The organism is Micromonospora sp. NPDC005173 (genome assembly GCF_040608515.1).
GTDB lineage: Bacteria > Actinomycetota > Actinomycetes > Mycobacteriales > Micromonosporaceae > Micromonospora.
Map to the genome: position 1 here is coordinate 114,446 of NZ_JBEXIK010000004.1, position 57,671 is coordinate 172,116.

The 57,671-nt window shown below is 70.1% G+C and carries 45 protein-coding genes and 1 pseudogene (2 of these 46 running past the window's edge); 17 read left to right on the top strand and 29 right to left on the bottom strand.

Going from position 1 to position 57,671, the window contains the following annotated elements; all coding sequences use genetic code 11:
- From ABZV00_RS07655 to ABZV00_RS07665, 3 genes are all read left to right on the top strand, one after another.
- A protein-coding gene (locus ABZV00_RS07655; protein ID WP_328417572.1) for a response regulator transcription factor crosses the window boundary here: on the top strand, positions 1 to 543 show its 3' portion. Its footprint begins 102 nt before the window's first position; only the last 543 of its 645 coding nucleotides appear in the window; the start codon falls outside the window, past its left edge; its stop codon occupies positions 541 to 543.
- A gap of 96 nt (positions 544 to 639) precedes the next feature.
- A complete protein-coding gene (locus ABZV00_RS07660; protein ID WP_355602775.1) occupies positions 640 to 1,620 on the top strand; it encodes an ATP-binding cassette domain-containing protein in 981 nt (326 codons plus the stop codon).
- Entirely contained in the window at positions 1,617 to 2,444 is an 828-nt protein-coding gene (locus ABZV00_RS07665; protein WP_328417576.1) for an ABC transporter permease, read from the top strand. The genes ABZV00_RS07660 and ABZV00_RS07665 overlap by 4 nt, the downstream gene beginning before the upstream one ends.
- A 1-nt stretch (position 2,445) precedes the next feature.
- Here ABZV00_RS07665 and ABZV00_RS07670 read toward each other — a convergent pair whose 3' ends face one another.
- Together ABZV00_RS07670 and ABZV00_RS07675 are read right to left on the bottom strand one after the other, a co-directional pair.
- Complete coding sequence (locus tag ABZV00_RS07670) at positions 2,446 to 5,625, bottom strand: BTAD domain-containing putative transcriptional regulator (RefSeq protein WP_355602777.1); 3,180 nt, start codon at positions 5,623 to 5,625, stop codon at positions 2,446 to 2,448.
- Between the two features lie 77 nt (positions 5,626 to 5,702).
- On the bottom strand, positions 5,703 to 6,359 hold the full coding sequence (locus tag ABZV00_RS07675; protein WP_355602779.1) for a TetR/AcrR family transcriptional regulator: 657 nt from the start codon (positions 6,357 to 6,359) through the stop codon (positions 5,703 to 5,705).
- 121 nt (positions 6,360 to 6,480) lie between these two features.
- Here ABZV00_RS07675 and ABZV00_RS07680 point away from each other — a divergent pair, with 121 nt between their 5' ends.
- Complete coding sequence (locus ABZV00_RS07680; RefSeq protein ID WP_355602781.1) at positions 6,481 to 7,389, top strand: shikimate dehydrogenase; 909 nt, start codon at positions 6,481 to 6,483, stop codon at positions 7,387 to 7,389.
- Complete coding sequence (locus tag ABZV00_RS07685) at positions 7,370 to 10,165, top strand: TIM barrel protein (protein WP_355602783.1); 2,796 nt, start codon at positions 7,370 to 7,372, stop codon at positions 10,163 to 10,165. Before ABZV00_RS07680 ends, ABZV00_RS07685 begins: the two co-directional genes overlap by 20 nt.
- An 88-nt stretch (positions 10,166 to 10,253) precedes the next feature.
- Here ABZV00_RS07685 and ABZV00_RS07690 read toward each other — a convergent pair whose 3' ends face one another.
- The 7 genes from ABZV00_RS07690 to ABZV00_RS07720 form a co-directional block, all read right to left on the bottom strand.
- Entirely contained in the window at positions 10,254 to 12,392 is a 2,139-nt protein-coding gene (locus ABZV00_RS07690; protein ID WP_355602785.1) for a PQQ-binding-like beta-propeller repeat protein, read from the bottom strand.
- 111 nt (positions 12,393 to 12,503) lie between these two features.
- Positions 12,504 to 13,259: an ABC transporter ATP-binding protein gene (locus ABZV00_RS07695; RefSeq protein ID WP_355602787.1), complete on the bottom strand. Its 756-nt coding sequence runs from the start codon at positions 13,257 to 13,259 to the stop codon at positions 12,504 to 12,506.
- Complete coding sequence (locus tag ABZV00_RS07700; RefSeq protein ID WP_355602789.1) at positions 13,256 to 15,070, bottom strand: branched-chain amino acid ABC transporter ATP-binding protein/permease; 1,815 nt, start codon at positions 15,068 to 15,070, stop codon at positions 13,256 to 13,258. The genes ABZV00_RS07695 and ABZV00_RS07700 overlap by 4 nt, the downstream gene beginning before the upstream one ends.
- The gene (locus tag ABZV00_RS07705) at positions 15,067 to 15,903 is read right to left on the bottom strand and encodes a branched-chain amino acid ABC transporter permease (protein ID WP_355602790.1); all 837 of its coding nucleotides are present in this window, start codon (positions 15,901 to 15,903) and stop codon (positions 15,067 to 15,069) included. Before ABZV00_RS07705 ends, ABZV00_RS07700 begins: the two co-directional genes overlap by 4 nt.
- A gap of 97 nt (positions 15,904 to 16,000) precedes the next feature.
- Complete coding sequence (locus ABZV00_RS07710) at positions 16,001 to 17,155, bottom strand: ABC transporter substrate-binding protein (protein WP_355602792.1); 1,155 nt, start codon at positions 17,153 to 17,155, stop codon at positions 16,001 to 16,003.
- A gap of 73 nt (positions 17,156 to 17,228) precedes the next feature.
- On the bottom strand, positions 17,229 to 19,004 hold the full coding sequence (locus ABZV00_RS07715) for a thiamine pyrophosphate-binding protein (protein WP_355602794.1): 1,776 nt from the start codon (positions 19,002 to 19,004) through the stop codon (positions 17,229 to 17,231).
- On the bottom strand, positions 19,001 to 20,779 hold the full coding sequence (locus ABZV00_RS07720; protein WP_355602796.1) for an aldehyde dehydrogenase family protein: 1,779 nt from the start codon (positions 20,777 to 20,779) through the stop codon (positions 19,001 to 19,003). The genes ABZV00_RS07715 and ABZV00_RS07720 overlap by 4 nt, the downstream gene beginning before the upstream one ends.
- Here ABZV00_RS07720 and ABZV00_RS07725 point away from each other — a divergent pair.
- From ABZV00_RS07725 to ABZV00_RS07745, 5 genes are all read left to right on the top strand, one after another.
- The gene (locus ABZV00_RS07725; protein WP_355602798.1) at positions 20,742 to 21,446 is read left to right on the top strand and encodes an IclR family transcriptional regulator; all 705 of its coding nucleotides are present in this window, start codon (positions 20,742 to 20,744) and stop codon (positions 21,444 to 21,446) included. The genes ABZV00_RS07720 and ABZV00_RS07725 overlap by 38 nt on opposite strands.
- Positions 21,447 to 21,495: 49 nt before the next feature.
- On the top strand, positions 21,496 to 22,686 hold the full coding sequence (locus ABZV00_RS07730) for a CoA transferase (protein ID WP_355602800.1): 1,191 nt from the start codon (positions 21,496 to 21,498) through the stop codon (positions 22,684 to 22,686).
- A complete protein-coding gene (locus ABZV00_RS07735; RefSeq protein WP_355602801.1) occupies positions 22,683 to 23,486 on the top strand; it encodes a citryl-CoA lyase in 804 nt (267 codons plus the stop codon). The genes ABZV00_RS07730 and ABZV00_RS07735 overlap by 4 nt, the downstream gene beginning before the upstream one ends.
- A gap of 302 nt (positions 23,487 to 23,788) precedes the next feature.
- A complete protein-coding gene (locus tag ABZV00_RS07740) occupies positions 23,789 to 24,769 on the top strand; it encodes a ThuA domain-containing protein (RefSeq protein WP_355602803.1) in 981 nt (326 codons plus the stop codon).
- Between the two features lie 241 nt (positions 24,770 to 25,010).
- Positions 25,011 to 26,069: a zinc-dependent alcohol dehydrogenase family protein gene (locus tag ABZV00_RS07745; RefSeq protein WP_355602805.1), complete on the top strand. Its 1,059-nt coding sequence runs from the start codon at positions 25,011 to 25,013 to the stop codon at positions 26,067 to 26,069.
- Positions 26,070 to 26,084: 15 nt separating this feature from the next.
- Here the strand turns inward: ABZV00_RS07745 and ABZV00_RS07750 are convergent, their stop codons facing one another.
- Positions 26,085 to 27,731, bottom strand: coding sequence for a family 10 glycosylhydrolase (locus tag ABZV00_RS07750; protein ID WP_355602807.1), 1,647 nt, complete (start codon positions 27,729 to 27,731; stop codon positions 26,085 to 26,087).
- 159 nt (positions 27,732 to 27,890) lie between these two features.
- Positions 27,891 to 28,970 carry a glycoside hydrolase family 19 protein gene (locus tag ABZV00_RS07755; protein ID WP_355602809.1) on the bottom strand — a complete coding sequence of 360 codons (1,080 nt, stop codon included), beginning with the start codon at positions 28,968 to 28,970 and terminating at the stop codon, positions 27,891 to 27,893.
- Positions 28,971 to 29,192: 222 nt separating this feature from the next.
- Here ABZV00_RS07755 and ABZV00_RS07760 point away from each other — a divergent pair, with 222 nt between their 5' ends.
- Positions 29,193 to 29,966, top strand: coding sequence for an AAA family ATPase (locus ABZV00_RS07760; protein ID WP_355602811.1), 774 nt, complete (start codon positions 29,193 to 29,195; stop codon positions 29,964 to 29,966).
- Positions 29,967 to 30,019: 53 nt separating this feature from the next.
- Here the strand turns inward: ABZV00_RS07760 and ABZV00_RS07765 are convergent, their stop codons facing one another.
- Positions 30,020 to 30,427, bottom strand: coding sequence for a RidA family protein (locus ABZV00_RS07765; RefSeq protein WP_355602813.1), 408 nt, complete (start codon positions 30,425 to 30,427; stop codon positions 30,020 to 30,022).
- A 76-nt stretch (positions 30,428 to 30,503) separates the two neighbouring features.
- On the opposite strand from ABZV00_RS07765, the gene ABZV00_RS07770 reads away from it, so the two are divergent.
- Complete coding sequence (locus ABZV00_RS07770; RefSeq protein ID WP_355602815.1) at positions 30,504 to 31,127, top strand: TetR/AcrR family transcriptional regulator; 624 nt, start codon at positions 30,504 to 30,506, stop codon at positions 31,125 to 31,127.
- A gap of 40 nt (positions 31,128 to 31,167) precedes the next feature.
- Here the strand turns inward: ABZV00_RS07770 and ABZV00_RS07775 are convergent.
- Both ABZV00_RS07775 and ABZV00_RS07780 read right to left on the bottom strand, forming a co-directional pair.
- A pseudogene (locus tag ABZV00_RS07775) lies at positions 31,168 to 32,309 on the bottom strand (amidohydrolase); the annotation flags it as partial.
- A 120-nt stretch (positions 32,310 to 32,429) separates the two neighbouring features.
- Complete coding sequence (locus ABZV00_RS07780) at positions 32,430 to 34,805, bottom strand: acylase (RefSeq protein WP_355602817.1); 2,376 nt, start codon at positions 34,803 to 34,805, stop codon at positions 32,430 to 32,432.
- 197 nt (positions 34,806 to 35,002) lie between these two features.
- On the opposite strand from ABZV00_RS07780, the gene ABZV00_RS07785 reads away from it, so the two are divergent.
- Positions 35,003 to 35,530: a MarR family transcriptional regulator gene (locus ABZV00_RS07785; protein WP_328417598.1), complete on the top strand. Its 528-nt coding sequence runs from the start codon at positions 35,003 to 35,005 to the stop codon at positions 35,528 to 35,530.
- A 62-nt stretch (positions 35,531 to 35,592) separates the two neighbouring features.
- On the opposite strand, the gene ABZV00_RS07790 is transcribed toward ABZV00_RS07785, so the two are convergent.
- The gene (locus ABZV00_RS07790; RefSeq protein ID WP_355602819.1) at positions 35,593 to 37,899 is read right to left on the bottom strand and encodes an LLM class flavin-dependent oxidoreductase; all 2,307 of its coding nucleotides are present in this window, start codon (positions 37,897 to 37,899) and stop codon (positions 35,593 to 35,595) included.
- Between the two features lie 116 nt (positions 37,900 to 38,015).
- Here ABZV00_RS07790 and ABZV00_RS07795 point away from each other — a divergent pair, with 116 nt between their 5' ends.
- Entirely contained in the window at positions 38,016 to 38,942 is a 927-nt protein-coding gene (locus tag ABZV00_RS07795; RefSeq protein ID WP_355602821.1) for an acetamidase/formamidase family protein, read from the top strand.
- 132 nt (positions 38,943 to 39,074) lie between these two features.
- Here ABZV00_RS07795 and ABZV00_RS07800 read toward each other — a convergent pair whose 3' ends face one another.
- Positions 39,075 to 40,013 carry a DUF2470 domain-containing protein gene (locus ABZV00_RS07800; protein ID WP_355603115.1) on the bottom strand — a complete coding sequence of 313 codons (939 nt, stop codon included), beginning with the start codon at positions 40,011 to 40,013 and terminating at the stop codon, positions 39,075 to 39,077.
- Between the two features lie 162 nt (positions 40,014 to 40,175).
- Positions 40,176 to 40,472 (bottom strand): DUF1540 domain-containing protein, encoded by a 297-nt coding sequence (locus tag ABZV00_RS07805; RefSeq protein ID WP_328417604.1) that lies wholly within the window; start codon positions 40,470 to 40,472, stop codon positions 40,176 to 40,178.
- A gap of 355 nt (positions 40,473 to 40,827) precedes the next feature.
- Here ABZV00_RS07805 and ABZV00_RS07810 point away from each other — a divergent pair, with 355 nt between their 5' ends.
- Complete coding sequence (locus ABZV00_RS07810; protein WP_355602823.1) at positions 40,828 to 41,160, top strand: putative quinol monooxygenase; 333 nt, start codon at positions 40,828 to 40,830, stop codon at positions 41,158 to 41,160.
- 64 nt (positions 41,161 to 41,224) lie between these two features.
- Here the strand turns inward: ABZV00_RS07810 and ABZV00_RS07815 are convergent, their stop codons facing one another.
- Positions 41,225 to 41,617, bottom strand: coding sequence for a hypothetical protein (locus ABZV00_RS07815; protein WP_355602825.1), 393 nt, complete (start codon positions 41,615 to 41,617; stop codon positions 41,225 to 41,227).
- A gap of 281 nt (positions 41,618 to 41,898) precedes the next feature.
- Positions 41,899 to 42,897 (bottom strand): glycoside hydrolase family 11 protein, encoded by a 999-nt coding sequence (locus ABZV00_RS07820; RefSeq protein WP_355602827.1) that lies wholly within the window; start codon positions 42,895 to 42,897, stop codon positions 41,899 to 41,901.
- Between the two features lie 560 nt (positions 42,898 to 43,457).
- Between ABZV00_RS07820 and ABZV00_RS07825 the strand changes: the two genes are divergently transcribed.
- Complete coding sequence (locus ABZV00_RS07825) at positions 43,458 to 44,483, top strand: polysaccharide deacetylase family protein (protein WP_355602829.1); 1,026 nt, start codon at positions 43,458 to 43,460, stop codon at positions 44,481 to 44,483.
- Positions 44,484 to 44,528: 45 nt separating this feature from the next.
- On the opposite strand, the gene pdxY is transcribed toward ABZV00_RS07825, so the two are convergent.
- The 7 genes from pdxY to ABZV00_RS07860 form a co-directional block, all read right to left on the bottom strand.
- On the bottom strand, positions 44,529 to 45,380 hold the full coding sequence (gene pdxY, locus ABZV00_RS07830) for a pyridoxal kinase PdxY (protein ID WP_355602831.1): 852 nt from the start codon (positions 45,378 to 45,380) through the stop codon (positions 44,529 to 44,531).
- A 108-nt stretch (positions 45,381 to 45,488) separates the two neighbouring features.
- Positions 45,489 to 47,321: an ABC transporter ATP-binding protein gene (locus ABZV00_RS07835; protein ID WP_355603117.1), complete on the bottom strand. Its 1,833-nt coding sequence runs from the start codon at positions 47,319 to 47,321 to the stop codon at positions 45,489 to 45,491.
- 14 nt (positions 47,322 to 47,335) lie between these two features.
- Positions 47,336 to 49,042, bottom strand: coding sequence for an ABC transporter ATP-binding protein (locus ABZV00_RS07840; RefSeq protein WP_355602833.1), 1,707 nt, complete (start codon positions 49,040 to 49,042; stop codon positions 47,336 to 47,338).
- A gap of 5 nt (positions 49,043 to 49,047) precedes the next feature.
- Complete coding sequence (locus ABZV00_RS07845; protein ID WP_355602835.1) at positions 49,048 to 49,896, bottom strand: ABC transporter ATP-binding protein; 849 nt, start codon at positions 49,894 to 49,896, stop codon at positions 49,048 to 49,050.
- A complete protein-coding gene (locus ABZV00_RS07850; RefSeq protein ID WP_355602837.1) occupies positions 49,893 to 50,927 on the bottom strand; it encodes an iron chelate uptake ABC transporter family permease subunit in 1,035 nt (344 codons plus the stop codon). Before ABZV00_RS07850 ends, ABZV00_RS07845 begins: the two co-directional genes overlap by 4 nt.
- Complete coding sequence (locus ABZV00_RS07855; RefSeq protein ID WP_355602839.1) at positions 50,924 to 51,967, bottom strand: iron ABC transporter permease; 1,044 nt, start codon at positions 51,965 to 51,967, stop codon at positions 50,924 to 50,926. The genes ABZV00_RS07850 and ABZV00_RS07855 overlap by 4 nt, the downstream gene beginning before the upstream one ends.
- Complete coding sequence (locus ABZV00_RS07860; RefSeq protein ID WP_355602841.1) at positions 51,964 to 53,010, bottom strand: iron-siderophore ABC transporter substrate-binding protein; 1,047 nt, start codon at positions 53,008 to 53,010, stop codon at positions 51,964 to 51,966. The genes ABZV00_RS07855 and ABZV00_RS07860 overlap by 4 nt, the downstream gene beginning before the upstream one ends.
- A gap of 185 nt (positions 53,011 to 53,195) precedes the next feature.
- Here ABZV00_RS07860 and ABZV00_RS07865 point away from each other — a divergent pair, with 185 nt between their 5' ends.
- Positions 53,196 to 53,990, top strand: coding sequence for a siderophore-interacting protein (locus ABZV00_RS07865; RefSeq protein ID WP_355602843.1), 795 nt, complete (start codon positions 53,196 to 53,198; stop codon positions 53,988 to 53,990).
- Positions 53,991 to 54,034: 44 nt separating this feature from the next.
- On the opposite strand, the gene ABZV00_RS07870 is transcribed toward ABZV00_RS07865, so the two are convergent.
- From ABZV00_RS07870 to ABZV00_RS07880, 3 genes are all read right to left on the bottom strand, one after another.
- The gene (locus ABZV00_RS07870; RefSeq protein WP_328417628.1) at positions 54,035 to 54,337 is read right to left on the bottom strand and encodes a GNAT family N-acetyltransferase; all 303 of its coding nucleotides are present in this window, start codon (positions 54,335 to 54,337) and stop codon (positions 54,035 to 54,037) included.
- Positions 54,338 to 54,447: 110 nt separating this feature from the next.
- On the bottom strand, positions 54,448 to 55,443 hold the full coding sequence (locus ABZV00_RS07875; protein ID WP_355603119.1) for a ribonucleotide-diphosphate reductase subunit beta: 996 nt from the start codon (positions 55,441 to 55,443) through the stop codon (positions 54,448 to 54,450).
- Positions 55,444 to 55,481: 38 nt separating this feature from the next.
- On the bottom strand, positions 55,482 to 57,671 hold the 3' portion of the coding sequence (locus ABZV00_RS07880) for a ribonucleoside-diphosphate reductase subunit alpha (RefSeq protein ID WP_355603121.1). Its footprint extends 144 nt past the window's final position; only the last 2,190 of its 2,334 coding nucleotides appear in the window; its start codon lies off the right edge, out of view — the gene reads right to left on this strand; the stop codon is at positions 55,482 to 55,484.

Consider the following 57,671-nt stretch of genomic DNA (forward strand, 5'->3'; position numbering starts at 1 on the left):
CCCGCCCTGCTGGCGGCCGTCACCGAGCACCGACCCGACCTGTCGATCGTCGACGTTCGACTGCCACCCGGCTTCCGCGACGAAGGGCTCCGCGCCGCTCTGACGCTGCGTGCCACGGATCCGGACACCAAGGTGCTCATCGTCTCCCAGTACGTCGAACGGGCCTACGCCGTGGAACTGCTCGCCGACGGCCGGGGCGGTGTCGGTTACCTTCTCAAGGACCGCGTAACCGCTCTCGACGACTTCCTCGACGCGGTGGAGCGGGTCGCCCACGGTGGCACCGCCCTGGACCCGGAGGTGGTCCGCCAACTGTTCACCCGCAACAGCCGCAACCACGGAGTCGACGGGCTCACCGCGCGGGAACGAGAGGTGCTCGGCCTCATGGCCCAGGGCCTGTCCAACGCGGCCATCTGCGCCGCGCTCGTCCTGGCGCCGGTGTCGGTGGAGAAGCACATCACCAACATCTTCGCCAAACTCGACCTGCCGCCGGCCGAGGACGCCAACCGGCGTGTTCGTGCGGTCCTCGCCTACCTCAACCACTAGCGAGCCGTACGCGGCTCGGCCCGGCCGGCCGCCTTGTCGGTCGCGTGTCGGTGCCGTGTCGGGGCGGTGTCAGGTGCTCCGCGCACGCTCTACGGCATGACAGCTGACCTGGTGATCGAGGCCGAGGGCCTCGTGAAGAACTTCGGGAAGACGAGGGCGCTCCAAGGCGTGGACCTCGCCGTGCCCCGAGGGACGGTGCTCGGGGTGCTCGGCCCCAACGGCGCCGGCAAGACCACCGCCGTACGCATCCTCTCCACGCTCCTGACCCCGGACGGCGGCACCGCCCGGATCGGCGGCTTCGATGTCGTACGCGACGCCGAGCGGGTCCGGCAGAGCATCGGCCTCACCGGCCAGTACGCCTCGGTCGACGAGGACCTGACCGGGCGGCAGAACCTGGAGCTGTTCGGCACCCTGCTGGAGCTGGGGCGCACCGGATCGCGGCGGCGGGCCGCCGAGCTGCTCGAATGGTTCGACCTGACCGCCGCCGCCGACCGGCAGGCCAAGACCTACTCCGGCGGTATGCGGCGGCGGCTGGACCTGGCCGCCAGTCTCGTCGGCTCGCCGGACGTGATCTTCCTGGACGAGCCGACGACCGGGCTCGACCCGGCCAAGCGCGAGGACATGTGGGACGTGGTCCGATCGCTGGTCACGAACGGCTCGACCGTCCTGCTCACCACGCAGTACCTGGAGGAGGCCGACGCGCTGGCGGACTCGATCACGGTGATCGACCACGGCCGGGTGATCGCGCACGACACGCCCGAAGGGCTCAAGCGGGTGGTCGGGGGGCAGACACTCGAGGTCCGGCCGTCCGACCCCGCGCACCTGTCCCGGATCGCGGCGATCCTGTCCGAAGTCGGCTCCGGGGCGCAGGCCGACGAGATCCGCAAGGGTGTGCTCGCGGTGCCGGTCGCCGACGACGCGGCCCTGACCGAGAGTGTCGCCCGGTTCGCCGCCGCCGGCATCGCGGTCACCGAACTCTCCCTGCACCTGCCGAGCCTCGACGAGGTGTTCTTCACCCTCACCGGGCGGACCGCATCCGAGGACGACACCACCAGCCTCAAGGAGGTCGCCGCATGAGCACCCTCGTCCGCACAGACCCCACGACGAGCCCTGTGCTCTCGACGGCCGCCCCGAACCCACGGCCGTTCCGGCTGGTCCGGCACTCACTGGCGCTCGCCAAGCGCAGCCTCATCAAGACCTGGCGTACGCCCGAGGCGCTCATCGACGTCACGCTGCAACCGGTGCTGTTCCTGATCATCTTCGTCTACATCTTCGGCGGCGCGGTCGCCGGCTCCACCCACGACTACCTGCAGTTCCTGCTGCCCGGCATCCTGGCGCAGACCATCGCCACCGGCGCCATAGCGATCGGTGTCAACCTCAACACCGACATCGCCAAGGGCATCTTCGACCGGTTCCGGTCGCTGCCGATCCCGCGCTCCGCGCCACTGCTCGGCGCGGTCCTGGGCGACGTCGTCCGGTACGTGATCGTCACGATCTCGACCCTCGCGATCGGCTACCTGCTCGGTTTCCGGATCGACTCCGACCCGCTGCGTGCGATCGCCGGCTGCCTGCTCGCGGTGCTGTTCGCGCTCTGCCTGAGCTGGCTGCCGGTCTTCGTGGGCATGAAGGTGCGTACCCCGGGAGCGGTGCAGGGCCTGATGTTCGCGTTGATCATGCCGCTGAGCTTCGCGTCGAACGTGTTCGTCAGCGCCGACACCCTGCCCGGTTGGATGCAGGCCTTCGTGGACGTCAACCCGATGACCCACCTGGTGGCAGCGGTGCGCGGACTGTTCCTCGGCACGCCGGTCGGCTCGCACGTGTGGTGGACGCTCGCCTGGTGCGCCGGCTTCGTGGCGGTGTTCATGCCGCTTGCGCTGCGCGCGTACCGCAAGAAGATCTGACCTAGGCGAGCAGGTCGTCCATCAGCTCGCGGATCCGGGCGACGGCGGCGGCGACCGGCCGCTCGCGCCACGCGGCCAGCAACGGCTCACGCTGCTCCTCGTCTCCGAGGGCGGCGATGAGCCGTTCGCCGTGCCCGGGCGGGAAGAACGTCTCGACGTGGGTGCCGATCCGCGTACCGAGCGCGGACAGTTCGCGGGCGGCGCCGACATCGCCCCGGTACGCGGCGAGTTCGGCGCCGCCCAGCGCCCACGCCCCGATCACCGGCAGGTCCCGCGAGGACAGCGCGTCGGCGGCGGCGAGCGCCAGCAAGGTGGCGGCCTGGGTTTCGGCGTCATCCGCCGACGACCGCCGTACCTCGGCCACCCGCAGGTACAGGACCGCCACCGCGACCCGGAGCATGGCACGCGGCTGCGGCGGCGGCCCGGCCCACTCGGCGAGAGTGCGGGTCACCCCGTCGGCGTGGGCGAGTGCCTCGTCGTACCGGGCGCGCTGCCAGGCGAGGTGCGCCAGGCCGAGACGCGCCTGCGCGATGTCCATCTGCTCGGCCTGGCCCGATGTCGCCGTCTCGCCCACCCGCCGCTCCGCCTCCGGATCGCCGGCCAGGGCGAGCTGCACGTCCAGCCGCACCCGGATCGACCGCGCGTCCTGCGTGGCGCCGACCAGTTCCATGTGCCAAACGCTGCGAGTCAGCCACTCGGCCGACCGGGCCTCCCCGCCTGGCATCAGGAACTGCCCGACGGCTCCCGCCGCCATCGCCATGCCCCAGTGGTCACCGACAACCTCGAATCGGCGGTACGCCTGCTCGGCGTCGACGATCGACGCCTGCGGCATGCCGCCGTTCTCCCGTACCGCCGCGCGGGCGAACAGGCCGAGCGCCTGCACGTACGGGTCGGGGTGCGCGATCATCTCGGCCGCGCTCTTCAGGCTCTCTTCCGGATCGGACTCGTCGAAGCCGGGCAACGCCGACGCGAGCGCGGTCAGCCGGGACGACACCTCGGCGGGCCGCTCGGCCAGGAGTGTCCGAAGGGCCCGCCGGGCCAGCACGGCGAGCCGCAGCTCACCGCTGATGCCGGCGTTCACCCCGATCACGAGGCACGTCCACGCGAGCCGGTCGGCGTCGGGCAGTGGCCGGCCGGTGGCCCGGCCGCGCAGCGTCGCCGAGCGTCGCCGTTGCTCCGGGTCCTCGACGTGCAACAGGCCGCGTGCCCAACCGACGACCTCGAGGTGCAGGCCGCGCACTGTCCAGAGGTGGAGCAGAGCGGTGGCGACGTCGATCGCGGCCGGCTCGTCGTCGTGCCCGAGCGCCCAGCGGAGGCCCGCGATCAGGTTGTCCTGCTCGGCGGCGCAGTGGTCGAGCGCCTCGACCTGTCCGGGGCCGACGAACCGGCCGGCGAGGGCGACGGCCAGCTCCCGAGCCCAACCGACCAGGCCGGTCATGGCGCAGGCCCGGTTGCCGGCCGCGTCGAGGCGGGCTTCACCGTACTCGCGGACGGTTTCGAGCATCCGGTAGCGGGGCGGGCCCTCTCCCTCGATCAGGGTCAGCAGGGACTGTTCGACGAGCGTCGCCAGGCCGCGTCGTACGTCCGGGGTCTGCGCGACCGCGGCGGCGAGGTCCGCGGTGAACGGCGCGGGGATGACCGCGAGCCGCTGGAGCAGCGCCTGGTCGTCGGGGGTGAGCAGTTCCCGGCTCCAGTCGACCATCGCCCACAGGCTCGCGTGCCGTTCCGGCAGGCCGCGCAGCGCGTCGTCGAGCAGCGCGAACCGGTCGGTCAGCCCCGCGAGCACATCGTCGATCGGCATGTGGCGCAGTCGTGCGGCGGCCAGTTCGAGCGCCAGTGGCAGGTTGTCGAGCCGGTGGCACAGCGCGAGCGCCCGCTCGGCGTCCCAGGTCAGCACCGCACCGCCGGCTCTCGCCCGGGACTCGATGAGCCCGAGCGCGTCGGAGTCCGGCAACACGGTCAGTCGGTGGACCGTCTCGCCGGCCAGGCCCAACGGAGCCCGGCTGGTCGCGAGGACCGCGACCTCCGGTGAGGTCACCGCCAGCAGGTCGGCCACGACGGTGGCCGCCGCGTCGAGAACGTGCTCGCAGTTGTCCAGTACGACGAGCCCATCGACGTCCGGTGCCACGGCGCGCAGCCGCTCCTCGGGGCTGAGCACCCTCCGTTCGAGGCCCAGGTTGCCGCCGGTCGCCGAGGTGTCCGCGCCTCCAAGCGCCGCGAGCACCGTGGGCAGCACCTCGTCTGGCGAGCGCAGTCCGGCGAGTTCGACCACCCGTACCGACTGCGCGGCCGCCGCCGCGCGCCGCGCCACCTCGGCGGCGAGCCGGGTCTTGCCCGCACCGCCGGTCGCCACGATCGTCACCAGAGCCGCCTCAGTGAGTGCCGCACGCACCGCTTCGACGTCCTGCTCCCGGCCGACGAGAGCGGTTACCGGGCGGCGCCACGCGGCGGGCAGGGCGATCCGCGCCGGCTGCCGGGGCGGTGCCACGACGGCCGGGGTGGTGAGCTCGCCGCGCAGTAGCGCCAGGTGGACCTGTGTGATCACGGGGGACGGGTCGCTGCCGTACCGGTCGGCCAGTTCGGCGCGCAGCCGCTCGACCACCTCCAGTGCCTCCGCGTCCCGGCCCTGGGCGGCGAGGACCCGGACGAGCAGGGCAGCCGACGGCTCGTCCGGCGGTGTACGCGCGACAAGCCTGCGCAGGTCAGCCTCGTCGTACGGCCCCACACCGGCGAGTGCCGCCTCCGCGCGCAGCGCGGCGACGTCCGCGAACAGGCGCGCGTCCTCGGCGGTGACGAGCTCCGGGACCTCGGGGAACAGGGCACGGGCCTGGTCGGCCGAGCTGCGGGCGGCAAGGACGTCACCGCTCCCGAGTACGGCACGCGCCCGCTCGACGAGCGCCCGCGCCTCGACCGCGTCAACGGTGACCTGCTCGGCGGGCAGGCGGTATCCCGCCGGCACCGCGACCACGGGCAGCCCGAGACGGCGTACCCGGGACACGAGCGCCTGCACGGCACCGGGCGCGTCGTCGGGGGGCGCGCCGTCCCACACGGCGTCCACGAGCAGCGCGGTGGAGACCGCCCGCCCGCGCGCGTCGACGAGCGCGCGGAGCACCGTCGCAAGCCGCTCGCCCCGGACCGGCCGGCCGTCGACGGCGAGCGGGCCGAGGATCGTGATCTGCACGGACCCAGCATCCCCCACCGGTGGGCCGGGTCGCCGGCCACCCGCTTGTGGTCAGTGCGCCGGTGCGCCGGTGCGTCTCATCGCGCTGTCAGGTATTCCAGGACGACGTCACCGAGCATCGTCCGGTAGTGCGCGCGGCGTGCCGGGTCGAGCATGTCCCGCCTGAAGATCGCCTTGAAGGTGTACCGGTTGGCGGTGCGGAAGACGCAGAACCCACTGATTAGAATGTGCACGTCGACGGGATCGACGTCGTCACGGAACCGACCCTCGGCGCGGCCGCGTTCGAGGATGCGGGTCAGGACGTCCAGTGCCGGATTGGCCAGGCCCGCCAGGACGTCTGAGCGGGCGAGGTGCTCGGCGCGGTGGATGTTCTCGATGCTGACCAGGCGAATGAAGTCGGGGTGCGCCTCGTGGTGGTCGAACGTCACTGCGGCCAGCCGCCGGATGGCTTGGGCGGGATCGAGATGCTCGACGTCAAGCTGCTGCTCCAACGCCCGGATGCCCGTGTACGCGTGTTCCAGGACCGCGATGTAGAGCTGTTCCTTGCCGCCGAAGTAGTAGTAGATCATCCGTTTCGTCGTGCTGGTCTTCGCGGCGATCTCGTCCACCCGGGCACCCGCGTACCCCTTGTCGGCGAACTCGTGGCTCGCGACCGCGAGGATCTCAGATCTGGTGCGGTCGGCATTTCGCCCAGCCGGGGTAGCGGCGACTGCACCAGAGGCCTGTGCGCCCAAGGCCACTCCTTCCCATCGAGAGCCACTGTAGCGAGGGCACGTATCCGGCCCTTCCCAGCGGGCGTCGGCGTGGCGTATAAGTAACTATCTAGTACGTCCGTCCTGACGTCGGGAGGGGTCCGTGACCCCACATGACGATGACCACCGCTTCCTCGTAGGCCTGATCGGCTCGGGGATCCGGACATCGCTGAGCCCAGCGCTGCACGAGCGGGAGGCAGACGAGCTCGGGCTTCGGTGCCTGTATCGCCTGCTCGACCTCGCCGAGCGTGGGGTGCCGCCCAGCGCGGTCGACGAGATCCTCACCGCAGCCCGGTTGGCCGGGTTCGACGGCGTCAACATCACGCATCCCGTCAAACAGCTCGTGCTCAACCACCTCGACGCGGTCTCGCCCGACGCCGCCGCGCTCGGCGCGGTCAACACGGTCGTGTTCACCGGCGGAAAAGCGGTAGGACACAACACCGACATGCCCGGCTTCGCTCGCGGTTTCCGTACCGGGCTCCCGGGCGCGGCCCTGGATCGCGTGGTGTTGCTCGGTGCCGGCGGCGCCGGTGCCGCCGTCGCGCACGCGCTGCTTGGCCTGGGCGCGGGTTCGGTGCACGTCCTCGACACCGACGTCGGACGCAGCGCTGCGCTGGCCCGGTCCGTGGCCGACCGATTCGGCACCGGGAGGGCGGTCGCCGCGCCCCTCACGGCCTTGGCCGACGAGCTGCGCGAGGCCGACGGGCTCGTCCACGCCACCCCAACCGGCATGGTGGGGCATTCCGGGCTGCCCGTCGCCCCGGCGCTGCTGCGCCCCGAGCTGTGGGTGGCGGAGGTCGTGTACCGACCACTGGAGACGGAGTTGGTGACCGCGGCACGGACGCGGGGGTGCCGGGTGCTCGACGGCGGACGAATGGTGGTCTTCCAGGCCGCGTACGCGTTCCAGCTGTTCACCGGAGTAGAGCCAGACGCGGGACGAATGCTGCGTCACTTCGACGCACTCGTTCACCAACAGGGAAGGCGGAGTTCCCATGCGCACCGCGCACCGTGACAGTCCGCATGATCAGGTCGAGGAGACGCCCGCGCGCCCGCGTGCAGTCATCGCAACGGGCTGCCTCTCCGGGACTCTCGAGGACAAGCTAGCGGCCGCAGCCGCGGCTCGCTTCCAGGGAATCGAGATCTTCGAGAGCGATCTCATCGCATCGCCGTGGTCACCCGCTCGGGTGCGGCAGGAGTGTGCCCGCAGGGGCCTGTCGATCGATCTCTACCAGCCGTTCCGTGACTTCGAGGCTGTCCCGCCTGAGGTGTTCACGGCCAACCTGCGGCGCGCCGAGCGGACGTTCGACGTGATCGAACAACTCGGCGCCAGGACGATGCTGGTCTCCTCGTCGACGTCAACGGATGCCGTCGACGACGACGACCTCGCCGCCGAGCAGCTGAACATCCTGGCCGGCCGGGCCGAGCGACGCGGCCTGCGCATCGCGTACGAGGCTCTGGCGTGGGGTCGGTTCGTCAACACCTACGCGCACAGCTGGCGAATCGTCCGGCGCGCCGGACATCCCGCGCTCGGCCTGTGTCTCGACAGCTTCCACGTCCTGTCCCGCGGCGACGACCCCGCCGGGATCAGAGTCGTACCGGGCTCGAAGGTGTTCCACGTGCAGCTGGCGGATGCACCACGGCTCACCATGGACGTGGTCGAGTGGAGTTGGCACCATCGGCTGTTTCCCGGGCTCGGCTCGTTCGACCTGCCCGGATTCGTCGGCCACGTCCTGACCACCGGCTATGACGGCCCCTTGTCGCTCGAGGTGTTCAACGACGTCTACCGGCAGGCCGATCCCCGACACGCGGCCATCGACGGCATGCGTGCGCTGGTCGCCCTGCGGGAGGCGGTCAGCACGTCCGGCCCGCCAGCCGCTCGTGAACGCCTCCGCATGACCGGCCTACCGCCGGCGCCCCAGCTCGGGGGGCACGTGTTCACCGAGCTTGCCGTCGACGATCGCTCCGGTCCGGTCGTGGCGCGCACGCTGACCGCGCTCGGCTTCGCGCACACCGGCCAACATCGCTCAAAGCCGGTGCAGCTGTGGGAGCAGGGCAGGGCACGGATCCTGTTGAACTTCGCACCGCACAGGGCAGTCCCGCCAGTGACGGCGGCGGTCTGCGCCCTGGGCCTGGAGAGTGCGGACCCGGCCGGGTCGGCCCAGCGGGCCGAGCGGCTGCTCGCCCCGGTGCTACCGCGCCTGCGCCGTCCCGAGGAGGCGGACCTCACCTCCGTCGCGGCGCCCGACGGAACGGCTGTCTTCCTTGTCCAGAGCGCGGACAGCGGCAGCTGGCTCGAAGACTTCTCCCCCACCGGCGCATCGCCACGCGGCGACGGCCTCCTGACCGGGATCGATCACGTCTCGCTCACCGAGTCGGTCGACGACTTCGACGAGGCCGCGATCTTCTACCGAACGGTGCTGGGTCTGCACGCCGGGGAAGCCACCGAGATCGCCGCACCGTTCGGGCTGATCCGGACTCGGACCGCCACCGACCTGCGGCAACGGGTCCGGATCACCCTCAACACGGCGCCGATGCGCCGCGGTGACTGGTCGCCCGCCGTCCCGAGCCCTCAACACATCGCGTTCGGCTCCGACGACGTGATCGCCAGCGCCAGGGCAATGCGTGCGCTGGGTGCTCCGATACTGAGGATCCCCGACAACTACTACGTCGACCTGGACGCCCGGCTCGATCCGCCGCCGGAACTCCTCTCCGCGATGCGGGACCTCTCGATCCTCTACGACCGCGACGAGCGTGGCGAGTATCTGCACTTCTACACCGAGATACTTGGCTCGCGGGTCTTCTTCGAGGTGGTGCAGCGCATCGAGGGCTATCTCGGTTACGGTGCCGCGACGAGCGTCCCGGTGCGCATGGCCGCCCATCGGGAGCGTCGCCTGATCACGCTGCGGGACGTACCCGCCCGGAACGACGAGCACCACGACTACTCGCTGGCCCATCTCACGGCGCTGAGTCTGTCCCCACCGGATCTGGTGGACGCCGCGGCGGACGCCGGATACCGATACGTGGGCCTGCGCCTGACCCGTGTCACCGCACAGGAGCCGCACTACCCGCTCGCCACCGATCCGGCCCTCATGCGGACCACCAAGGTCCGCCTTGCCGCCACCGGAGTCGAGGTACTCGACATCGAGCTGGCCCGGATCAGCCCGGACGACGACCCGCGGGCGTTCCTGCGATTCCTGGAGGCCGGCGCGGAACTCGGGGCCCGGCACGTCATAGCGCAGCTGCCCGACCCGGACCGGGCACGGAAGATCGACCGGTACGCCCAGCTGTGCGAGCTGGCCCGGCCGCTCGGCCTGACCGTGGACCTGGAATTTCCATCGTGGACGGAGACGCCCGACCTCCGTGAGGCGGTGCGCGTCCTGCGGGGGGCCGACCAGCCCAACGCCGGCATGCTCATCGACCTGTTGCACTTCGCACGCTCGGGGTCGAGCGTGGCTGACCTTCGCCAGCTCCCCGTCGACTGGTTCCACTTCGTCCATGTCTGCGACGCGCCGCCCGGGGTGCCCACGACCAACGAGGGTCTCATTCACACCGCCCGGTTCGAGCGTCTCTTCCCGGGTGAGGGTGGCATCGACGTCCACGGCATTCTCGACGCCCTGCCGCCTGGCCTTCCCTACGCCCTGGAGATTCCGCGCGCGACCCTGGTGGCGCAGGTGGGAGCCAGGGAGCATGCCCGCCTGGCGATCACGGCCGCCCGCGACCACCTCGACCGCTCTGGCGCGACGCCGGTCCGGCGGCCATCGGACGTGTTGCCGGGCACCAGCCGCTGACGCATGTCGCGCCGATGAACCCCGGTTCCTCGGGCGCCTTCCCCCGAGGGGCCGCCGCCGTGGCAGGGCCACGACGGCGGCGCATCGACTAGTACACCTCGATCTTCCCGGTGGAGCGCGGGCTTCCCGGGTCGTTGTAGAAGTACTCGCCCACTCGGGTGAACGTGTACTGGAACGACTCACCGGGCGCGAGCCGGACGTTGAAAAGCCCTTCGAAGAACTGCGTCACGCCTCGCGCGCCAGCGTTGCCGGGGTGATTGGTGAACGTCACGGTCGTGCCGACCGGGACCCGCAGGTGCGTGGGCGCCATGCCGGCGACCGCGAACGACTCGGTGGCGCCGATCTCGCCCGTGGAAGCGTTGTACGTGCGCCCGATGACGACCGTGTTCGCCACCGCCGTGCCCTCGACCGGGCCGCCGGAGACCGGCCGACGGATCACCGGGGGTGGCGGCGTCGGTGCCGGACCCAGGTCTCCGCCGACCTCGAAGGCCCAGAGGAAGTCACCGCGTGGCGCCGAGTTCCCGTACGGGATGCTGGTTCCGCCGGCGTACACCGCGAGATATTCCTTGTTGCCGACGCGGTACATGATCGGGCTGGAGCTGATCGCCGCGCCCGTCTGGAACCGCCACAGTTCGCGGCCGTTGCGCGCGTCCATCGCCAGCAGGTTGCCGTCGGGCTGGCCGATGAACATCAGGTCGCTGGCGGTGGTGAGAATGCCGTTGCCGTGTGCCAGCGAATACGGCATCCGCCGCTTCCACTTCACCCGGTTCGTGCGAACGTCGACGGCGACGATCCCCCCGGTCTGGTATTCGCCGGGCGGCCGGAGCCCGTTGCTGCTCTCGGTCAGCGAGTGCGCGGCGGCGACGTACCCGAAGCCGTTGTAGACCAGGCCCGTGCGGTGACTGAACGACAGGTGCGACCAGTCTCCGCCGCCGCCATGGCCCGGGATGGAGAGGATGGGCGTCTCCCAGTGCGGGTCGTAGAGTGCCCCCTGCACGTAGTTGGGCACCGCGCGGTTGGGGTCGCCTGGGACGGCGGTGCCCAGGGGCTGGTCGACGATCCGCTGCTCGGTCCACCCACCCTGCACGGGAAACGGCTGGGTCGGCCACGTCTTCTGGCGCGGCTCCTGCGGCACCGGCCGCTCGACGATGCCCAACGGTGCCGTGCCGCTGATGCGGTCGAGGATGAAGAACATGCCGGACTTGCTGCCGTAGATGACCACCTTGCGGGTGCGTCCCCGAATGCTGACGTCGGCGAGGACCGGGGACATCACGTTGTCCATGTCCCAGATGTCGTGGTGGATCGACTGGAAGTGCCATCGGTAGGCGCCGCTCCGCATGTCCAGCGCGACAAGCGAGTTGGCGAACAGGTTTTGCCCGCCCCGCGCTGATCCGTCCTGCGACGAGTTGTTGCCGCGGGCGTTGCCGAACGTCCAGAAGGTCAGGCCGAGTTCGGGGTCGACGGCCGGGTGGATCCACGGTGTGGCACCGCCGTCCATCCAGGAGTCGCCCTCCCAGGTGTCGTTGCCCAACTCACCCGGCCCCGGAGTGCCCCAGAAGTGCCACAGCACGTCGCCGTTGTGGGCGTCGAGGGCGAGGGCGGCACCACGGGGACCGTCGTTGGTGCCGCAGAACAGCAGGCCGTCGTGGTAGACGACGGCGACCTTCTCGATGTTGCCGAAGCCGCTGACCTGGTGCTCCCAGGCGACCTGGCCGGTCTCCTGGTCGAGCGCGATGACGTAGTTCTCGTTCGACTTGGTGAAGACGTAGCCGCCACCGACCGCGACACCGCGCCGGGTCAGGGTGCCGCGGGTCTGGTCGTACCGCCATTTGGTCCGCCCGGTGGCACCGTCGACGGCGATGACGTTGCCAAGCGCGGACTCGATGTAGAGCACGCCGTCGACGGCGACTGCCGTGCTCTGGCTGCTGCCCGACGCGAGACCGCCCTCGATCCGGTTGACCCAGGCCCCGCGGAGACGGCGAACGTTCCCGCGGTCGATGCGGCGCAGCGAGGAGTAGTTCTGGTTGCCCAGATTGCCGCCGACCTTCGGGAAGTCTTTGTCGCCGGGGGTGTCGAAACGGGCGAGGTCGGCGGCGGATGGTGGGTGGCCACCACCGTGCCGTCCAGCAGCTCCAGCCGGAGCGACTGAGGCGGCGGGCGCGACCGCGGCAGCCACGGCTGTCGCCGCCACGCCCTTCAGTACATTCCTTCGATCGATGTTCGTCATCGGCGGTCACCTTTCTCTCGGCGCCAGCCGCAGCCGTCGGGACTATCCAGGCGGGATCCGGCGGCCGCACGGGCTCACGTTGTCGACGAGTTCCACGGGACAGGACTTTCTTCAGAGGCCGAGATAGATCTTGCGTACCTGGGGGTTCTGGCGGAGCGCCTCGGAGGTGTCCGTCATGGCGACGACGCCGTTCTCCATGACGAGACACTCCGTGGTCACCTCGAACGTCAACTGCGCGTTCTGCTCGACGAGCAGGATGCTGAGACCGCGTTCGTTGAGCTGCTTGAGCACGGCGACAATCTCGCTGACCAGCTTCGGTGAGAGGCCCATCGACGGCTCGTCAAGCAGCATCAGCTGCGGCGCCGACATCAGTGCACGCCCGATCGCGAGCATCTGCTGCTGTCCGCCGGACAGCGCACCGGCGAGCCGGCCGCGCATCTCGCGCAGGACCGGAAACAGCTCGTAGACCTCGTTGAGCGTGTCCAGCGTCGCGCCCTTCCACCGGCGGGTGTAGGCGCCGAGGAGGAGGTTCTTCTCCACTGGAAGTCCGGGGAAGACATGCCGCCCTTCCGGCACGTAGCCAATCCCGTGGCGGACCATGTTGCGGCCCGGCACGCGCGTGAGGTCCACGTCGCCAAAGCGAATCGACCGCACGGTGCGCGGGACCAGGCCCATCAGCGCCTTGAGCGTCGAGGTCTTGCCGGCACCGTTTGCGCCGATGATGCCGACCGACTGTCCCGGCTGGACGGTGAACGACACGTCGTGGGCTGCCGTCACCCCGCCGTAGCGGACGGAGAGGCCGTCAACGACGAGCTGGCGCTCGGTGCTGACGTTGGCGCCTTCGGACGTGTCACGGGTGACTGTCATCGCTGGGCCTCCGACACGACCGGTGCTGGCATGGCCATCGTCTCGCCGAGATATGCCTCGATCACCTCGGGTGAGACCGCAACCTCGTCCGGCGGCCCGTCGGCGATGATCGCGCCGTGCGCGAAGACTGTGACGTGGTCACACAGGGACATGACCATCCCCATGTTGTGTTCGATCACGACGATGGTGACGCCGGCGTCGCGAATCGAGCGGATGATGTCGCACAGTTGCCGGACCTCATCGCCGTTGAGGCCTGCCGCTGGCTCGTCGAGCAGCAGCAGCCGCGGTCGGGCGGCCATCGCGCGGGCGATCTCGACCCGGCGTTGGGTGCCGTACGGCAGCGCCGTTGGCTGGCTGTTGGCGAAGGCTCGCAAGCCGAACCGGTCGAGCAGGTCGTCGGCCTCCCGACGCAGGGCGCGGTCACGCCGCCATACGCCGAGCGGGAGCAGAAGGTACCGCCAGGTGCCGCGGACCCGGCTCGGGTCAAGGGCAACCAGGATGTTGTCCCGGACGGACAGCGCCGGAAAGAGCCGCAGGTTCTGGAACGTCCGCGCGATGCCGGCGTGGGCCAGGGCATGTGGCCGAGCCGCGGTGACATCGCGACCTTCGAGGAACACACGTCCCGCGGTCGGCCGGTAGAGCCCACTGATCACGTTGAAGAGCGTGGTCTTGCCTGAGCCGTTCGGACCGACGATGCCCCTGATCTGCCGGGCCGGCACGAGGACGGAGACGTCGGCGACCGCCTTGACGCCTTTGAAATGCATGCTGAGGTTGCGGACCTCGAGGATGGGCACGGCGTCGTCGACCGGCGCCGGCCCGGGCTCGTACGGCCGAAACGGGCTCAGGGAGGCCGCCTGCTGGACCGGCCGGCGGCGCCAGCCCAGGCGCCCCGCCACGGAGCTCAGACGGCGTGGAAGGCCGGCCAACCCGGTCGGCGCGAACACGACGGTGAGGACCACGACGGAGCCGTACGCCACCTGTGCGTAGGTCGGATAGTCGATCAGCACCTCGCGGACGAGGGCGAGTGCGATGGCACCGACCACGCAGCCCACCAGGCTCTGACGCCCTCCGATGATCACCATGGCGAGCAGCAGGAACATGTTGGCGATACTGAACGTCTCCGGCGCCACGTACCCGATCAGCCCGGAGTAGAGCACGCCCGCGACGCCGCCGTAGACGCTTGCGAGCAGAAAGGCGGTCATCCGCAGCGCGGGCACCTCGACGCCGACCGCACCGGCGGCGAGGGAGTCGTCGCGCATGGCGCGCATCCGCCGGCCCAGCGAGGTGTGCACGACGAAGAGGCCGAAACCCAGGGTCAGCGCGAACAGCGCGAGCTCGACGTAGTAGTAGAGATACGCGTTGGACAGGTCGATGCCGGGCAGTCCCGGCCGCGGGATGCCGGAGATGCCCTCCGCGCCGCCAGCGAGTTCCGAGTTGGTCACCCAGTTGGTGAAGGCCAGCGCGAGCCCGAGTGTCACGATGCCCAGGTAGTGGGACTGCACGCGTAGTGCGGGAGTACCCACGACCAGACCGACCGCCGCCGTGGCGAGGATCGCGAGCAGGGCAGCCACCCAGAAACCCATGCCAGCCTTGACGGTGAGGACAGCCGTGGCATACGCCCCCACGCCGAAGAACGCGACCTGCGCCAGGTTGATCTGCCCGGCGATGCCCATGGCCAGGCCGAGACCGACCGCGAGGATCGCGTACAGCAGCATGACGTTGACGACGTGCATGGTGTAGGAGTTGAGCTGGTACGGGAGCATCCAGGCGGCGACCGCCAACACAGCCAGAGCGCCGAGCCGGTACCTCATGCCCGGTTCACCGTCCTCTCGCCGAAGATGCCGGTCGGCCGGATCATGATGATCATGGTGAAGATCAGGAACGTGACAAGCTCGGAGTAGCCCTGGAAGTGCCCGGCCGCGAACGAGTCGATCACCCCGATGCTGATCCCGCCGAGAATCGCGCCAGGGATGCTGCCGAAGCCGCCGAGGATCGCCCCGGCGAAGCCCTTGATGCCGAGCGCTCCGCCCATCGCGGGGCTCACGTACAACAGTGGGCCGACGAGGCCGCCGGCCAAGGTGGCGAGACCTGCCCCGATCATGAACGCCATCGAGTTGCTCCGCCCGACATGGATGCCGACGGCCGTTGCCGCCTGGTGGTCCATGGCCACCGCCTGCATCGCGACGCCGCGCTTCGTCCGCTGAAGGAAGAGGACTAGCAGAACCGTCGCGACGGCCGCGATGGCGAGCACGACAAGGTCGTACGTCCGGATGCGGATGCCGAGGATGTCCAGGGGTGCCGCCGGCACGGGCGATGGCACCGCGCGTCCGGTCGCTCCCCAGATGACGATCGCGAGCGCCTCCAGCACGATCCCGAAGCCGATCGTGCCAATCAGCATGAGGTCGAAGTCCTTGTTCTCCAGCGGCCGCAGCACCCGCTCGATGATGACGCCGATGAGCCCGGTCACCCCGATCGCCACCACCATGGCCAGAGCGAAAGGGAGTCTGACCGAGAGGTAGAACGTCGAGGCAAGGTAGGCGCCAATCATCACGACACTGCCGTGCGCGAAGTTGACGAGGCCCATGGTGCGATAGACGAGCGAGAAGCCCAACGCGACAAGAGCGTAGATCGCGCCGAGGCTCATCCCGCCGATGAACGTCTGTAGAAAGACTTGCATGCTTCTCCCCTGACCCTCTTCCGACGATCCGGGGCGGCCCCTGCCGGAGCCGCCCCCTCCAAGATCAGCCTTGGGTCGGGACCAGCTTGCCTGCGGTGATCGTGCCGATCGAGGTCGCGAAGATCCCGACGCCCGTCTCGTCATACGCGAAGCTGCCCAGCAGACCCTGGTGCTTCACCGCGCGGATCGCGTCGGCGAGATCCTTGCCCGTGGCCACGTTGGTGTTCTTGAGGGCGGTCAGCAGGATCTGCGCCCCGTCATAGGCCTTCGCGCCATGCATCTCGGCCGGTTCGCCATACGCTGCCAGGTAGGCGGCGGCGAATGCGCGGGACGCCTCGCTCACCTCGTTGCTGAGGTAGGGCGTGCTCACGATCGTGCCCTCGGTGTTGCTCGCCCCGGCGGTATCGATGAACACGGGCGTACCCTGCGGCGCGGCGCCGGCGAACGGAGCGGTGATGCCGAGGTCGCGTGCCTGCTTGACGATCAGGCCGGACTGCACTTCCTCCGCGCCGACGAAGATCAGCTGCGGATTACGCTGACGGATGTTCGTCAAGGCCGCGCTGAAGTCCTTCTGGTCGGTGGTGACGATTTGGTCGGCCACCGGCGTCACGCTGCGCCCAGCGAGCGACTTGGTGAAGGCGTCGTGCTCGCCCTTGCCATACGAGCCGTTGTTGGTGATGAGAGCGATGTTCTTGATCCCCCGCTTGCCGACGACGTGTTCGGCCAGCGTCTCGTCGTAGGTCAGGCTCGTCGGGCCATTGAGGAACAGAAACGGGCTCTTGACGGCGATCAGACCCGGCGACTGGCCGGAGGTGATGTTGGGAATCTCCTCCTGCCGGAGAATCGGTGCCATGGCGATTGTCACCGCGCTCTCGGCGGTGCCGAGCATCGCGATGTAACCCTCGCTCGCGATCTTGCGTGCAACGTTGGTGCCGACCGTCGGATCGCCTTGGCTGTCGAAGACGCCGATCTCGATCTGGCGGCCGCTGATGCCGCCGTTCTTGTTCCACTCTTCGATGGCGAGTTTGGCGCCCTTGAGTTCCCAGGCACCGAGCGAGCTCAGCTGGCCGCTCTGCGCGTTGGCGATGGCGATCTTGATGGGGCCGGTGTTCCCGTCCTCACCGGCGGCCTCCTCTCCGGGGGCGGAGCAGGCGCCAGCGAAGACCACTCCGATGGCGAGGAGCGAGGCGGCGAAGGTACGCCGATAGCGTCGGGTCATGAGGGTCACCTCGAGTCGTCGTGGGTGGTGGGGTGTTGGTGGGGTTGCGCGGACGACGGTGGGCGCTCGCCGGTCAGTCGAAGACACCTCGGTAGATGTCCTTGATGTTCCAGTGCCCAGGCGTCGGGACGGGCTCGTTGATCATGGGCACGTCCAGCACCGCCGGGCGGCGGGCCGCGACGGCGGTACGCAGCGAGGAGCCCAGCTCCTCAGCCGTGGCGATGCTGTAGCCGTCGGCGCCGCAAGCCCGGCCGTAGGCGGCGAAGTCCGGGCTGTACGGCGAGCCGTCGGGCCCGACGAAGTCGCAGCCGTAACTGCGCCCGAAGTTCGCCGCCTGCAGGTCGGATATCGTGCCGTGGGACCGGTTGTTCATCACGACGAAGATGACCGGGGCGCCCTGTTCGACCGCCATGGGCACCGCGGGCAGCTGCGCGCCCATGCCGCCGTCGCCGATCAGGGCGACGACGGTGCGGTCGGGCTGAGCGATCTGGACACCGACCGCCGCCGCTGGGCCGAAGCCCATCGTCGAGGCGCCACCTGGTGTGATGAACCGCCCCTCGTCGGGCAGCTCGTAGCACTGGGCGACGCCGTTCTTGTTCCATCCCACGTCGGTGACGAGGATGGCGTCGGGCGGCAGGATTGCCCGCAGGTCGGCCAGGATCCGCTCGGGCCGCAGCGGGAACTGCGCACTGGTGCCGCGTTCCCGGCTCTCGCTGAACAGGGCACGACGGGTCGCGGTGATGGTCTCGCGCAGCTCGGGCCGCTGGCGCGGCGTGGGCTGCCGTTCGCGGACAGCGGTGTCGATGGCGCGCACGGCGTCCGCGACGTCGGCGACGGCGCCCACCGCGACCGGGAAGTTGCGGCCGATCTCCGCCGGGTCGATGTCGATCTGGATCAACTGCCCAGGCGGGAACTGCCAGGTGTAGCGGGGGTCCCATGAGCTGGTGTCGGTCTCGGCGAACCGGGTGGCCAGCGCCAGGACGACGTCGGCCTCACGGGTATGCCGGTTGGTCATCTCGAGGCCCCAGAAGCCTGGCATCCCGAGCACGAGCGGATGGCTGTCGGGCAGCGTCCCCTTGGCCATGAGCGAATGCGCGACGGGGATGTCGAGGTGCTCGATCAGCGAGCGGAGAGCGTCGAGTCCTGGTCCGCGCCGCAGGCCGCCGCCCAGGTAGACCAGCGGCCGCTCGGCGGCCACGAGCAGGTCGGCGATCCGCCCGGCCGCATCGGAGGGCAGGCCCGGCCGCTCCGGTGTCACGAGCGGAAACCCGGCGGCGGTCTCCCGCGTGACCGGACGAGAGAAGTGGTCCATCGGCACGCTGAGCAGCACCGCGCCCGGACGTCCGGTGGTCGCGGTCGAGAAGGCGCGCTCGGTGAACCGCGCCAGGTCACCCGCTCGGTGCACCTGCCACGCCCGCTTGACGAAGGGACGGTAGATCGCCGCCTGGTCGGCGTCAGCGTGGAGGTTGATCTCCTGGTGCGGATGCCGGCCGTAGTAGTAGGACGGAATATCGCCGGCGATCGCCACCAGCGGCACCGAGTCCATCGCAGCGGTGAGTACACCGGTGACCGCGTTCGTCATACCGGGACCGACGTGCAGCAGCAGGACGCCGGGTTTGCCGGTGGCGCGGGCGTAGCCGTCGGCCGCGTGCGCCGCCGTTTGTTCGTGACGGGCGATGATGAACCGGATGCTGCTGCGCCCGATGGCGTCAAGCAGCGCGATGTTGGTGTGTCCACAGGTGCCGAAGACGTACTCCACGCCGTACGACTCGAGCTGGGCCACCATGGCCTCCGCCGCGGGGACCGTATCCCGCCGCGCGGCGGTGTCCACGACCTGGTCGAGAGTCATCGCGTGCCTTCCTGGTCACCGAACAGGGACATGCCACGCAGCAGCAACGACTTCACAACCGTGTAGTCGTCGATCATCCAGCGCGGCGACTCGCGCCCGAACCCGGAGTCTTTGACCCCGCCGAACGGGACGTGGTCGAGCCGGAAGTTCGATGAGCCGTTGACGACGAGGCCACCGACCTCAAGGTCGCGCCAAGCTCTCACGATCCGCCGGACGTCATTGGTGAACAGCCCCGCCTGCAGGCCGTAACGGCTGTCGTTGCAGGCGGCGACCACATCGTCGAAGCTGTCGTAGGGCAACACGCTGACCACCGCGCCGAACACCTCGTCACGGATCAACCGGGCGTCGGCAGGCGGTGATGCCACCACTGTCGGCACCACGGTGGCACCGTCCCGGCGACCGCCGGTCGTGACAGTCGCACCCGCGGCCTCCGCCTCGGCGGCCCAGACGACCACACGCTCGGCCGCGTCGTCGTCGACCATCGATCCGACGTCGGTGGCCGGGTCGAGCGGATCCCCGACCGACAGCTTCTCCACCTCGCCGGTGAAGGCGGCCAGGAACTCGTCGTAGCACCCACGGTGGACGTAGATCCGCTGGACCGAGATGCAACTCTGTCCCGAGTTGCTGTATCCGGTGGCGGCGCAGATCCGGGCGGCCGCCCCGATGTCCGCGTCCTCGCACACGATCGTGGCGGCGTTGCCGCCGAGCTCCATGACGAGCCGTTTGGCGCCGGCCGCACGGGCGACGGCCGCACCGGTGGCGACGCTGCCGGTGAAGCTGACGACGCCGACGTCCGGGGCCCCACACAGAGCGGCCCCGAGCGGGCCTCCACCGTGTAGCACCTGGACCGCCTCCGGGGGCATTCCAGTGTCGAGCAGGAGCGCGACGATCGCCGCGGACACCGCCGGCGCCTGCGGCGGCGGCTTGACGATCGTCGTGTTTCCCGCCGCGAACGCTGCCGCCAGCTTGTGCGCCAGCAGGTTGGCCGGCGCGTTGAAAGGCGTGATCGCCAGCGCCACGCCGACCGGTGCACGATGCGTGAAGGCGGTGGTCCCCACGCCCCGGGCCCAACCAGCGACCGGCAGGACTTCACCGCCGACGCGCCTGGCCTCTGCGGCGGCGACGGCGAACGTGTCCGCCACCCGATCGATCTCGCCCAGACCGTCCTTGACCGGTTTGCCGAGCTCCAGCGCCAGCAGCCGCGCCAAGCGGTCCCGCTGGTGGGTCGCGGCGGCGGCGGCGCGTTCCAGCACCGCGGCGCGCGCCGCGGGCGAGAGGCGGGCGGTCGCTTTCGCGCCACGGCGCGCATATGCGAGTGCGGCATCGACGTCGTCCTCGTCCGCCTGCCGGGCGGTGCTGACGCTCTCCCGCACCCAGGGCCCGACACGTTCGAGTTTCGGTCCCGCCGTGACCCACTCGCCGGCGATGAGGCATCCGACCTCGACGACCTCGGTCGGTGCGGTGCGGATGGGCTTGTCGAGCATCGCCGCTCCCTTGAGTGGACCGCTTAGTGGCACTCCTGGACCGTCCTGCGGACTAGGTGTAACGTACGGGCGGCGAAGTCCCCTGGCAATAGTTGGTTCCAAAACCGTTACGGGGACGTGAAGCCGTATCGAAGGACGCGAGAGAGAGACCATGGCATCCATGGCCGAACGAAACTCATCGACGCAGGGTGCGACGCCCACGGACCCTCCCGACGCGGGCGGCGTCCGCAGCGTCCAGCGCGCGATGGAAATCATGTCCCTGCTGACGGAGAGCAGGCCGTCGGTAACCATCCGGGAGATCGTGGACAGCACGGGCCTCGCGAAGACGACTGTCATTCGACTGGTCCAGACGCTGGAGCAGAACGGCTTGCTGTGGGCGACGAGTCACGGTTACACGGCCGGTCCCGGCCTGTGGCGGTGGGCCCACCTCGCCAACCGCAGCTGGGAGGTCCCGCCGGAAACCCGCCATCTGATGCGCGACCTCGCGGCGACCCATCGCGAGACGGTCAACCTGTACGTGACCCGGGACATCAGCCGTGTCTGCGTCGCCCAGGAGGAGAGCCCGCAGGCCCTACGCCACGTGGTCCGGGTCGGCGATGAGCTGCCCATGTGGGCAGGCGCATCATCCAAGGTGTTGCTTCGAGACGCGCCGCCCGCTCTGCTCGCGCGGGTCGCGGCGTCGTCCCCGTGGGGTCAGTCGCACGTCGCAACGCTGCGGATGTGGCTCGACGACGCCGCGGCCAAGGGCTTCGCCACCAGCGACGGTGAACGCGAACCTGGCCTGTCCGCCGTTGCCGTGCCGGTGACCGGGAGATCGGGGCCGGTTGTGGCGGCGCTGTGCCTGAGCGGGCCGACAATGCGGTTCACCCCGGAGCGAGTCGCCGAGTTCGTCGAATCGCTCAAGGTCGCCGCGGCCCGGATGTCCGAGACAGGCTTCGACCACCCACTCGCCCGGTAGGCCGACGCCACACCGGCTCAGGCCGCCACTACCCACCCGAGGGGCACGCATGGACAACCGACCGCTGCGCGGCGTACGGGTCCTCGACCTGACCAACGTCCTGGCCGGGCCGTACTGCAGTTACCAACTCATGCTGCTCGGAGCCGAGGTCGTGAAGATCGAGAAACCGGGGCACGGGGATCTGGCACGCCGGCTCGGTCCGGAACCCGCGCTCAACGAGGCAGGGATCGGCACCTCCTTCCTCGCACAGAACGCCGGCAAGAAGTCGATCGAGCTGGACCTCAAGGACCCGCACGACCGCGCCGCCTTCGACGATCTCCTGCGCGGCGCGGACGTCCTGCTGGAGAACTTCCGCGCCGGGGTCCTGGACCGGCTCGGGTACGACTGGGATGCCCTCCGCCAGGCAAACTCGCGCCTGATCTACTGCGCCATCTCCGGCTTCGGGCAGGGCGGCCCGATGAGCCAGGCACCCGCGTACGACCAGATCATCCAGGGTCTCGCCGGCATGATGAGCGTCACCGGCACCCCGGAGACGGCACCCCTGAGGGTCGGCTTCCCGGTGTCCGACTCGGTCGGCGGCCTCGTGGCCGCGATGGCCATCTGTGCGGCACTCACCGGCCGGTCCCAGACCGGGGAGGGCGCATTCCTCGACGTGTCCATGTTGGAGGCGTCCCTGTCGGTCATGGGGTGGGCGACCTCCAACTATCTGGTGAGCGGCGTCCCACCAGAGCCGATGGGCGACCAGAACGCGACCGCCGCCCCCTCGGGTACCTTCGACACCGCCAACGGTCCTCTCAACATCGCGGCGAACCGCCAGCGGCAGTTCGAGGTGCTGTGCCGGCTCGTCGAGCGCGACGATCTCGTCACCGACGAACGCTTCGCCGACCGCGAGGCACGTAAGACCAACCGCGCGGCCCTGAACGAGGAGATCAACGCCGCGCTCCGACGACGTCCGGCGATCGAGTGGGAGCGGATGCTCTCCGCGGCGGGCGTTCCCGCGGCGCGCATTCTGACCGTCCCCCAGGCGGTCCAGCTCGAACAGTTGCAGGTGCGCGGCTTCTTCACCGACCTGGCATTTCCCGGCAATGCCGACCGCACCCTGCGGGTCAGCGGCAACGGAGTGCTCGTCAACGGCACTCCTCTTCGACCAGCTACACCCCCTCCGCTCCTGGGAGAGCACAACGACGAGTTCGCCCTGGACGCCGACCTCGGCGCCGTTGACGAGGTCGCGGCGCCGTGAGTGACGAGCCGACCGTGCGGGACGTGTCGGACTGGTGGTCCACGGCGGTGTCCCGCATCGAACCCGACGTGATCGAACTACGCGGTCGGCCGGTGCAGGACCTCATCGGGCACACCAGCTTTGTCGGCACGATCTGGTTGCTGCTCCGGGGGCACCCGCCGACGCCCGGCCAGGAACGGCTGCTCGAGGCCGCGCTGGTGTCCGGCGTGGACCACGGGCCGCAGGCACCGTCGATAGCGGTGGCCCGCATCGCCGCCACCTGCGGCGTCGGGCTCAACAACGCCGTCGCCACCGGGGTGAACCTCCTAGGCGACGTGCACGGCGGCGCCGGCGAACAATGCATGGAGATGCTCGCCGAAGTCACCAGCCGCACCAGGGCCGGCGGCACGCTCGATCGCGCGGCAGCCACGGTCGTCGAGGACTGGCAGGCCCGCTCCAAGTACCTGCCCGGCTTTGGACACCGCTTCCACACCGTGGACCCACGCCGCAAGCCACTGCTGGACCTGGTCGAGGCCGCAGCCGCCGAGGGCTTGGTCGACGGGGCGTACCTGCGTGCGGCGAACGCGATCGAGCGCATTCTGGCCACGGGAGGACACAAGCCCGTGCCCATCAATGTGGACGGTTGCACAGCCGTCGTCTTCGGCGAGCTGGGCTTCGCGCCGCCACTGGCCCGCGGCCTCTTCGTCCTGAGCCGCAGCGTCGGAATCCTCGCTCACGCATGGGAAGAGACGGGCCAGGGCCGGCGCAACAAGGGGCCGATGCCGCCATCCATTCTGCCCACCTATCTCGGGACCGCCTGAGGCCGCCCGACACCGTGCCCGAACAGCCCCCGCTGCACTGCGACGGGGGCCATCCGCAGATGCGCGAAAACCATTGGCGCGGTTGCAAAAGCCCTTGTCAGAAGGGGTTTGCGCCTTGCTGGCCGATCAGCGTCTCGCTATATTGACCGTACCTCTACGCGGTACGCACGGTCCATCTAGCGGACCTCGATGCGCTGGGGCTCATCCAGCGCAACCCATCCCACCCCTACTGGTTCCGCTCCCCCGGCCGGTGGCGCGCCCGCCGTCCTGGCCACCACCAACAGATCGACAAAGGAGCAGCCATGCCCGTACGGCGCAACACGCTGATCAGCGCAGTCCTCGGCGCCACCCTGACCGCAGCCGTCATGCTGCTGGGCACGTCCATCCCGAGCGCTGCGGACAAGGCCGCCACCAAGCCGAAAGACGGGAGTGCCGAGAACCTCGGCCGACCCAACTACGGTGTCTGTCGCGGCATCGACTCCGACTGCTACCACGACTGGGGCAACTTCGACCCCGCCGCTGACGGCTACCGCGTCCTCGTCTACAGCCGGACAGCCGGGCCGCGACACGCGCACATCGGGCCCGTGCTGCCGGCGGGCCTCAACCCACCCCTCACCCCCGCACACGCCGCGCAGAACGCCATCGTCAGGCTGGGTGCGGAACACAACTTCGCCGTCGACTGGACGGAGGACGTCACGCAGCTCTCGTCACCGTCGCGGCTGTTCCGCTACAACGCGGTCATCTTCATGAGCACCACGCGGGATGCCCTCGACGATCCGGCCCAGACCGCGCTGCGCCAGTACATCCGCGGCGGTGGCGGTTTCGTGGGCATTCACAACGCGTTCGGCACGGAATACAACTGGGACTGGTACGAAGGCCTGCTCGGCGGGGCCAACTACTACGACCACGGACGCAACCAGCCGGGCACCGTCACGACCACAAGCCACCGGGACGCCTCAACCGCCGGACTCCCGGCCCGCTGGGACTTCGCCGACGAGTGGTACAACCTGGTGCCGTTCCCGAGCGAGGTGCGGATCCTGGCCAAGGTCGACGAGTCCACGCTGCCCGAGGGTCCGACCGGGGGCAGCGGGCACCCTGGCCACGGCCGCAACCACCCGGTGTCGTGGTGCCAGTACTACGACGGCGGACGGTCGTGGGTCACCACGCTGGGGCACGCCGTCGAAGCCTGGACGGACGCGTCGATGACCGGCGACGAGTACTTCCTCGACCACGTCCTCGGCGGTATCGAATCCGCCATGGGTCGCCGCCCGTTCTGCCGATGACACCTGCTGGCGGGCGACTGCGGTCCTCGGCCCGGCACCCACCCCCAACGTTGTCCGCAAGGTGGGGACAGCGTCGCGGACAGGTGGCGCAGGTGATCAGTTGAACAAGCGGCTCAGGCCGTGGCCATCGACGTGGATGGCCACGGCCTTTGCCCTGTTGGCAAGCTGTCAGCCGCGCTGACTCTCGTCCCCGTGGTGCTCCGGCGGGGTGGCCCGCCCGCCGATCCGTGGGCGTGTGAGGATGCAGCTCGTGCGTGCCGTGATCTTCGACGAGTTCGGCGTCCGACCCGAGGTCCGTGACGTCCCGGACCCGGTGCCGCCACCCGGGGGCGCCGTCATCCGTGTCGAGGCGACCGGGTTGTGCCGCAGCGACTGGCACGGTTGGCAGGGGCACGATTCCGACATCCGACCGCCACACGTCCCCGGTCACGAGTTCGCGGGCGTCGTCACGGCGGTCGGCACCGGCGTACGCGGCTGGCGGCCCGGCGACCGGGTCACCGCACCCTTCGTCTCCGCGTGTGGGCAGTGCGCGGCCTGCCTGGCGGGCGACCAGCAGGTCTGTGAACGCCAGACGCAGCCCGGCTTCACCCACTGGGGGTCGTTCGCCGAGTACGTCGCGCTGCACAATGCCGACGTCAACCTGGTCCGGCTCCCCGACGAGCTGGACTACCCGGCCGCGGCGGCGCTCGGCTGCCGGTTCGCCACGGCGTTCCGCGCGGTGGTCAGTCAGGGGCGGGTCGGCGCCGGCGAGTGGGTGGCGGTGCACGGCTGCGGCGGCGTGGGACTCTCCGCGGTGATGATCGCCGCGGCCTGCGGCGCGCGGGTGGTGGCGATCGACATCGCCCCCGCCGCGCTCGAGCTGGCCAGGAGCTTCGGTGCCACGGTCTGCCTGGACGGCAGCACCCTCACCGGCCCGGGCGCGGTGGCCGCCGCCGTTCGGGAGGCGACCGGCGGCGGGGCGCACCTGTCGCTCGACGCACTGGGCAGTCACGCCACCTGCATAGCCTCGGTGGAGTGCCTGCGGCGGCGGGGACGGCACGTTCAGGTCGGACTTCTTCCCACCGCCCAGGGCCGTCCGGCCGTGCCGATGGAGCTCGTGATCGCGTTCGAGCTGGAGCTGCGCGGCAGCCACGGGATGGCGGCGCACGCCTACCCGGAGCTACTCGGGCTGGTCACCGCCGGCGTGCTGCGCCCAGCCGAGCTGATCACCCGCAGCATCGGCCTCGACGAGGTGCCTCACGCGTTGGCCACGATGGACCAGCCCGGTCACGGGGGAATGTGCCTCATCCACCCCCAATGAAGGGGATGTCCGACGTCACGGCGATGCGGACGTGGCAGCGCTGAGTACGCCCTCGTTCCCGCTGCGATCCAGCGCGGACACGCAGTAGGAGAGCGGGCCGTCGGCTGGGGCGGTGCGGTCGACCCAGCCCGTACCTCGGGCGGTGCCGACGAGCTGGGCGGTGTCGCCGTCCACCCGGTAGACGGCGAAGCTCGCGGCGCCGTCCCCCCGCCAGGTCAGCGCCACCCCGCTGGTGTCCGCACGCCGCACGCCGGTGACCGTGGGCGCGGCCGGCGGCGCCGCCGGTAGCTGCGCCATCACGGGTACCAGCGCCGGGCCGGCGTAGTGCGCCGCGCTGTACCGGCTGACCGCCCCGAGTTTGTCGGCCCGCACCTGCCGGGCGCTGAAGTGCACGCTTCCGCTCACCCCGTGTTGGCGGTTGAGCGTGAGCTGGCGGTCCAGTTCGGCCGGGTCGCGCCAGGCGCCACGCTCGCCCACCCGGTAGTCGGCCTGCCCGATGTAGAGCTGCACCCGGGTGCCTTTCACCGTGGCCGCCCACCATGGCAGGAGCTTGGCGTAGTCGGCCTTGTCGAACCCGATGTGCCAGTAGAGCTGCGGTACGACGTAGTCCAGCCACTGCTTTCGTACCCAGAGTCGGGTGTCGGCGTAGATGTCGTCGTAGCTCTGCAGACCCGCGGTGGCTGAGCCGGCCGGGTCGGTGCGCGCGTTGCGCCAGATGCCGAACGGGCTGATCCCGAACTTCACCCACGGCTTGATCGCCTTGATCCGCTCGCTCATCTCCCGGACCAGCGTGTTCACGTTGTCCCGCCGCCAGGCGTGTTTGTCCGCGAAGCCCTTGCCGTACCGGGTGAACGCCGCGCCGTCCGGGAAGTCCTGCCCGGCCTCCGGGTACGGGTAGAAGAAGTCGTCGAAGTGCACCCCGTCGACGTCGTACCGCTGGACGGCCTCCAGCATCGCGTCCTCCACGAAGGTGCGCGCTTCGGGAATTCCCGGGTTGAAGTAGAGGCGGCTGCCGGGTCGGTCGGCGCTGGGATAGGTGACCACCCAGTCGCGGTGCCGCCGCAGCGGGTGTGTCGGCGCGAGCTGGTCCAGTTTGGGGCCGGGCCCGCCGACCGTGGCCGGCTGCCCGCCCCGGTACGGGTTGAACCAGGCGTGAAACTCCAGGTTGCGGGCGTGCGCCTCGGCGACCATGAACTCCATCGGGTCCCAGCCCGGGTCGCGGCCGTCGCGTCGTCCGGTCAGCCACTCCGACCAGGGCGCGTAGTTGGACGACCAGAGTGCGTCTCCGCTTGGGCGTACGTGCACGAAGACCGCGTTGTGGTTGCGTCGCACGGCCAGGTCCAGCCACCCGCGGAACTCCGCCCGCACCGTCTCGGCTGGCAACCCTCGCCGACTCGGCCAGTCGATGTTGTTCACCGTCGTGATCCACATGCCACGCAGTTCGCGGGGCGCCTGGGCCGGCCGGCCCGCACAGGTGGGGATGCCGCCCGCCGCGCCGGGGGCCGAATCGCCCCGCTGCGGTGCGCCGCCTTCGCCCGCAACCCGGTCCCGCAACGACCAGGCGCCGACCACGATCGCCATGACGAACGCGACGACCACTGCGACGAGCGCTCGGGCACGACGACGGCTATTGGGTGCGGCGGGCGGAGCGGCGGCGGGCATTGCCCCAGTCTGCCCAGTGTTGCCTGGCGGATGAAACACGATGGGCCGTTACTTAACGCTCAGCTAAGTCGGGCCGCTCGTGCGGTGGCCGCTTCAGCCCACCCGCTTGCCGGGCCTCGACGCCCAGGAGTGCTGGGGGTGTCGAGGCCCGGCCGCAGGTCAGCAGTAGAGGTTGGCTCCGGCGGGCACACCGAGGATGGCAACGAACTGCTGGTACTTGGTGACGCGACTCTGCACCTGGGCGGGGTTCCCGCCGTTGCACTCGATCGAGCCGTTGATGCTGCGGATGGTCTCGCCGAACCCGGCGCCGGTGACCATCGCGTTGTGGGCGGTCATGCTGCCCGGCCCGTTCTGGGTCATCCAGTACCAGATGGCGGTCTTCCAGGCCACCGCGGCATCGTTCTGCACCAGCCAGGGGTTGGTCAGCAGGGGCAGCCCGAGGGCGTTCCCGGCGGCGTTGTAGTTGAAGTTCCAGCTCAGCTGGATCGGCCCGCGCCCGTAGTAGGCGGCCTGCCCGGCGGGGCAGCCGTAGGGCTGGCCGGCGTCGCAGTAGTGCGGGTAGTTCGCGGTGTTCTGCTCCACGATGTGGACGAGCCCGCCGGTCTCGTGGTGCGTGTTCGCCAGGAAGGCTGCGGCTTCCTGGCGCTGGACGGTGGCACTGCCGGTCCTGGTGAACGCCGAGTAGGCGTTGAGTGCGGCGACGAGGCCGGAGTACGTGTAGAAGGAGTTGCGGCCCGGGAACATCTGGTTGAACTGGGCCTCGGTGACCACGAAGCCGCCGGGGTTGGTGGGGGGCGGGGTGGTGGGCGGTTGGCCGCTGCAGGTGTAGGGCTCCCAGTACCAGGTGCTGATGGTGGGGTCGTAGCCGGGATTGTCGTGCTCGGCGATGTAGTACAGGCCGTTGGTGAACCGCACGATGGCCCCGGTGGTGTACCAGGTGCCGGCGACCCAGTTCGGGTGGTTGCAGCTTCCTGAGGGCGGCGGGGTGGTGCCGCCGCCGCAGGCGCCGAGATCCTCCCAGACGCCGGTGGTGCCCGGGGGCGCCTCGCTCTGGGTCCACCACTTCGCCTGGTAGTTGCGGCCGTTGTGGGAGACCTGGGCGCCTCCCGTGTAGACGGCCGAGGACTGCCACGATGCTGCACAGGCCGCGGCGGATGCGGCCGTCGACGGGACGATTGCCATCAGTCCGCTGGCGACAGCCAGTGCCGCCAGCGCGACCAGGGCGCGCAGTCTCGACATGTGATCACTCCTTCCTGGGATATGACCGGCCGACGACTCGGCCTCACATAGACAGGAGTGACTGTAACATCTTCTGTTCGGAATCTTTACTATTAGCCGAGGGTCGAAGGTCCATGCCGCGAATGCCGCGTGCCTACTGCAGAGCCGGCCGGTCGGACGTCCTGCGCCCTGGGCAGCTACCGTCGAAGCGGTAACCAGGGCAGCGGTGCAAGGGGTCGGGTGATGACACGCCGGGACGAGGAGTCGGCATCGCCTCGAGACGGCGGCGGGTTTCTGCGGTGGGTGGAGCTGGCTGAGGGCGACGCGAACGTGTCGGACTATCCGTTCACGTTGCCCGTCGTTGCCGGGCTACGGGCGGCAGGTCGGCTGGAGCTGGATCCAGCGGTGACGTTCCTGGCCGGAGACAACGGCACCGGCAAGTCGACGCTGATCGAGGCGATCGCGGTAGCGGCGGGGTTCAACCCCGAGGGCGGATCAACCAACTTCCGGTTCAGCACCCGCGCCACCGAATCCGCTCTTGGTGAGCACCTGCAACTGGTCCGCGGGATCAGAAAGCCCCGCACCGGGTTCTTCCTGCGCGCCGAGTCCTTCTACAACGTGGTCACCGAGATCGACCGGCTCGGCGTCGCCGCCGGCTACGGCGGCGCCAGCCTGCACGAGCGATCCCACGGCGAGTCATTTCTCGACCTGGCCACGCACCGGTTCAAGCCCCGAGGCCTCTACCTGCTCGACGAACCGGAAGCCGCCCTGTCCGTGCACGGCTGCCTCGCGCTACTCACCCGCATCCACGATCTCACTCGGGCCGGCTCACAGTTCGTCATCGCCACCCACTCCCCCATCCTGCTGGCCGTCCCGCACGCCCGGATCCTGCAAATCGCACCCAGCGGCGTCATCAGCCATGTCGACTACGATGACGCCCAGCCGGTGCTGCTGACCCGATCATTCCTGGCCAACCCGCAGCGCTATCTGCATCACCTCTTCAGCGACGACGGCTGACCTGAACCAGACATGCATCACCTGGGAAATGGGTCGACCGGCGGGCGGGCAGTTCAGTCCAGGACCGCGGTGGCATCGACCTCGACCAGGAGGTCGGGGCCAGCGAGCGCGCTGACGCCCACCCCGGTGATCGGCGGGACCGGAGTGATTCCCAGCTTCGCGGCTGCCCGGGCAATCCCCTCCACCAGCAGAGACATCTTGTCTGGAGTGAAATCGACGATGTATACGGTCAGCTTCGCGATGTCATCGAAGGAGCCGCCGACCTCAGCCAGCGCGGCGCCGACGTTCAGGTAGCACTGCTCGACCTGAGCGGCGAGGTCGCCCACGCCGACCGTGCCGCCGTCGGCGTCCACGGCGACCTGGCCGGCGAGGAAGACCAACTTCGAGCCGGTGGCAACCGCCACCTGCCGGTGGGTATCGACCTTCGGAAGTCCTTCGGGGTTCACCAGAGTGATGGCCATGCGTCCTCCTCGTCGTGGAGCCAACGGGCTCGCTCGGGTCAAAACATAGCATGGCAATGCTATGTATCCTGGTGTGATGGTGAGAACAAAGGATCCGGCCGTCCGCACCTTGCTCGTCGAACGTGCGGCAACGATGCTCCGCACGCGAGAGCCCGTCACCCTCCGCTCACTGGTGGCCGGGACGGGCATGTCAACGATGGCCGTCTACACCTACTTCGGCGGCATGGAGGGCGTATGGAAAGCCCTGCGACAGGAGGGCTTCACCCGCCTGGCAGCGAGGTTCGCTACGGTACCCACCTCCGAGGATCCGGTTCAGGACCTGACGGCCTTGACCGTCGCCTACCTCGGCAACGCCCTGGACCACCCCGACCTGTACCGGGTCATGTTCGACGCGAACTTCGACCTTGAGGACCTCAAGTCCGCAGACGCGACCCTGGAGTACATGGTGCAAGCCGTCGGACGGTCCAGGCAGGTCGGCCGCTTCCGCGCCGGCACCGATCCGCTGGAGGTCGCGACCCAGACCTGGACCGTCGCCCACGGGCTGGCCTCCCTGGTCGCCAACGGTCCACTGTCGTCCCAAACGCTCGCCAACGGCGTCGCCCTCTTGACCGCGCTGTTCATCAACACCGGAGACGACCCCGGCAAATGCCGTTCCTCCGTCGAGAGGGGCTGGAAGCAGTTGCACCTGCCCGCCGGATAGTCCCCGTCAAACGCCTCGTCCGTTGGCCCGCGGCCGGCGGTCAGCCCTGCCAGCGCACGATCCCACCGACCACGGTGAGCGCCACCCTCAGGTCGCGCAGGCCAGCCGGCTCCACGCGGTACGGGTCGGTGGGCAGCGCGATGAAGTCCGCGAGCATCCCGGGAGTCAGCCGCCCCTTCAGGTGCTCCTCGTAGGAGGCGTACGCGCCGGCCTCCGTGAAGCAGCGCAGTGCCGCGTCGAGATCCACCCGCTCGTGCGGGTCCACGCCGCCGGGTGGGGTGCCGTCGGGCTGCTGCCGGGTGACCGCGGCGTGGATGCCGAAGAACGGATCCGGGTCCTCCACCGGGGCGTCCGAGCCGAACGCCACCGTCGCGCCGGCGTCCAACAGGTGCGCCAGGCGTACGAGGCCAGATCCCGCCCGGCGAGCATCCTGCTGGTCAGCGGGATGTCGCTGGTGCAGTGGGTGGGCTGCATCGAGGCGGTCACACCCAGCCGGGCCAGCAGCGGCACGTCCGCCGGCCGCAGGTGCTGTGTGTGTTCGATCCGATGCCGCAGCCGCCGTACCGCTCCGGCGACGGTGGGGTTGGTGCGCGCTGACTCCTGCCAGCGGGCGTACGCCCGCAGCACCATCTGGTTCGCCGCGTCGCCGATGGCGTGCGCCGCGACGGCGATGCCGGCAGCGGCCGCCTTCGCCACCAGCCGCTCGAACTCCTCCGCAGGGGTGACCGCGATGCCGTCGTTGCCCGGCTCGCCGTCGTACGGCTCGGTCATCAGGCAGGTGTGCGAGCCGAGCGCCCCGTCGGTGAAGATCTTGACCGGGCCGGTGCTGAGCCAGCGGTTACCGTCGCCGGTCGCCCAGCCCTGGTCGATGGCCTCGTCCAGCGCGGTCGACGGAATCGTCTTGTGTACCCGCAGCGGCAGCTCACCCCCGGCGTACAGGGTCTCGTAGGCGGCCCGGCAGTCCTGCCCGTCGAGGTCGTGGATGCTGGTAAGGCCGACAGAGAGCAGCCGGGGCAGGTGGGTGCGCAACTGCGCGACCAGGTCACCGGCGTGCGAGGAGCGCAACATGTCGTACGCGGCGTCCCCCGCCGCCTCCCGCAGGATCCCGGTCGGCTCGCCGCGTTCGTCGCGGGCGATCTGCCCGCCGACGGGGTCGGGGGTGCCGGCGTCGATGCCGAGCCGCCGGAGGGCGGCACTGTTGACCCAGGTGGTGGCGCCGCAGGCGCACCCGCACGGCGCAGCCCGGGTCGCAGAGCGGCCGGGCTCCCTCCCAGGGAGCCCGGCCGTCCGCGTACCGGCGGGTCAGTGGTGGCGGCCCTCCCCCACCCGGTAGGTGCGCAGGTTCGGGTCCGCCTTGATCTGTGCCTCGGTGTACTTGATCGTGTCCCAGCCCTTCCCGGAGTAGAGCGCCGTCTGGTCGCCGTACCAGGGGGAATTCGGGTTGGTCGACTGGGAGTAGGTGAGGATCTGCCGCCCGGACGGCCCGTGCGGGCCCAGTTCGACGGCCATCACGAAGGACGAGCCGTGCACCACCTTCGGGTAGCCGACGCCGGGCACCCGGTTGTTGACGATCATGTTGAAGATGCCAGCCTCGGCGCGTCCGCCGTGGATCGGGATGCGCCGGTCTCCGCGCGGCTCGGTCTGGACGGTGCCGAGACGGGCGTCGAGCGGGATGCCGGCGAGACGCTGCACGGCGTCGGCGAGCGCGGTGCGCACGGCCGGATTGGCCGTGTCCAGCCGGCGCGGCGTGCGCACCGGGTCGGTGACGGCGAAGGTGTCGGCGAAGCGCAGCCCGTTGGCCAGGACGAACTCGGTGAACAGGTGCGCGCCGCGACTGTCCAGGTCGACGTGCAGGTCCCAGCGGGCCAGTGCGGCGCAGGCGGCGCGCAGGTCGACGCTCGCGCCGTTCGAGGCGGTGCCGGTGGGCTGGGCGGTGCAGAGCGCGACGAGGTCGTCGCGGACCAGTTCACCGCCGTACACCCGGTTGCCGAAGACGGTCTGCCACAGCCGGTCGGCGGTGAACCCACGGCCGGGCAGCCCGTCGGTGCCGGCGAGGCGCTGCTGCACCTGATCCAGACCGAGACGGGTACGCAGGCTGCGCGGGGTGCGTTCGTCGCCGATGATGCGCGAGAAGCCCTCCAGTGGCGCCTTCGGGTTGGCCAGCCAGTAACTGTCGTTGGAGTTGGTGACGTAGTCGGCGCGGATGCTGACCGGCAGGTTCGCCGGGCCGAGGATGCCGGGCACGGCGGCGTCCGGGTCGGCGCCGAGCGCGCAGGCCGATCGGGAGCCGTCCAGGACGGCCTGGCCGCTGCTGGCGTAGAGCGGCTGGAACGGCGCTGGAATGCAGGCGGCGGCGAGGGCGTCGGTCACCCGGGGCACCACCGAGTGGTCGGCGTAGAGCGCCTCGCCGCGGGCGTCGGCGGCGATCACGTTGACCCAGGGCAGGAACTGGTAGCGGTCGAGCACCCGATTCAGGTCGCGGACCGTCTCGGCGCGGCCCATCTGCAGCCAGCCGTCGAAGGCCCGGTTGTTGGTGGCGTTGGCGTCGGTGATGGCGTACGCGGTCCCGGCGGTCCAGTCGAAGGTGCCGGGCACCACCACGACCGGCCCGAAGTGGGTGTCGTGGAAGGTCCGGCTGACCGGCACGTTGCCGCCGTTCGGGCCGGGCACCTGGACGGTGACGGTACGGGTGGTCATCTTCCGGGGCTGACCGTCCAGGTAGTACGAGGTGGGATCGCCGGGGACCAGCGCGAGGCGGTGCCAGACGAACCGGCGTGCCGTGGAGACGGTGTGGCTCCAGGCGAGGGTGCGGTTGTGGCCGATCTCGACGATCGGATCGCCGATCAGGGCGGCGCCCTCGACGTCGTAGCGGCCGGGAACCTTGAGGTGCATCCGGTAGAAGCGTTCCGCGCCGTCCCACGGGAAGTGCGGGTTGGCCAGAACCATGCCGCCCCGATTGGCGGTCGCCGCCTCGCCGAGCCCGTACGCGTTGCTGCCCACCCCGGCGGGGGCGCCGTCGCGGGCGGCGAGCACGGCTGCCGCGCCGGGCGCGTCCTGCGCGGCGGCCGGGCCGGTGGCGGTGGGCGGGGCGGCGGCGACGATCCCGTCGAGCAGCGCCCGCGAGCCGGCCCGGATCATGCTGGCCCAGGTGGTGCGCCAGATGTCCAGCTCGGTCAGCGGGCGCACCCAGGGCTTGGCCCGGCACGCCGGGTCGGTGAGCTTCGTCGCGCCGGTGCGGCGCAGGTAGGAGTTGTAGCCGGCGACGAAGCCGCGGATCTGGTCGCGGACGTCGTTGGACGGTGAGTGGATGCCGTCGCGGCGGCCGTCGAGCAGGCGTTGCACCGTCCGGTCGTCGATGGCCTTGCGGAAGAACAGGTCGCTGCGCACGTTCGCGTCGGTCGGGCCGGTCGCGCCGAAGTAGCGGGAGCGCTCGGCGTTGACCGTCACCACCTTCTCGGCGATGACGCAGAGGTTGTCCTCCGCCTGCACGTATCCGACGCCGAAGCCGAGGTTGGCGTAGCTCGTGGCGGTGATGTGCGGCACGCCGTAGGACGCGCGGCGGATCTCGGCCGAATAGCCGCGATCACGCTGGTGCGCGCCGGCCGGTGGCGCGCTCAGCCCCACTATGACCAGGCCCAGAGCGGTCACCGCCGCGCCGAGGCGTGTTGCTGCTTTCATCGCATCCTCCCCCCGTCACGTCCCCCAGACGCCGTCGTCAGAGAGACATTCACGTTGGTCGGCATTCTCGTCGCTGCCGTGCCGCCCCGTACACCCCGGCGCGCCGATCGACCGCCCCGGTGCGGTCAGCGGTCGAACAGATACGTTGGTCGACAACCGATAAATGGATCAACATAATGCCTGCTACGGTGGGTTGTGTGTCCACCACCGACCCGTGCGAGCTGCCGGCCGACCGCGAGCGAGGTTCGAACTTCGGCTGGTCTCTTGGCATGGTGCTGCGGCGCTGGCACGAGTACGTCGAGGAGGCGCTGAAGGATCTGCCGCACGGCAGCCGCGGGTATCACATCCTGGCCGTGGTCGTACACGAAGAGGTTCCGACCCAGGCGGCCCTGGCGTCGCGCCTGGTGATCGACCGCAGCGTCCTGACGTACGTGATCGACGACCTGGAGAACGCCGGCCTCATCGAGCGGCAGTTGGACCCGCGCGACCGGCGTGCCCGGCGCATCGTGGCCACCGAGCGTGGGCGGGAGACGCTCGCCGACGCCGAGCAGCGGGTCGCGCACGCCGAGGACCACGTGCTGGCCGGGCTGCCCGAGGAGCAGCGGGCCACCTTCCGCGACTTCGCCGAACGCGCCGCCGAGGCGATCCACACCGCCGCACCCGGCACCGACCCCTGCGCCGCGGTGACGGACGTCCTTCGCCCGGAGGATCAGCCCACCCGCTGACTCAGACCCGACCAGGCGCGGACGACCGTGGGCCGTCCCGAACTGGCGGCGGCCCAGTGGTCTCAGTCGGCATCGTCGATCTCCTCTTCGGTCCACCGGGCACCCGCCGGTGGAATGGGGAAGTTGCGGTTGAAGATGTTGTCCGGGTCGTACGTCGCCTTGATGGCGCGCAACCGGCTGAGGGTCGGCTCGGGAAAGGCGTCCAGGAGCCGTTCCGGACTGGTGTCGGACTCGAAGCTGAGGTACATGCCGTCGAGGTGCTCGTACAGGTCAGCCCAGAGCTTGTCGAGTTGGGACCTGCGGTCCGCGACGGTGGCGGCGAGTACCGAGAAGTTCTGGTCCCGGTGTGCGTAGGCGGTCGCCTCGCGGGCGATGTCGTTGACCGCCCCCCCGACGGAACGGAGCTGCATGATCATCACGTCACCCGAGTGGATCATGGCGGCCATGACGTCCGCCGCCTGCGGGGTGATGTGATGCAGCAGGCCACTGTGGCTGTCGGACAGTCCCTGGCCCCGATGCTGGTTACCGGGCGGTGCGACGATCGCCGGGTACGGCACGAGCTGGGCCTGCTGGTCGAGGATCGGCCCGATCTCGAGGAACGGGCTCAGGGCGGCCTGCGCCGCTTCGACGTCGTCTCCGGCGTAGACGAGGGTGACCTGGGCCGCAGCGGAGTTGCCACGGCGGGCGGGGAACAGGGAGAGGAAGCTGGTGATCTCCCGCGGCGCGTCCTCGACGAGCTGGCCCCAACGACGGAGCAGGCCGGCCGTGTCGGTCGCATCGACGACGAGCTGGGCGTAGGCGACGTTGTCGACCTCGTACGCCTCCAGTTCGAGGGCGGTGACGACGCCGAAGTTGCCGCCGGCGCCACGGATCGCCCAGAACAGGTCGGGGTGATGGTGCTCGTCGACGCGGAGCAGGCTGCCGTCCGCGGTGACGATCTCCGCGGCGACGATGTGGTCGATGGTGAGGCCGTACCTGCGGACCAGATATCCGATGCCGGCGGTGGTGGCCAGGCCGCCGACGCCCACGTCACCGTAGTCTCCCGAGCTCATCGCCAGGCCGTACGGGGCGAGCGCCCGGGCGACGTGGCCCCAGCGGGCTCCCGGCTCCAGGCGGATCCGGCGGGTGGCCCGGTCGAGCACCTCGACCTTGTTCATCGTGGACAGGTCGATGACGACTCCGCCGTCGTTCGTCGATCGGCCACTGATGCCGTGCCCGCCACTGCGTACGGAGATCGGAGCACTCTGCGTCCGTGCATAGGCGACCGCGTCGACCACTTCGGCGGCACCCTGCGGACGGATCACCAGGGCCGGTGATCCCTGCCAGCTGTAGCTGTGCCGCACCCGCTCGTACTCCGGGTCGCCAGGCTCGACGGACCGGGTGGCCAGCGACGCGGGCAGCGCGTCGTAGTCGATGCCGGGCTGGCGCTTCGCCAGGGTGACGGCGGACCGGACCGGACCGGTCGGGGCCGCGTTCCCCGGGCGCTCCCTGGCCACCGCCTCCCGCAGCGCGGGAGCGATCTCCTGCCCGAAGGTCTGGATGAGGCGTGGATCGTCGCGGCCGATCAGGAAGGCGCTGAACCCTTCCTCCAGCACCAGCGGGAGGAGTTGGTCGACCCACTGCTCGGCCGGTCCCTGGAGGAAGCCGCGGTTACGCGACGACACGTCGACCGTGAAGAGGTTGAGCAGCCGACGGATCTGGCGCGGGTCCCGTCCGGCCTCGACCGCCGCCTCGTCGATGAGGCGGTTGGCGGTGAACCGGTCCGGCGACCGGAGGTACTCCAGGGTCGGCAACCAGCCGTTGGCCGTCTGGCCGGTCAACGCCAGCATGCGTGGCTGGTAGGCGCCGAGCCAGATGTCGATCGCATGAGCCGGCACCGGGCCGCGCTGCATGCCCGGGATCGGGTAGTACTTCCCTTCCCTCCGCAGCGGTCCGGAGTCGGCGTCGTCCCAGACGCCGCGCAGGACGTCGATCGCCTCCCGCAGCGCGGTGACGCCCTGCCCCGCGGTCAACCGACGGCCACCCATGCCCTCGACGCCGTCCCAGAACGCGCCAGCGCCGAGGCCGAGTTCGAACCGGCCGTGCGACAGCCGGTCCAGGCTCGCCGCGGCCCGGGCCAGGACGGCCGGCGGACGCAGCGGCAGGTTCAGGACGTTCGCCGAGACCCTGAGCCGCTCCGTGCGGGCGGCGACCCAGCTCAACAGGGTCCAGGTGTCGAGGAACTCGGCGTTGTACGGATGGTCCTGGAAGGTGGCGAGATCCAATCCGACCGTCTCGGTCAGTTCGGCCAGCGTCACCACCCGATCCGGGTCGTCCGCGCTCGGCGTGAGAAACGTCCCGAACAGGAGTTCGTGTCCGTAATCAGGCATGTGCGGTTGCCACCAATCTCACCATCGCTCGGGTATCTGTTGGTCAACAACTCATATGCTGGACAACGTATTCCCTACCCTCGCGGCGACGTCACGGCAGCAACTAGCCTGCGCAGATGCGACACACCCTCACCCCGGGCGACGAGACCCTGCACGGCCACTTCTCCCCCGACTTCCCGCCGGTGCTCACCATCGAGCCGGGCGACACCGTCACCTACCGCACCCTGGACTGCTGGTGGTCGGCCGGCCCGTACCCGGGCGGGAAGAACCGGGAACGGCCCCGGGCCCCGCAGTACCAGCCCGACCACGGACACGCGCTGATCGGTCCGGTTGCGGTCCGCGGTGCCCGCGCCGGCCAGACCCTCGAGGTACGCATCGACGCGATCGTCCCGGCCACCTGGGGGACCACTGTGGCCGGCGGCTGGCCGAGCAACTTCAACGAGCGGTACGGCGTCGAGACGGACGGCGTGGTGCACACCTGGGCACTGGACCCGGTGACGATGACCGGCCGCAACCAGCACGGCCACACCATCGCGCTGCGCCCCTTCATGGGGGTGCTCGGCATGCCGCCGGCCGAGCCGGGGCAGCACTCGACGGTGCCGCCGCGACCCCACGGCGGCAACCTGGACTGCAAGGATCTGACCGCCGGCAGCACCCTGCTGCTGCCGATCCCGGTCGACGGGGCGCTGTTCTCGGTCGGAGACGGGCACGCCGCGCAGGGGGACGGAGAGGTCGGCGGTACCGCGATCGAGTGCCCGATGGACGAGGTGACGCTGACCGTCGACGTCCGCGACGACTTCCCGGTCACCGGCCCGGTGGCGCGCACTGCGGACGCCTGGCTGACCCTTGGCGTCGGCGCGTCCCTCGACGACGCCACGTTCATGGCCCTGGACTCGATGCTGACCCTGATGCAACGGCTGCACGGCATCAGTCGTCCGGACGCGGTGGCGCTGGCCAGCGTCGCGGTCGACGTACGGGTGACGCAGATCGTCAACCAGACCGTCGGCGCGCACGCGGTGCTCCGCCACGACGCGCTGCGCTGAGCCGGCGCGACCACGTCGGCGCTGTCAGCGCCTCGATGATCCCGTCAGTGCGGGCCGCCGTCCAGGATCGCGTACGCCAGCCACCGGATCCGCTGCATCTCGGTGGACAGGTCGGCGGCGGCCACCGCGCCGTTACTGCTCCGGCGTCGCGTGCTTCGTCACTGACGGTATGCCGCACAACGCCCCTGGTAGATCGCAGGCGATCGCCGGAGGCCGCGCCGCGACAGCCGCGGTGCGAGGCGGGCGGCCGGAGCCAGGCCGTGACGCCTCGGCAAGCAGCATTCGCAGTCCCTCGGCGAGGCCGGCGTGCCCGGTGGCCCGGATGGGGAACGGCAGCCGGGCGTCGGTGTGTCCGTCTGCTGCCTCGACGCGGAGCACCATGCCGTCGGCGTCGACGGCGACCGGTACGACCCGAGTCGACCTGGCGGTCACCGCGGGGTCGACCAGCGTCGCGAGCTGGTCGAGAACGTCGCCGTGCCGCTGGACGAGGTGCTGCAGGTGTGCGGCCTCGACGGTCGCGAGCGGGTCCGGCAGGGCGGCACGATAGGCGCTGACGCTCACCGTCATTTCGTCGCCGTCACGGATGAGGCCGACCTCGACCGGTTCGACCGCCCACAGCGCGACGGGAGGCAGGTCGAGCAGGGACAGGACAGTGTCGTCGTCGCACGAGTCCAGGCTGGCCGGGTCGAACCGGCGGGCGGTACCCAACACCCACACCCTGGCCCGCACCCGGGACCGGACGGCAACCGGAATGAGCTGCGTCACGTCGAGCCGGACTGCCCCCGGTCGACCTCGGGCGGCGACCAACAGGCCGCCGGCCTGGGTCATCGCATCGACCGCGAGAACCACCGTGCCGTCGGGCAGTACGGCGTGCTCTTCGATGAGATCTATGGCGGTGTCGCCGAGCCGGAGCCGTAGTGACGCCGTGGCGGACAGGGCGGAGCGCACCGTCACGCTGGTCAAACCGGTCGCTACGGCGCGTACTCCCGCCGCTGGCGCCTCTGCCGTCGCGTCGGAGCCGGAAGCGGCATCAGCCAGCTCTGCTCGATGCCCGGCGGGATGGAACACGATGTCGGGCCCCCTCGGCCATGAAGTGAAGACGAACTCGACCTAGGGGCATGACTTTAGTAGGCAAGGCTTACCTTGCCAAGTGAGGTGGTGTCGTACCGCCGCAAGGCGGCACGGCACCGAGCCCGAGGCGCCGTCACCCGGTAGGGCGGCACCTGGTGACTCTCACGCGGGCTGGTAGGTGAGGCAGTCACTCGCGGTGGCGCCCGGACCGACAGTGATGGACTCGGCGGTGCAGGCGAGGTTGGTGTTGTAGACACACTCGGAACGCGCGCAAGCGCCAACCGCACCGGTGACCTCCGCGATCCCTCCGGCCACCGACGACTCGACAAACGTCGCACATGATGCGGCGTCCCCCGTCGAGGCCACGGTGATCGCCGGAGCGTGGCAGCCGCTGTCGTTGAAACTACAGGTCGTGGCGGCGCATTCGCGTACCGGAGGCGACTGCAGCAACGTTTTCATGGTGTCTCCCTTTGTCCGGGCCAGGCGGCGGGGCATGTCCACCCGGCGTGTGGATCTGCCGTCAATATTTGCCGCTCAGATGGAGGGCAAACCCGTTACCAGCCATCCTGCATTTAAATCTGAATAGCAATCACCACTCTAGCGGCGAACGCCGGTGACAGCAGACTTGTCGCAGTTCCTGCCTGGGTCGTGAACAAGAAAGATTAGCCTTACCTTTGTTAGGCCAGTCTTGCTTTACCTGCCGAATATCGAAGAGCCCTTCTCATCATGCGTAGTGGTTGGTCTCCACATGGTGTAGGACGAGGGTGGATATGGGCGCTGCCGGAGAACGCGGGACCTGGGTAGCCTGGACACCATGATCTTCATTACCGCCAAGTTCCGCGTCATGCCCGAGCACGCTGACCGGTGGCCGCAGATCGCCGCCGACTTCACCGAGGCGACCCGGGCCGAGCCGGGTTGCCTGTGGTTCGACTGGTCCCGCAGCCTGGACGACCCGACCGAGTACGTGCTGGTTGAGGCGTTTCGCGACGACGAGGCCGGCGGGGCACACGTGCAGTCCGCCCATTTCCGCACGGCGCAGAAGACCCTGCCGCCGCACCTGGCCGAGACGCCGCGCATCGTGAACGCCACGGTGCCGCAGGAGGACTGGTCTTTGCTCGGCGAGATGGCCGTGCCCGAGGGGCGCTGACCGCGCTGGCGCAGGCGCGCCGGGATGGCAACGGCATCGACCCGGCACGCCCCGCCGGCGTACGTCACCGGAAGAACGCGCGCACCGGGCGGACGAACCACAACATCCAGACCACGACGATCGTCACGACCGCGCCCATGATCAGCAGAAGCCTGATCCACGAATTGTCGATGAGCGCGAAGACGAAGAACCGCCCGACGAACTGGATCGCGAGCAGCACCGTGACGAGCACCCGGGTCCAGGTGCGGCCGCTGAAGAGCTTGACCGCCAGCCACGCGTAGAAAAGCCCGAAGCTGAGGTGGAACGCTTGCGGGACACCGATTCCGTACGGCGGCGTGAACAGCGAGAACGCGTGCTCGGCCACCAGGACGAACAACAGCACCCGAACTGCGGCAAGCCCGGCCGGCGCCAACCGGGGCGAACGTTGCTGTGCGGGGCGTAGCAGGGAATCAGCCATCGCGAACACTCTCCCTCAGTGCGCTCGGTGTCGATCGGCAAGCCGATCGTCACCCCACCCGGTTCATCGGCACATCCGGGCGATCCCCGCGCCGCCCCCAGAGACAACCCCGAGGACGCACCCCTACAGGTGCTGGTGGCACACCCGCGATCGCCTGGACTACGGGATATCGGCATGCGAGCGTGGCCGACTCGTCTGGCGCTCCTCGCCGCTGACCACAGGCCGGCGGTGCTCCGGCGCGGCGGCCGATCGGCCGCCGCGCCGGAAGGCGTGGACTCGGGTCAGCTCGCGCTACAGGAGACCGTCGGCCAGGTCCAGTTGCCGTTGGCCTGGATGGTGACACCGAAATTGTTGCCGTTTCCGTTGGGCCTGGCGGTCAGTACCTGGGCGCTGGGATAGCTGGCGCTGATGTTCCAGGTGGAGAGAATCTTCGCCGGGGACGGGACGTTCATCGTCACGGTCCAGTTGCTGGAGCCGGAGACCGAGACGTTGAGGTTGTACCGGTCGCTCCACTGCTGGCCGGCGGAGAGCGACGCGCTGCAGCCACCCCCGCCGGGCGGCGGGGTGGTCGGGTTACCGCCGCCGGAGCCGCCCAGCGTGATGTTGGAATTCCCGCTGCTCTGGTATCCCTCGGTGGCGAGAATCATGTAGTCATGACTGCCCAGGTTCATTCCATTGCGGGCCCAGGCATCAAAGTGGTTGCCCGAGGTGATGGTTCCACCCGTCCTCTTTGACTGCCGCACACTCCAGTACTGGTAGAAGGTCCTGATGCCCTCGATGGAGGGCTGGTTGACCCGCTGCGTCTGATAGATGTCGTACGTGCCGCCATCACTGGTCACCGTGCCCTTGTAGGTGCCGGTGGGCCGGTAGGTGCCCCAGTTGTCGACGACGTAGTACTCGATGAGCGGGTTTCTCGTCCACCCGTAGAGGGTCAGATACGCGTTGCCGGACGGATTGAAACTGCCCGAGTAGCTCACGCTCCTGCGCCCGCCGGTGCTCCAGCCCTTACCGGCGACGAAATTCCCGGTGTTCTGCCAGGAGGTGCTGTAGTTCCCCCCGGCTCCCAACTCCATGGAGACCGACCCGGGACTGTCGGTCCAGAACGAATAGAAGTAACCGTTGTTGGTGCCGGTCTGATTCGAGGTCACGGCCGCCTGAGCCGGGCCGGACAGGACCGCCGAGGCCGCGACCAGCACCAGGGCGCAGGCACCGCCGACGAACAGCCTGATGCGGCCGCGGATCCGGCCTTTCGGGTGGGTGGGGGCGTCGTTCAGGTGCATGCTTCCTCCTCGTGAAGGCTGGCAGGGCGGCCAGACAGCGTGGTGCGACCCGGCAAGGCGCTCGGCGCTCGGCGGTGACGGCCACCGGGCTTCGACGTCTCACAACGCGGTGGGGGTTGGCCGGTCGCCCTGCCGTCGGCGACCGGAGGACCAGGGCGCGGTACGTGTCCTGGATCGACATCGGTCGAGGTCTGTCGATGGCGAGAGTATTGATACGGCTCAGCCTGGATGTCAACGCCTTCCGGAAACATTGCGGAAATCAGTCAGGGCCCCACTTGACCTTGGTACACCGTTTCCCCTGCGCAGCGACAAGGCCGAACGATCGCCTTAAGTCGATGACCGAAGCTGCGGCCCAGGCGATCAAGATCTGATTCGGCGACGGCCGGTACTTTCCGGAAGTTGTTGACGTGCTTGAATTCTCGCTGTAATACTCCGATCCATCAAGGTCGATGCGATCCGCTCCGCTTCGGTTTCGGTTGACCTCTCCGCTCACACCCACAGGTCCGGACCGTGCTGCCCACACACCGGAGCGCGTCCGGGCCCGGTAGAAGGGGCACCAGATGAGCAATGTCTCCGCTGGCGCGGTCATCCGGTCGGGGCGACTACGCGCGGCGCTGTCCGTGCTGGCCACCGCCATCGCGATGTGCGGCGTCGTCATCGCAGCCACCGCGACCCCGTCGAGCGCCGCCGCCTGCAACGGCTACGTCGGGCTCACCTTCGACGACGGTCCGACCGGCAGCACCAGCGCCCTGCTGACCGTGCTGCGCAACAACGGCGTACGGGCCACGATGTTCAACGTCGGGCAGAACGTCCAGAACAACCGGGCTGCGGCGCAGGCGCAGGTGGCCGCCGGCATGTGGGTCGGCAACCACAGTTGGAACCACGCCCACATGACGTCGATGAGTCAGGCTCAGATGCAGTCCGACCTGTCCCAGACGAGCTCGGCGATCCAGTCGGCCACGGGCAGCCGGCCGCAGCTGTTCCGGCCGCCGTACGGGGAGACCAACTCCACCCTCCAGTCCGTTGCCTCGTCACTCGGCATGCGGCAGGTGATCTGGGACGTGGATTCTCAGGACTGGAACGGTGCCAGCGTCGGCCAGATCGTGTCCAACGCCGGCCGTCTCCAGGCCGGCCAGGTCATCCTCATGCACGACGGGATCCAGAACACCCGCGACGCGATCCCGCAGATCATCGCCAACCTGACCAGCCGCAACCTGTGCCCCGGCATGATCTCGCCGTCGACCGGCCGCGCGGTGGCGCCCGACGGCACGAACCCGCCGCCTGGCGGTGGCACCCCGCCTCCCTCTGGCGGAAGCTGCACCGCGACGGCGACGACCACCAACGTCTGGGGCGACCGGTACAACACCTCGGTGACGGTCAGCGGCGCCAACACCTGGACCGTGGTCGTGGCCACCACCGCACCGCAGAGGATCTCCACCACCTGGAACGGCAGCGCCAGTTGGGACGGCAGCGGCAACGTCCTGACCATGCGGTCCAACGGCAGCGGCAACACCTTCGGCTTCACCACGATGTTCAACGGCAACAGCAGCGCCCGACCGCAGATCCGCTCCTGCACGGCCGGCTGACAGAGGCGGGGCGCCGGTACGGCTGCTGCTCCGGGCGAGGCGCCGTCAGCGTAGCCGTCGGGCGGTGAACCGGGCTGGCGGCTCGGCGATCGCGTCCTGGGCCGCGATCAGCTGGATCTCCCGGGTGCCCGCCGCGAGGGTCGCCTCGAGGACGGCGAAGACGGAGGCGATGGTGCGTTCCAGCGCCGTCGCGGGTGAGCCCGTCGTCCGCAGATGCGCCAGGTACAGCGCTGCGGTGACGTCACCCCCGCCGTTCGGGTTGATCGGCAGCAGGGGCGTGGTCACCGCCCAGGCGCCTTCGTCCGAGACGGCCACCACCTCCAGCGAGCCCACCGGCACGTCGCCGTGCAGCACGCTGGTGACCAGGACGTGCCGCGGCCCCGTCTCGCGCACCACGTCGACGGCGTCCAACAAGTCGGCCAGCGAGTTCGTCGTACGGGCGGCGAGGAAGTCCAGCTCGAACTGGTTCGGGGTGATGATGTCGGCGCGCGGGACGACGACGTCCCGCAGGTACTCCGGGATGCCTGCCCGGACGAACATCCCGCGGCCGGCATCGCCCATCACCGGGTCGCAGCAGTACACCGCGTCCGGGTTGGCCGCTTTGACCTTGTCCACCGCGTCGAGGATCACCGCACCCATCGCCGGGTCACCCTGGTAGCCCGACAGCACCGCGTCGGCGCTGCCGAGGGCCCCGCGGTCCGCGATGCCGGCAATCACCTCTGCCACGTCGGCCGGTGCCAGCATCGGCCCACGCCATGCGCCGTACCCGGTGTGGTTGGAAAAGTGGACCGTCAGGACCGGCCAGACCTCGTGGCCGAGCCGCTGAAGGGGGAACACGGCCGCCGAGTTACCGACGTAGCCGTAGGCGACGGACGACTGGATGGACAGGATCTTCACCGGCTCATCATGGCGGTTCCCGCTGGTGCCGCACGTCCGGCCCGCCGTTTCTGTCGGGTGACCCACTCCGGTCCGTGGGCCCGGGCCGGGACAGCTCGGCGAATCGAGTCAGACGAGCGGGCCGGACGAGGACGGCACCGCGAGATCGGGCGTGCTCCAGGAACGCCACAGCCGGCTGTACCCTCCCCCGGCCTCCAGCAACTGGTCGTGCGTGCCCTGCTCGGCGACGCGCCCGTGCTCCAGGACAACGACGCGGTCCGCGGTGGCCGCCTGGCTGAGGCGGTGGGCGACGATCAGCGTGGTACGGCCCTCGGTGGCCGCCGCTGCCGCACGGTCGAGGTCCCGCGCGCCCGCGCTGCCGGCCTCCGCGGTGGCCTCGTCGAGGATCGCGACGAAGGGGTCGGCGAGGACGAGGCGAGCGAGGGCGAGCTGCTGGGCCTGGGCGGCGGTGAGGTGCCGCCCGCCCTCCCCCACGCTGGTGGCGAGGCCGTCCGGCAGGGTACGCAGCCAGGCGGTGGCGCCGACGAGGTCGAGGGCGGCGGTCATCTCGGCGTCGGTGGCGTCCGGGTCGGCGAGGCGCAGGTCATCGCGGAGCGGCCCGGCGAAGACGTGCACCTCCTGGCTGATCAGGGCGATCTCCCGACGAACGCGGTGCTCGCCCAGGTGCGCCAGCGGTACGCCCCGCAGGCACACCGACCCGTCGGCGGGCGCGATGATTCCGGCGGTGATGCTGGCGAGCGTGCTCTTGCCCGCTCCGCTCGCTCCGACGAGAGCGACACGTTCCCCGGGCGCGAGACGCAGGGCGATGTCCTGCAACACGACGGGTCCGTCGTCGTAGCAGTGCCGCGCGATGACCACCTCCAGCGCCGCAGGCTCAGGCTCCCCCGTCCCCACCGTCGCGGACGGTCCTGGGCGAGCGGGCACGGAGCCCTCGGGGGAGGCGGAGTCGGGCAGTGACGTGACGCCGACGAGCCGGGCGAGGCTTGCCCCGGCCTGCAGCACCGAATCGGACTCGAGCAGCAGCAGGCCGATCGGGTTGAACAGGCGGTGGAAGTAGAGCGCGGCAGTGGTGGCCGCTCCCACGGTGGACAGGTCGTCGCGAACCAGCAGGAAACCGGCGAGCAGCACGGCGGCAAGCCCCACGAACTCCGACCGGTTGATCCGCAGCCCGAATCGCGTGTGCAGGCCAAAGATCTCCAGCGACAGGTCGCGGGCAGTGGCAGAGCGATCGGCGATGCGAGCGACGTGGGCGTCTTCCATCCGGTACGCGCGCACGGTCGCCGCGCCGCGAAGTGCCCCGGCCATCGCCTGTGCCCGCTCGCCGGTCGCCACTCGCTCGCGGGCGTAGTACGGAACCGACCGCTTCAGATACCAGCGCAGCGCCAACGCGTACGCCGGGGCCGCGGCCAGCCCGGCGAGGCCGAGCCGCCAGTCGAGGACGAAGAGCCCTGCCGCGGTCAGCACGATGGACAGGAGCGCGCCGAGGAAGGCAGGGCCGCTGGTGGCGATCACATTCGTCACCACGGCCACGTCGTCGCCGGCGCGTGCTATCAGGTCCCCGGTCCCGGCACGCTCCAGGGTGGCGGATGGCAGGTGCAGGGCGCGGTCGAGGACCCGCTCCCGCAGCCGCGCGAGCACGGTCTCGCCGAGGCGAGCGGCGAACGCGGCCCCGGCCGCGGTGAGTAGGCCGGCGAGCACCGCGGCGCCCGCGATCACACCGGCCCAGGCCACGATCCGTGCCGTGTCGGACCCGGCCATGACGTCGTCGACGAGCCGGCCGAGCACCCAGGGGGCGACGAGCCCGGTCGCGGCCGCGGCAACCAGCAGCGTCACGGCGACGGCGCTGAGCCCGGGCAGCCGGGCGAATTCGGCGCGGAGGGCGGCCCAGGTCTGCCGGGCGGTGGCCGTCGGCAGCAGTTGCCGGGATTCGGCACCAATCATGGTCGGCTCATCGGTCACCGCAGGACCTCCTCGCGGTAGCGGGCGTCGCTGGCGAGCAGCTGGTCGTGCGAGCCCTCGGCGATGACCCGCCCACGGTCGATCACGGCCACCCGGTGCGTGATCCGCAGCAGGGCTGGACTGTTGGTGATGAGCACCGTGCCCCGGGCCGCCGCTCCGCGAGCGGAGGCCAATCCCTCGGCGAGCAGCACCTCGGTCACGGCGTCGACCGCCGTGGTGGGGTTGTGCAGCACCAGCACCGGTGGGTCGGCGACGAGTGCCCTGGCGAGCCCGATCCGCTGTCGCTGCCCGCCGGACAGGTTCGCCCCCCGCTCGGTGAGCACGCGGTCGATGCCGTGCGGGTGCGCGGCCAGCACGTCCTCGGCCGCCGCAGCCCGCACCGCGGCGTGCAGGACGGTCTCGTCGATGCTGGCACCGGCGGCGAGATTGGCGCGCAGCGTCCCTTCGAACAACGCCACGTCATGCTGCTCGACCAGGACGGTGCTGCGCAGGGCGTCGATGTGCAGCTCCTCGGCGGGCACGCCGTCGACGTACAGCGTTCCCTGGTAGTCCTCCCGGGGCACCCGGCCGGACAGCAGCGCGACCAGCGCCTCGGCCTCGCTCGGGTCGTAGGCGAGCACGCCCAGGACCTCACCGGCGTTGACCTGTACGCAGACTCCGTCGAGCCCGGCGTACCCGACCTTGTCGAGGGCGAGCCGCGACGGGCTCGGAGCAGGCGTCCCGGCGGTACCCGGCCGGATGAGCGGCGCGGCACCGAGTATCCGGGCGACCCGGCCCGCCGACGCGCGCGCCATGGCGAACACCTGCACGCAGTACCCGAGCGTCTGCACGGGCTCGGCGATGAACTGGGCCAGCCCGACGACGACGACGAGCTCACCGATGGTGAGCCGGCCCTGCAGCGCGAGCCAGCCGGCGACGCCGGCGACCGTCGCGAGGAAGAGTCCGTTGACCGTGGTGGTGAGCCCGAGGTGCAGGCCCTTCGTGGTGGCGGCACGCAAGGTGACGTCGAGGGCGTGGCGGCTGGCGGCCGCGTACTGGCGTGCGGCGTGGTGTTGTGCGCCGATGCCGCGCAGCACGCGTAGACCGGTGACGAGGTCGACGGCGAGCGAGGTCGTGGCAGCGAGAGCCTCCTGCTGCGATGCGCTGCGCCGGGTGAGCAACGGCGCCATCCGCTGCAGGGCGAAGACCACCAGAGGTACGCCGATGAGCACCCCGAGCCCGAGCGGAACGTCGACGATGAGCAGCGCGACGGCCGCGACCACGAGGGCGGTGATCGCCGCGGCGGAGAGCCCCGCGACCCGCACCACGAGCGCGGACAACTCGGCGTCGGAGGCGGTGACCGCCAGCAGATCTCCGTCCCGCATGCCGGAGCGGTGTCCGCGCGGGTCCAGGGCACTCCTGGCGATCTCGACCCGTACGGCGTGTGCCTCCTTCTCCAGGGCGGCGTATGACAGGCGGGCGCCGGATCGGTAGGCGAAGGCGAGAACGGTGAAGAGGACGGCAAGACCGGCGAGCGAGAGCACCAGCGCGCGCACATCCCCGGTGGCGACCGCGCGGTCGATGATCACGCCGATGGCGACCGGGACGAGGGCCTCGGTGGCCTGGTGGGTGCAGAGCAGCGCGGTGCCCGCCACCACCCGGCCGCGCTGGCGGCGCAGGACGCGGCGCAGCAGCACGCCACTGCTGATGTCGTCGCCTGCCATGAGGGTCAGGACCCGGCCAGCGGGGCGAGGGCGTCAGCCGGCCGGCCGGCGGACGGGATGACGTGATGGCGGCCGATCGGCAGCATCAGCGGCTTCTCCGACGTCGGATCGATGATGACCTGGCTTTCGAGGCCGAACACGGCACGGACGCACTCCTGCGTCAGGACCTGCGCCGGCTCTCCCGCGGCGTGCAGCTTACCGGCGGCCAGCGCGATGAGGTGGTCCGCGTACCGGGCGGCCAGGTTGAGGTCGTGCAGCACCATGACGATCGTCGTTCCGCGCGTCAGGTTGAGGTCGGTGAGCAGGTCGAGGACTTCGACCTGATGGCTGACGTCGAGGAATGTCGTCGGCTCGTCGAGCAGCAACAGGTCCGTCTGCTGGGCCAGGGCCATGGCGATCCAGACCCGCTGCCGCTGGCCGCCGGAGAGCTCGTCGACCGAGCGGTCCGCGAGGTCCGCCGTCTGTGTCGCGTCCAGGGCCGCCGCCACGGCGGCGTCGTCCTCCCTGCTCCAGCGCGAGAGTACGCGCTGATGCGGATTGCGCCCGCGCCCGACGAGGTCGGCCACGGTGATCCCTTCCGGCGCCGTCGGTGACTGGGGAAGCAGGCCGAGGGTACGGGCCAGTTGCTTGGCCGGCAGCCGGTGCACCTGCTTGCCGTCGAGCAGGACGTGGCCGGCGCGGGGCGCGAGGAGGCGTGACATCGATCGCAGCAGGGTCGACTTGCCGCACGCGTTGGCGCCGACGATCGCCGTGATCTTTCCGGGCGGCACGACGAGGTCGAGCGACTCGATGACGACGCGGTCCTTGTAGCCGAGCATGAGACTCTCGACTGCGAGCGTATGAGTGGTGGTCACAGCGAGCCTCCCGCGCGGTTCGTACGGATGAGCAGGTAGATGAGGTAGGGCGCGCCGAGCACGCCGGTGACGACACCCACGGGGTAGCGCGTGTCGAAGGCGAACTGGCCGACGAAGTCCGCTACCAGCACCAGGAGGGCGCCGACCAGGGCGGACGGCAGCAGCAGCGACCCGGCCGGTCCGATGATCCGGGCGGCGATCGGGCCGGAGAGGAATGCCACGAAGGCGATCGGCCCGGTCGCCGCGGTGGCGAAGGCGATGAGACCGACGGCCGCGATGATGACCAGGATCCGGGTGCGTTCGAGGCGGACCCCGAGCGCCGCCGCGGTGTCGTCGCCCAGCTGCATCATGGCGAGGTTGCGGGCCTGGCTCAGCAGCACCGGGACCAGGACGGCCACAGCAACGGCCACCGGAACGGTCTCCTCCCAGGTGGCGCCGTTGAGGCTGCCGGTCAGCCAGCGCAGGGCCTCCTGCAGGTCCCATTCGGCGGCCTGGGTCAGGACGTACGCGGTCAGGCTGTCGAGCATGGCGGCCATGCCGATGCCGATCAGGACGAGGCGGGTGCCGGCGACGCCGTCCTTGAACGACAGGAGGTAGATGACCAGCGCCACGGCCAGCCCGGCGACGATCGCGAAGGCGGACACGCCGGCCTCACCGAGGTGCAGCGTCACGATCGCGAAGGCGGCTGCAGCGCTCGCGCCGGAGCTGATGCCGATGAGGTCGGGGCTGGCGAGCGGGTTGCGCAGCATCGTCTGGAAGGTGACGCCGCCGATCCCGAAGCAGGCCCCGGCCAGGATCGCGAGGACCGCCCGCGGCAGGCGGAGCGTGCCCACCGTGAAGGAGGCCCCGGGGACGTCCTCGCCGGCGATCACCGCCAGGACGTCGGCTGGCGGATAGAAGGTGCGTCCCGCCATCAACGAGACGGCGAACGCCGCGACGACGAGGACGGCCAGGACGATGAGCACGCCGCGCCGTCGACGGGTACGGCGGACCCGGCCGTGGGTGACGGCCTCGAGAGTCGCAGTGCTCACAGCTCGCGCACCTTCTGCCGACGGACGATGTAGATGAAGAACGGGGCGCCGATCAGCGCCGTCACGATGCCCACATCGATCTCCGCTGGGCGTGCCACCACCCGTCCGACGACGTCGGCTGCGGTCAGCAACGACGCGCCGAGGAGCGCGGAGAACGGCAGCAGCCACCGGTGGTCGAGCCCGATGAGGAGGCGGCACACGTGCGGGACGACCAGGCCGACGAACCCGATGGGCCCGGCGACCGCCGTGGCGGCGCCGCACAGCAGCACGGAACCGGCACCCGCGATGCCCCGCACCACGGCGACCCGCTCGCCGAGCCCCGCCGCGAGGTCGTCACCGAGCGCGAGCGAGTTCAGGGCCCGGCCCGACAGGAGGCAGATCACCAGACCCACGGCGAGGAACGGCAGTGCCTGCCGGATGCTGTCGTAGGTGGCACCGCCGACCCCGCCGATCTGCCAGGAGCGGAAGTTGCCGGCGACGTCGTTGCGGGGCAGCACGAAGGCGCTGATCAGCGACGCGAGCGCGGCGGACGTGGCAGCGCCCGCGAGCGCGAGCTTGAGCGGCGTCGCGCCACCGCGTCCCAGGGAGCCGACGGCGTACACGAAGACAGCCGCGAGGCCAGCGCCGAGGATCGCCACCCAGAGGTAGCTGGTCGGCGAGGAGAGGCCGAACATGACCATTCCGGTGACGACGGCGAGCGACGCCCCCATGTTCACGCCCAGGATTCCGGGGTCGGCCAGCGGGTTGCGGGTCACGCCCTGCATCACCGCCCCGGCCAGGCCGAGCGCCGCGCCGACGATCACGGCGAGCAGGGTCCGCGGGATCCGTTTGGTGACGGCGGCCTGTTCCATGGTCTCGTCCACGCCCTGGAATGCGGCGAGGATGTCGGACCAGCCGACGTTGCGGGAACCCAGCGCGACCGATGCCGCCATGAGCGCCAGCAGCACCGCGGCCGCGACGAGAAACCACAGCAGGCGTACCCGTGCCGGACGCCGCACCACGGCGACGTCCGGCAGGGCACGCGAGTCGAGCTGGGTCATGACACCTGGTCGGCAGCCTTGGCGAGCATGGCGACGTAGTCGTTCAGCACGAACGGGATGGCCAGCGGGGTCGGGTTCGCCGCGGTGCCCAGCGGAGTGGTGCCGGAGAGCATGACCACCGACCCGCGCTTGATCGCGGGGATCTTCGACAGCAGCGGGTCGGCTTGCGCGGCGGCGAGGAGCTTGTCGTCACCGTAGGCGACGATGACGTCCACGTCGTTGAAGACCTGGATCTGCTCGGCGCTCTGGTTCAGGCTGAACTTGTCTGTGCCGGCGGAGAGCGTGGCGATGCTGCCCGGCACCTTCAGGCCGAGGTCGGCGAAGAACTGGGCCCGGGTGTCGTGCGTCGTGTAGAAGCCGATCTTGCTCAGGTCGGTCGGGTCGACGTGCGTCATGAACATCGCCGACTTGCCCGCCAGCTGCGGGTACTTCGCGGTGGCGTCGGTCATCTGCTTCTCGAAGTCGGCGATCAGCGCGTCGCCCTCCTTCGCTAGGCCGAGGGCCTGGCTCTCCAGCTTGATGGTGTCGCGCCACGCCGTGGCCCAGGGCCCCTCGGGATAGGCGACGACCGGAGCGATCTTGCTCAGGGTCTCGTACTCCTGCGCCGTCAGGCCCGAGTACGCGGCAAGGATGACGTCGGGCTGGGTGTCCGCGACGGCCTCGAAGTTGATGCCGTCGTTCTCGTCGAACAGCACCGGCGCGGTGCTGCCGAGCGACTTGAGCTTCTCGGCCACCCACGGCAGGATGCCGTCGCCGTCGTCGTCGCCGAAGTTGGCCTTCGCCATTCCCACGGGAACGATGCCGAGGGCGAGCGGAACCTCGTGATTCGCCCAGGCCACGGTTGCGACCCGCTTCGGCTTCTCCTTGATCGTCGTCGTGCCGAGCGCGTGCTTGATCGTGATCGGGAACGCCGCGGTGCTGCTGCCGGCGGCGGCGTCCTCGTCCTTTGATGATCCGCCGCAGGCGGCGAGCGCCAACGTTGCGGCCAGGGCGACGACCCCGGTCAGGAAGCGGTTTTGGCGCATGGTTCTGAACTCCTGCATTAGGTAAGGGGAGCCTAAGCTAACACACCAATATGAGAGCCCTTCGTGATCAACCCCTGCGACCCAGTCGGCCACAGCGGGAGTGAGCAGACCAGGGCGGCGGGGGTTCTCCGAGCGCCGAAGCGAGGCTAGGCTAGCCTAACTTCGGACCAGGACATGGCTCACGATCCACAAAGGAGCGGCACATGACCGTCGCCACCATTCCGGTCGAGGCCGGGCTGATCAAACGCCCGATGCTCGCCGAGGTCGTCGCCAACCGGCCGCTCACACCTCATCTGCGGCGTATCACGCTGACCGGCATGGAGATCGACCGCTTCGGCTACGGCGGACCGGACCAGCTGGCGCGAATCTTCCTCGCCGCACCCGGCGCCGAACTGCACCTGCCGGACTCCGAGCAGTGGTGGCCCGCCCTGCAGGCCATGCCTGCGGAGCTGCGGCCGGTGGTTCGCAACTACACGGTCCGGCGCCTGGATGCCGGACGCCGGGAGCTGGACATCGATTTCGTGCTCCACGGCGACGGCGGACCGGCCTCGGCCTGGGCGCGGAGAGCCGCACCCGGCGACCCGATCGGCGTGCTCAGTGACGGCTCCGACTACGCCCCGCCCATGGACACCGAGTGGCAGTTGCTCATCGGCGACGAGACCGCCATGCCGGCGATCACCGCGGCAGTCGAGGCGCTGCCGCCTGGGACGCGGGCGATCGCGCTGATCGAGGTGGGTTCCGCGGAACACGAGATCGAGGTACGCACGCCTGCCGGTGTCACGCTGACCTGGCTGCACCGCGGCGGCACACCGGCGGGCGGCAGTGATGTGGTGATCCGCACGCTGCGCGAGCTGGCGTTGCCGGCCGGCGCGCCGTACGCCTTCGTGGCGGGTGAGTCCGCGATGGTCACGACCGTCCGCCGGCATCTGTGCACCGAACGGGGCATGGCCAAGGACCGCGTCTACTTCTGCGGCTACTGGAAGGTCGCCGCACACTGAACCTTCCGCCTACGGCCGCCATCGTCCGGCATCCGCACCCGGAGCTATTTGACCTTGCGAGTCGATCGGGCCACGATGCCCTCGTACTCCGGGTGCTTGCCCAGCCACTCGGCGAGGAACGGGCAGATCGGCACCACGGTCCGGCCCTTGGCCCGCGCGTCGTCCATCACGGCACGAGCCAGGGTCGACCCGACGCCCTTGCCCTCGAACTCCGGATCAACCTCGGTGTGGGTGTAGACGATGATGGTGCCGGTCAGCTGGTAGGTGACCACCCCGGCGACCACGCCCGCCTCGTCGCGCGCCTCGAACCGCTCCCGCGTCGGCGCGTCTGTCACGGTGAACTGCACCGGACCATCCAACCACGCTGTCCAGCCGGCCAATTGGTCGGTGCGAGGGCACCGCGGACCGAAGCCCCGGACCTCTGTCGTCAGCGGTCCGGGGCTTCGTCGCGTCAGGGCTAGAAGTCGTCGTCGAAGGCGACGGTGCCGCTGACCCCGACCTGGTACGCCGACACCCGCCGCTCGAAGAAGTTCGACAGTTCCTGCACGTCCTGCAACTCCATGAAGGCGAACGGGTTGGCCGACCCGTAGTGCGGGGCGATGCCGAGTTGGGCGAGCCGCCGGTCGGCGACGTGCTGGAGGTACTCCCGCATGTCGGTCAGGGTCAGTCCCGGAACACCGTGGTCGAGCAGGTCCTCGGCGAACTGGACCTCGCACTCGACGGCCTCGGTGAGCATCTGGCGGACCTGGTCGGCGAGGTCGTCGTCGAACAGGTCGGGTTCCTCGCGACGGACGGTGTCGACGACGTCGAATGCGAAGGCCATGTGCATGGACTCGTCGCGGAACACCCAGTTGGTGCCGGAGGCCAGGCCGTGGAGCAGGCCACGGGAGCGCAGGAAGTAGACGTAGGCGAAGGCGCCGTAGAAGAACAACCCCTCGATGCAGGCGGCGAAGCAGATCAGGTTGAGCAGGAACGTCCGGCGGTCCTCGCGGGTCCGCAGCTCCCGAAGATCGTTCAGGGAGTCGATCCAGCGGAAGCAGAACTCGGCTTTGCGGCGGATCGAGGGGATGTTCTCGATGGCCGCGAAGGCGGCGAACCGCTCGGTCTCGTCGGGCACGTACGTGTCGAGCAGGTTGAGATAGAACTGGACGTGCACCGCCTCCTCGAACAGCTGCCGGGACAGGTAGAGGCGACCCTCGGGGCTGTTGACGTGCTGGTAGAGATTGAGCACGAGGTTGTTGGCGACGATGGTGTCGCCGGTGGCGAAGAAGGCCACCAGGCGGCTGACCAGGTGCCGCTCGGCCGGGGAGAGCTTGTCGAGGTCGGCGAGGTCGGCGTGCAGGTCGACCTCCTCGACGGTCCAGGTGTTGCGGATGGCGTCGCGGAACCGGTCGAAGAAGTGCGGGTAACGCATCGGGCGGAGGGTGAGGTCCATCCCGGGGTCGAGCAGCATGTGCGTGGTCCTCGTGTCGGTGGTGGTGTGGGCGGCGGTCACTGGCAGGCCTCGCACGACTCGGGGTTCTCCAACGAGCAGGCCAGTGCCTCCGCGTCGGTGGCCGCGGGTGCGACAAGGGCGACGGCGGTGGGCGCGACGGTGGCCTGCTGGATCCGGGTGGCGGGGCGGGAACGCAGGTAGTAGGTGGTCTTCAGCCCGGCCTTCCAGGCGTACAGGTACATCGAGGAGAGCTTGCCGATGGTGGGCGAGGCCAGGAACAGGTTCAGCGACTGGGACTGGTCGATGAACGGTGCGCGGGCGGCGGCCAGGTCGATCAGCGCCCGCTGCGGCAGCTCCCAGGCGGTGCGGAACAGCTCCCGGACGTCGGTCGGCAGCTCCGCGATGTCCTGCACCGACCCCTCGGCGCGCCTGATCGCCGACCTGATCCGGTCGGTCCACAGGCCACGGGTCTTCAGCTCGCGTACCAGAGCGGTGTTGACCTGGAGGAACTCCCCCGACAGCGTCTCCCGCTTGAACAGGTTGGACACCTGCGGCTCGACGCACTCGTAACATCCGGCGATCGACGCGATGGTGGCGGTCGGGGCGACGGCCACCAGCAGCGAGTTGCGCAGCCCGTGGGCCTCGACACGCTCCCGCAGCTCGGCCCACCGTGCGGTCTGCGTTCCCTCGACCCCCCACAGGTCGGGCTGCAACTGCCCCCGCGCGGCCCGGGTCTGCCCGTACGCCGGGTGCGCGCCGAAGCGGCGCGCCAGCTCGGCGGACGTCTCCAGGGCGGTCAGGTACAGCTCCTCGCTGATCCGGGTGGACAGCTCCCGGGCGGCCGGAGAGTCGAACGGCAGCCGCAGCGCGAAGAACACGTCCTGCAGGCCCATCAGCCCGAGCCCGACCGGCCGCCAGCGGGGGTTGCTCGCCGCCGCCTGCGGAGTCGGGTAGTAGTTGATGTCGATGACCCGGTCGAGGAACGTCACCGCGGTACGGACCGTGGCGCGCAGCCGCTCCCAGTCGACGCCGCCGTCGGTGAGGTGGGCGGCGAGGTTCACCGAGCCGAGGTTGCACACGGCGGTCTCGGCGTCGCTGGACACCTCGATGATCTCGGTGCAGAGGTTGGACAGGTGCACCACGTTGCCCTGCTCGGCGGTCTGGTTGCACAGCCGGTTCGCCGCGTCCTTGAAGGTCATCCACCCGTTGCCGGTCTGGGCCAGGGTGCGCATCATCTTCCCGTACAGCTCCCGCGCCGGGACCTGCCGCACGTAGCGGCCCTGCGTTTCGGCCGCCCGGTACGCGGCGTCGAACCGCTCCCCCCACAGGTCGGGCAGTTCCGGTACCTCGTGCGGGTCGAACAGCGACCACAGCTCGTCGGCCTCGACACGGCGCATGAACTCGTCCGGGATCCAGTTGGCCAGGTTCAGGTTGTGGGTACGCCGGGCGTCCTCGCCGGTGTTGTCCCGCAGTTGCAGGAACTCCTCGACGTCGGGGTGCCACGGTTCCAGGTAGACGCAGGCCGCGCCCTTGCGCCGGCCGCCCTGGTTGACCGCCGCGACGCTCGCGTCCAGTGTGCGCAGCCACGGCACGATCCCGTTGGACTGCCCGTTCGTGCCGCGGATCAGCGAGCCCCGGGACCGGACCCGGGAGTACGCGATGCCGATACCGCCGGCGAACTTGGACAGGTTGGCGACCTGGGCGTACCGCTGGTAGATCGAGTCCAACTCGTCGCGCGGGGAGTCGACCAGGTAGCAGGAGGACATCTGGGTGTGCCGGGTACCGGAGTTGAACAGCGTCGGCGAGCTGGGCAGGTAGGCCAGGCTGGACATCAGCCGGTAGAAGTCGACCGCCTCGTCCGGCGTACGGGACAACCCGCAGGCCACCCGCAGCAGCCAGTACTGCGGGGTCTCCAGCACCAGCCGGCTGCTCGGGTGGCGCAGCAGATACCGGTCGTACACCGTGCGCAGGCCGAAGTACTCGAACCGCCGGTCGCCGCCCGCGTAGACGGCCTCGTCGAGGGTACGGGCGTGCGCGGCGACGAACGCGGCGGTGTCGTCTCCGATCAGGCCCTCGGCGTGGCTGATCCGGATCGCCGCGCTGAACGAGGTGATGCCCTGCCGGCGGACCTCCTTGTCGACGTAGCCGGCCAGCAGCCGGGCGGCGAGGCGGGAGTACTGCGGTTCCTCGCCGATCATCTCGGCGGCGGTCTGAATGGACAGCCGGTCCAGTTCGGCCGTCGTCGC

Bases quoted from the DNA above. Each gene is read 5' to 3' on its own strand.
- ABZV00_RS07755 (WP_355602809.1), bottom strand. From the start codon at position 28,970: ATGTCGAGACTGCGCGCCCTGGTCGCGCTGGCGGCACTGGCTGTCGCC.
- ABZV00_RS07750 (WP_355602807.1), bottom strand. From the start codon at position 27,731: ATGCCCGCCGCCGCTCCGCCCGCCGCACCCAATAGCCGTCGTCGTGCC.
- ABZV00_RS07705 (WP_355602790.1), bottom strand. From the start codon at position 15,903: ATGAGCCTCGGCGCGATCTACGCTCTTGTCGCGTTGGGCTTCTCGCTC.
- ABZV00_RS07815 (WP_355602825.1), bottom strand. From the start codon at position 41,617: ATGGCTGATTCCCTGCTACGCCCCGCACAGCAACGTTCGCCCCGGTTG.
- ABZV00_RS07720 (WP_355602796.1), bottom strand. From the start codon at position 20,779: ATGGTTACCGACGGCCTGCTCTCCGTCAGCAGGGACATGATTTCCATC.
- ABZV00_RS07740 (WP_355602803.1), top strand. From the start codon at position 23,789: ATGCCCGTACGGCGCAACACGCTGATCAGCGCAGTCCTCGGCGCCACC.
- ABZV00_RS07690 (WP_355602785.1), bottom strand. From the start codon at position 12,392: ATGACGAACATCGATCGAAGGAATGTACTGAAGGGCGTGGCGGCGACA.
- ABZV00_RS07710 (WP_355602792.1), bottom strand. From the start codon at position 17,155: ATGACCCGACGCTATCGGCGTACCTTCGCCGCCTCGCTCCTCGCCATC.
- ABZV00_RS07795 (WP_355602821.1), top strand. From the start codon at position 38,016: ATGCGACACACCCTCACCCCGGGCGACGAGACCCTGCACGGCCACTTC.
- ABZV00_RS07730 (WP_355602800.1), top strand. From the start codon at position 21,496: ATGGACAACCGACCGCTGCGCGGCGTACGGGTCCTCGACCTGACCAAC.
- ABZV00_RS07805 (WP_328417604.1), bottom strand. From the start codon at position 40,472: ATGAAAACGTTGCTGCAGTCGCCTCCGGTACGCGAATGCGCCGCCACG.
- ABZV00_RS07840 (WP_355602833.1), bottom strand. From the start codon at position 49,042: ATGGCAGGCGACGACATCAGCAGTGGCGTGCTGCTGCGCCGCGTCCTG.
- ABZV00_RS07780 (WP_355602817.1), bottom strand. From the start codon at position 34,805: ATGAAAGCAGCAACACGCCTCGGCGCGGCGGTGACCGCTCTGGGCCTG.
- ABZV00_RS07695 (WP_355602787.1), bottom strand. From the start codon at position 13,259: ATGACAGTCACCCGTGACACGTCCGAAGGCGCCAACGTCAGCACCGAG.
- ABZV00_RS07685 (WP_355602783.1), top strand. From the start codon at position 7,370: ATGCGCACCGCGCACCGTGACAGTCCGCATGATCAGGTCGAGGAGACG.
- ABZV00_RS07855 (WP_355602839.1), bottom strand. From the start codon at position 51,967: ATGACCCAGCTCGACTCGCGTGCCCTGCCGGACGTCGCCGTGGTGCGG.
- ABZV00_RS07770 (WP_355602815.1), top strand. From the start codon at position 30,504: ATGGTGAGAACAAAGGATCCGGCCGTCCGCACCTTGCTCGTCGAACGT.
- ABZV00_RS07860 (WP_355602841.1), bottom strand. From the start codon at position 53,010: ATGCAGGAGTTCAGAACCATGCGCCAAAACCGCTTCCTGACCGGGGTC.
- ABZV00_RS07835 (WP_355603117.1), bottom strand. From the start codon at position 47,321: ATGATTGGTGCCGAATCCCGGCAACTGCTGCCGACGGCCACCGCCCGG.
- ABZV00_RS07745 (WP_355602805.1), top strand. From the start codon at position 25,011: ATGCAGCTCGTGCGTGCCGTGATCTTCGACGAGTTCGGCGTCCGACCC.
- ABZV00_RS07865 (WP_355602843.1), top strand. From the start codon at position 53,196: ATGACCGTCGCCACCATTCCGGTCGAGGCCGGGCTGATCAAACGCCCG.
- ABZV00_RS07825 (WP_355602829.1), top strand. From the start codon at position 43,458: ATGAGCAATGTCTCCGCTGGCGCGGTCATCCGGTCGGGGCGACTACGC.
- ABZV00_RS07665 (WP_328417576.1), top strand. From the start codon at position 1,617: ATGAGCACCCTCGTCCGCACAGACCCCACGACGAGCCCTGTGCTCTCG.
- ABZV00_RS07765 (WP_355602813.1), bottom strand. From the start codon at position 30,427: ATGGCCATCACTCTGGTGAACCCCGAAGGACTTCCGAAGGTCGATACC.
- ABZV00_RS07810 (WP_355602823.1), top strand. From the start codon at position 40,828: ATGATCTTCATTACCGCCAAGTTCCGCGTCATGCCCGAGCACGCTGAC.
- ABZV00_RS07725 (WP_355602798.1), top strand. From the start codon at position 20,742: ATGTCCCTGCTGACGGAGAGCAGGCCGTCGGTAACCATCCGGGAGATC.
- ABZV00_RS07760 (WP_355602811.1), top strand. From the start codon at position 29,193: ATGACACGCCGGGACGAGGAGTCGGCATCGCCTCGAGACGGCGGCGGG.
- ABZV00_RS07790 (WP_355602819.1), bottom strand. From the start codon at position 37,899: ATGCCTGATTACGGACACGAACTCCTGTTCGGGACGTTTCTCACGCCG.
- ABZV00_RS07700 (WP_355602789.1), bottom strand. From the start codon at position 15,070: ATGAGGTACCGGCTCGGCGCTCTGGCTGTGTTGGCGGTCGCCGCCTGG.
- ABZV00_RS07660 (WP_355602775.1), top strand. From the start codon at position 640: ATGACAGCTGACCTGGTGATCGAGGCCGAGGGCCTCGTGAAGAACTTC.
- ABZV00_RS07875 (WP_355603119.1), bottom strand. From the start codon at position 55,443: ATGCTGCTCGACCCCGGGATGGACCTCACCCTCCGCCCGATGCGTTAC.
- ABZV00_RS07820 (WP_355602827.1), bottom strand. From the start codon at position 42,897: ATGCACCTGAACGACGCCCCCACCCACCCGAAAGGCCGGATCCGCGGC.
- ABZV00_RS07715 (WP_355602794.1), bottom strand. From the start codon at position 19,004: ATGACTCTCGACCAGGTCGTGGACACCGCCGCGCGGCGGGATACGGTC.